Annotated in this window: 52 protein-coding genes and 1 tRNA gene (2 of these 53 only partly in view); 35 read left to right on the top strand and 18 right to left on the bottom strand. The window is 71.4% G+C overall.

The features are described 5' to 3' along the window. Nucleotides 1–1,093, bottom strand: the 5' portion of a protein-coding gene (gene murA / locus LMU33_RS20525; protein WP_228621946.1) for a UDP-N-acetylglucosamine 1-carboxyvinyltransferase. The gene continues 248 nt to the left of window position 1, outside the view; the window shows 1,093 of its 1,341 coding nt (coding positions 1–1,093); it begins with the start codon at nt 1,091–1,093; its stop codon lies beyond the left edge, outside the window. A gap of 278 nt (nt 1,094–1,371) precedes the next feature. On the opposite strand from murA, the gene LMU33_RS20520 reads away from it, so the two are divergent. The 8 genes from LMU33_RS20520 to LMU33_RS20485 all read left to right on the top strand — a co-directional run bounded on the left by LMU33_RS20520 (nt 1,372) and on the right by LMU33_RS20485 (nt 11,607). Beyond that, entirely contained in the window at nt 1,372–1,944 is a 573-nt protein-coding gene (locus LMU33_RS20520; protein ID WP_055707730.1) for a YqgE/AlgH family protein, read from the top strand. Nucleotides 1,945–1,973: 29 nt separating this feature from the next. Further along, nucleotides 1,974–2,252, top strand: a complete 279-nt coding sequence (locus LMU33_RS20515) for a DUF3039 domain-containing protein (protein WP_069780555.1) — start codon at nt 1,974–1,976, stop codon at nt 2,250–2,252. 219 nt (nt 2,253–2,471) lie between these two features. Then, the gene (locus LMU33_RS20510) at nt 2,472–4,142 is read left to right on the top strand and encodes a beta-N-acetylhexosaminidase (protein WP_228621945.1); all 1,671 of its coding nucleotides are present in this window, start codon (nt 2,472–2,474) and stop codon (nt 4,140–4,142) included. Nucleotides 4,143–4,400: 258 nt separating this feature from the next. After that, on the top strand, nt 4,401–5,294 hold the full coding sequence (locus LMU33_RS20505; RefSeq protein WP_228621944.1) for an FAD binding domain-containing protein: 894 nt from the start codon (nt 4,401–4,403) through the stop codon (nt 5,292–5,294). After that, a complete protein-coding gene (locus LMU33_RS20500; RefSeq protein WP_228621943.1) occupies nt 5,291–7,285 on the top strand; it encodes a 2Fe-2S iron-sulfur cluster-binding protein in 1,995 nt (664 codons plus the stop codon). Before LMU33_RS20505 ends, LMU33_RS20500 begins: the two co-directional genes overlap by 4 nt. After that, on the top strand, nt 7,282–9,591 hold the full coding sequence (locus LMU33_RS20495) for a xanthine dehydrogenase family protein molybdopterin-binding subunit (protein WP_228621942.1): 2,310 nt from the start codon (nt 7,282–7,284) through the stop codon (nt 9,589–9,591). The genes LMU33_RS20500 and LMU33_RS20495 overlap by 4 nt, the downstream gene beginning before the upstream one ends. Nucleotides 9,592–9,814: 223 nt before the next feature. Continuing rightward, nucleotides 9,815–10,981, top strand: a complete 1,167-nt coding sequence (locus tag LMU33_RS20490; RefSeq protein ID WP_228621941.1) for an SUKH-4 family immunity protein — start codon at nt 9,815–9,817, stop codon at nt 10,979–10,981. Nucleotides 10,982–11,364: 383 nt separating this feature from the next. Then, a complete protein-coding gene (locus tag LMU33_RS20485) occupies nt 11,365–11,607 on the top strand; it encodes a hypothetical protein (protein ID WP_228621940.1) in 243 nt (80 codons plus the stop codon). A 151-nt stretch (nt 11,608–11,758) separates the two neighbouring features. Here LMU33_RS20485 and LMU33_RS20480 read toward each other — a convergent pair. Then, nucleotides 11,759–11,833 (bottom strand) — tRNA-Cys (locus LMU33_RS20480). Nucleotides 11,834–12,009: 176 nt separating this feature from the next. Here LMU33_RS20480 and LMU33_RS20475 point away from each other — a divergent pair. The 5 genes from LMU33_RS20475 to dapE all read left to right on the top strand — a co-directional run bounded on the left by LMU33_RS20475 (nt 12,010) and on the right by dapE (nt 19,173). Continuing rightward, complete coding sequence (locus tag LMU33_RS20475; protein WP_228621939.1) at nt 12,010–13,431, top strand: MFS transporter; 1,422 nt, start codon at nt 12,010–12,012, stop codon at nt 13,429–13,431. A gap of 245 nt (nt 13,432–13,676) precedes the next feature. Further along, the gene (locus tag LMU33_RS20470) at nt 13,677–15,476 is read left to right on the top strand and encodes a DEAD/DEAH box helicase (protein WP_228621938.1); all 1,800 of its coding nucleotides are present in this window, start codon (nt 13,677–13,679) and stop codon (nt 15,474–15,476) included. A gap of 296 nt (nt 15,477–15,772) precedes the next feature. Further along, entirely contained in the window at nt 15,773–16,414 is a 642-nt protein-coding gene (locus LMU33_RS20465) for an IclR family transcriptional regulator (RefSeq protein WP_228621937.1), read from the top strand. Nucleotides 16,415–16,669: 255 nt separating this feature from the next. Beyond that, a complete protein-coding gene (locus tag LMU33_RS20460) occupies nt 16,670–18,121 on the top strand; it encodes an amino acid permease (RefSeq protein ID WP_228621936.1) in 1,452 nt (483 codons plus the stop codon). Further along, complete coding sequence (gene dapE / locus LMU33_RS20455) at nt 18,118–19,173, top strand: succinyl-diaminopimelate desuccinylase (protein WP_228621935.1); 1,056 nt, start codon at nt 18,118–18,120, stop codon at nt 19,171–19,173. The genes LMU33_RS20460 and dapE overlap by 4 nt, the downstream gene beginning before the upstream one ends. On the opposite strand, the gene LMU33_RS20450 is transcribed toward dapE, so the two are convergent. Next, entirely contained in the window at nt 19,154–20,707 is a 1,554-nt protein-coding gene (locus tag LMU33_RS20450; protein WP_228621934.1) for a PucR family transcriptional regulator, read from the bottom strand. The genes dapE and LMU33_RS20450 overlap by 20 nt on opposite strands. A gap of 102 nt (nt 20,708–20,809) precedes the next feature. Here LMU33_RS20450 and LMU33_RS20445 point away from each other — a divergent pair, with 102 nt between their 5' ends. From LMU33_RS20445 to LMU33_RS20435, 3 genes are read left to right on the top strand one after another with little or no spacing between them, the layout of a single operon-like run. After that, a complete protein-coding gene (locus tag LMU33_RS20445; protein ID WP_228621933.1) occupies nt 20,810–21,559 on the top strand; it encodes a chorismate synthase in 750 nt (249 codons plus the stop codon). After that, nucleotides 21,556–22,665: an o-succinylbenzoate synthase gene (menC, locus tag LMU33_RS20440; protein WP_228621932.1), complete on the top strand. Its 1,110-nt coding sequence runs from the start codon at nt 21,556–21,558 to the stop codon at nt 22,663–22,665. Before LMU33_RS20445 ends, menC begins: the two co-directional genes overlap by 4 nt. Nucleotides 22,666–22,697: 32 nt before the next feature. Next, nucleotides 22,698–23,489: a S16 family serine protease gene (locus LMU33_RS20435; protein WP_228621931.1), complete on the top strand. Its 792-nt coding sequence runs from the start codon at nt 22,698–22,700 to the stop codon at nt 23,487–23,489. Nucleotides 23,490–23,492: 3 nt separating this feature from the next. Here LMU33_RS20435 and LMU33_RS20430 read toward each other — a convergent pair whose 3' ends face one another. Continuing rightward, complete coding sequence (locus LMU33_RS20430; RefSeq protein ID WP_228621930.1) at nt 23,493–23,966, bottom strand: Lrp/AsnC family transcriptional regulator; 474 nt, start codon at nt 23,964–23,966, stop codon at nt 23,493–23,495. Nucleotides 23,967–24,088: 122 nt separating this feature from the next. Here LMU33_RS20430 and hppD point away from each other — a divergent pair, with 122 nt between their 5' ends. Both hppD and LMU33_RS20420 read left to right on the top strand, forming a co-directional pair. Beyond that, nucleotides 24,089–25,234 carry a 4-hydroxyphenylpyruvate dioxygenase gene (gene hppD, locus LMU33_RS20425; protein WP_228621929.1) on the top strand — a complete coding sequence of 382 codons (1,146 nt, stop codon included), beginning with the start codon at nt 24,089–24,091 and terminating at the stop codon, nt 25,232–25,234. Nucleotides 25,235–25,427: 193 nt separating this feature from the next. Further along, the gene (locus LMU33_RS20420; protein WP_372478022.1) at nt 25,428–26,843 is read left to right on the top strand and encodes an FAD-binding oxidoreductase; all 1,416 of its coding nucleotides are present in this window, start codon (nt 25,428–25,430) and stop codon (nt 26,841–26,843) included. 11 nt (nt 26,844–26,854) lie between these two features. Here LMU33_RS20420 and LMU33_RS20415 read toward each other — a convergent pair whose 3' ends face one another. Then, a complete protein-coding gene (locus LMU33_RS20415; protein ID WP_228621927.1) occupies nt 26,855–27,268 on the bottom strand; it encodes an SsgA family sporulation/cell division regulator in 414 nt (137 codons plus the stop codon). 245 nt (nt 27,269–27,513) lie between these two features. Between LMU33_RS20415 and LMU33_RS20410 the strand changes: the two genes are divergently transcribed. Both LMU33_RS20410 and LMU33_RS20405 read left to right on the top strand, forming a co-directional pair. Further along, nucleotides 27,514–29,124 carry an RDD family protein gene (locus LMU33_RS20410; protein ID WP_228621926.1) on the top strand — a complete coding sequence of 537 codons (1,611 nt, stop codon included), beginning with the start codon at nt 27,514–27,516 and terminating at the stop codon, nt 29,122–29,124. Nucleotides 29,125–29,198: 74 nt separating this feature from the next. Beyond that, complete coding sequence (locus tag LMU33_RS20405) at nt 29,199–29,987, top strand: RDD family protein (protein WP_228621925.1); 789 nt, start codon at nt 29,199–29,201, stop codon at nt 29,985–29,987. Between the two features lie 77 nt (nt 29,988–30,064). Here the strand turns inward: LMU33_RS20405 and LMU33_RS20400 are convergent, their stop codons facing one another. Then, nucleotides 30,065–30,355 (bottom strand): hypothetical protein, encoded by a 291-nt coding sequence (locus tag LMU33_RS20400; RefSeq protein ID WP_228621924.1) that lies wholly within the window; start codon nt 30,353–30,355, stop codon nt 30,065–30,067. Nucleotides 30,356–30,636: 281 nt separating this feature from the next. On the opposite strand from LMU33_RS20400, the gene LMU33_RS20395 reads away from it, so the two are divergent. Both LMU33_RS20395 and LMU33_RS20390 read left to right on the top strand, forming a co-directional pair. Continuing rightward, nucleotides 30,637–32,997 (top strand): immune inhibitor A domain-containing protein, encoded by a 2,361-nt coding sequence (locus tag LMU33_RS20395; RefSeq protein WP_228621923.1) that lies wholly within the window; start codon nt 30,637–30,639, stop codon nt 32,995–32,997. Nucleotides 32,998–33,118: 121 nt separating this feature from the next. Further along, on the top strand, nt 33,119–33,439 hold the full coding sequence (locus LMU33_RS20390) for a hypothetical protein (RefSeq protein ID WP_228621922.1): 321 nt from the start codon (nt 33,119–33,121) through the stop codon (nt 33,437–33,439). Nucleotides 33,440–33,442: 3 nt separating this feature from the next. Here LMU33_RS20390 and LMU33_RS20385 read toward each other — a convergent pair whose 3' ends face one another. Both LMU33_RS20385 and LMU33_RS20380 read right to left on the bottom strand, forming a co-directional pair. Further along, on the bottom strand, nt 33,443–34,036 hold the full coding sequence (locus LMU33_RS20385) for a nicotinamidase (RefSeq protein ID WP_228621921.1): 594 nt from the start codon (nt 34,034–34,036) through the stop codon (nt 33,443–33,445). Between the two features lie 98 nt (nt 34,037–34,134). Then, nucleotides 34,135–35,481, bottom strand: a complete 1,347-nt coding sequence (locus LMU33_RS20380; protein WP_228621920.1) for a nicotinate phosphoribosyltransferase — start codon at nt 35,479–35,481, stop codon at nt 34,135–34,137. A 57-nt stretch (nt 35,482–35,538) separates the two neighbouring features. Here LMU33_RS20380 and clpS point away from each other — a divergent pair, with 57 nt between their 5' ends. The 9 genes from clpS to LMU33_RS20340 all read left to right on the top strand — a co-directional run bounded on the left by clpS (nt 35,539) and on the right by LMU33_RS20340 (nt 43,267). After that, a complete protein-coding gene (gene clpS / locus LMU33_RS20375; RefSeq protein ID WP_189948983.1) occupies nt 35,539–35,856 on the top strand; it encodes an ATP-dependent Clp protease adapter ClpS in 318 nt (105 codons plus the stop codon). A gap of 42 nt (nt 35,857–35,898) precedes the next feature. Beyond that, nucleotides 35,899–36,504 (top strand): DUF2017 domain-containing protein, encoded by a 606-nt coding sequence (locus LMU33_RS20370; RefSeq protein ID WP_228621919.1) that lies wholly within the window; start codon nt 35,899–35,901, stop codon nt 36,502–36,504. Nucleotides 36,505–36,846: 342 nt separating this feature from the next. Beyond that, nucleotides 36,847–38,283, top strand: a complete 1,437-nt coding sequence (locus LMU33_RS20365; RefSeq protein WP_228621918.1) for an amino acid permease — start codon at nt 36,847–36,849, stop codon at nt 38,281–38,283. 133 nt (nt 38,284–38,416) lie between these two features. Beyond that, nucleotides 38,417–38,839: a M67 family metallopeptidase gene (locus tag LMU33_RS20360; protein WP_228621917.1), complete on the top strand. Its 423-nt coding sequence runs from the start codon at nt 38,417–38,419 to the stop codon at nt 38,837–38,839. Between the two features lie 79 nt (nt 38,840–38,918). Beyond that, nucleotides 38,919–39,014 carry a putative leader peptide gene (locus LMU33_RS42015; protein ID WP_309550412.1) on the top strand — a complete coding sequence of 32 codons (96 nt, stop codon included), beginning with the start codon at nt 38,919–38,921 and terminating at the stop codon, nt 39,012–39,014. Between the two features lie 95 nt (nt 39,015–39,109). Next, on the top strand, nt 39,110–39,388 hold the full coding sequence (locus LMU33_RS20355) for a MoaD/ThiS family protein (protein WP_055708394.1): 279 nt from the start codon (nt 39,110–39,112) through the stop codon (nt 39,386–39,388). A 17-nt stretch (nt 39,389–39,405) separates the two neighbouring features. Continuing rightward, a complete protein-coding gene (locus tag LMU33_RS20350) occupies nt 39,406–40,356 on the top strand; it encodes a PLP-dependent cysteine synthase family protein (protein WP_228621916.1) in 951 nt (316 codons plus the stop codon). 263 nt (nt 40,357–40,619) lie between these two features. Then, a complete protein-coding gene (locus LMU33_RS20345) occupies nt 40,620–42,686 on the top strand; it encodes a putative Ig domain-containing protein (protein WP_228621915.1) in 2,067 nt (688 codons plus the stop codon). A gap of 131 nt (nt 42,687–42,817) precedes the next feature. After that, nucleotides 42,818–43,267: a hypothetical protein gene (locus LMU33_RS20340; protein WP_228621914.1), complete on the top strand. Its 450-nt coding sequence runs from the start codon at nt 42,818–42,820 to the stop codon at nt 43,265–43,267. On the opposite strand, the gene LMU33_RS20335 is transcribed toward LMU33_RS20340, so the two are convergent. Then, entirely contained in the window at nt 43,268–43,726 is a 459-nt protein-coding gene (locus LMU33_RS20335) for a type II toxin-antitoxin system PemK/MazF family toxin (protein WP_228621913.1), read from the bottom strand. A gap of 227 nt (nt 43,727–43,953) precedes the next feature. Between LMU33_RS20335 and LMU33_RS20330 the strand changes: the two genes are divergently transcribed. Then, nucleotides 43,954–44,706: an MBL fold metallo-hydrolase gene (locus LMU33_RS20330; protein ID WP_228621912.1), complete on the top strand. Its 753-nt coding sequence runs from the start codon at nt 43,954–43,956 to the stop codon at nt 44,704–44,706. Here the strand turns inward: LMU33_RS20330 and LMU33_RS20325 are convergent. The 5 genes from LMU33_RS20325 to LMU33_RS20305 all read right to left on the bottom strand — a co-directional run bounded on the left by LMU33_RS20325 (nt 44,703) and on the right by LMU33_RS20305 (nt 51,418). Then, the gene (locus LMU33_RS20325) at nt 44,703–46,022 is read right to left on the bottom strand and encodes a glycosyltransferase (protein ID WP_228621911.1); all 1,320 of its coding nucleotides are present in this window, start codon (nt 46,020–46,022) and stop codon (nt 44,703–44,705) included. The two genes, LMU33_RS20330 and LMU33_RS20325, sit on opposite strands and share 4 nt — an antisense overlap. Beyond that, a complete protein-coding gene (locus tag LMU33_RS41705; RefSeq protein ID WP_228621910.1) occupies nt 46,019–48,151 on the bottom strand; it encodes a peptidase domain-containing ABC transporter in 2,133 nt (710 codons plus the stop codon). The genes LMU33_RS20325 and LMU33_RS41705 overlap by 4 nt, the downstream gene beginning before the upstream one ends. Nucleotides 48,152–48,226: 75 nt before the next feature. Next, on the bottom strand, nt 48,227–48,418 hold the full coding sequence (locus tag LMU33_RS20315; protein WP_228621909.1) for a hypothetical protein: 192 nt from the start codon (nt 48,416–48,418) through the stop codon (nt 48,227–48,229). Between the two features lie 259 nt (nt 48,419–48,677). Beyond that, complete coding sequence (locus LMU33_RS20310; protein ID WP_228621908.1) at nt 48,678–49,943, bottom strand: PTS transporter subunit EIIC; 1,266 nt, start codon at nt 49,941–49,943, stop codon at nt 48,678–48,680. 158 nt (nt 49,944–50,101) lie between these two features. Continuing rightward, entirely contained in the window at nt 50,102–51,418 is a 1,317-nt protein-coding gene (locus LMU33_RS20305) for a PTS transporter subunit EIIC (protein ID WP_228621907.1), read from the bottom strand. 192 nt (nt 51,419–51,610) lie between these two features. On the opposite strand from LMU33_RS20305, the gene LMU33_RS20300 reads away from it, so the two are divergent. The 3 genes from LMU33_RS20300 (at nt 51,611) to LMU33_RS20290 (ending at nt 53,176) form a co-directional block, all read left to right on the top strand. Then, entirely contained in the window at nt 51,611–51,844 is a 234-nt protein-coding gene (locus LMU33_RS20300; RefSeq protein WP_069780600.1) for a PTS sugar transporter subunit IIB, read from the top strand. A 78-nt stretch (nt 51,845–51,922) separates the two neighbouring features. Next, nucleotides 51,923–52,660 carry a ribonuclease PH gene (gene rph / locus LMU33_RS20295; RefSeq protein WP_228621906.1) on the top strand — a complete coding sequence of 246 codons (738 nt, stop codon included), beginning with the start codon at nt 51,923–51,925 and terminating at the stop codon, nt 52,658–52,660. A 117-nt stretch (nt 52,661–52,777) separates the two neighbouring features. Then, nucleotides 52,778–53,176, top strand: a complete 399-nt coding sequence (locus tag LMU33_RS20290; RefSeq protein ID WP_228621905.1) for a hypothetical protein — start codon at nt 52,778–52,780, stop codon at nt 53,174–53,176. Nucleotides 53,177–53,185: 9 nt separating this feature from the next. On the opposite strand, the gene LMU33_RS20285 is transcribed toward LMU33_RS20290, so the two are convergent. The 4 genes in view from LMU33_RS20285 to LMU33_RS20270 are tightly spaced (at most 43 nt apart) and all read right to left on the bottom strand, a layout consistent with a single transcriptional unit that may run on beyond the window. Continuing rightward, nucleotides 53,186–53,932: a DUF1707 SHOCT-like domain-containing protein gene (locus LMU33_RS20285; protein WP_228621904.1), complete on the bottom strand. Its 747-nt coding sequence runs from the start codon at nt 53,930–53,932 to the stop codon at nt 53,186–53,188. A gap of 9 nt (nt 53,933–53,941) precedes the next feature. After that, the gene (locus LMU33_RS20280; protein WP_228621903.1) at nt 53,942–54,910 is read right to left on the bottom strand and encodes an ABC transporter ATP-binding protein; all 969 of its coding nucleotides are present in this window, start codon (nt 54,908–54,910) and stop codon (nt 53,942–53,944) included. Nucleotides 54,911–54,914: 4 nt separating this feature from the next. Continuing rightward, on the bottom strand, nt 54,915–55,691 hold the full coding sequence (locus tag LMU33_RS20275) for an ABC transporter permease (protein ID WP_228622008.1): 777 nt from the start codon (nt 55,689–55,691) through the stop codon (nt 54,915–54,917). A 43-nt stretch (nt 55,692–55,734) separates the two neighbouring features. Next, on the bottom strand, nt 55,735–56,385 hold the 3' portion of the coding sequence (locus tag LMU33_RS20270) for an ABC transporter permease (RefSeq protein WP_228621902.1). The gene runs 150 nt beyond the window's last position; the window shows 651 of its 801 coding nt (coding positions 151–801); its start codon lies beyond the right edge, outside the window; it ends in the stop codon at nt 55,735–55,737.

The following is a 56,385-nucleotide window of genomic DNA, read 5'->3' as shown; positions in this document are numbered from 1 at the left end:
CGGAGCCGCCCAGGCACTCGCGGTAGAGCTGGATGTGGGCGCCCATCTGGTTGAGGGCCGAGGTGAAGCCCAGACGGGACTCGTAGACCGTCTCGTGGATGATGGACAGGCCCGTGGCCTGGGTCAGGGCCACCACCAGCGGCTGCTGCCAGTCGGTCTGGAAACCGGGGTGTACGTCCGTCTCCAGCGCGATGGACTTCAACTGGCCGCCGGGGTGCCAGAAACGGATGCCCTCGTCGTCGATCTCGAAGGCCCCGCCCACCTTGCGGTAGGTGTTCAGGAACGTCATCATCGACCGCTGCTGGGCGCCGTGGACGTAGATGTTGCCGTTGGTCGCGAGCGCGGCGGAAGCCCAGGAGGCGGCCTCCAGGCGGTCCGGGAGGGCGCGGTGGGCGTAACCGCCGAGCCGCTCCACACCGGTGATGCGGATCGTGCGGTCGGTGTCCATCGCGATGATCGCGCCCATCTTCTGCAGGACGCAGATCAGGTCCTCGATCTCCGGCTCGACGGCCGCGTTGGACAACTCCGTTACGCCCTCGGCGAGTACGGCCGTCAGCAGCACCTGCTCGGTCGCGCCGACGGACGGGTACGGCAGCCGGATCTTAGTACCGCGCAGGCCCTTCGGGGCCTCCAGGTACTGCCCGTCCGCGCGCTTCTCGATGGTCGCGCCGAACTGCCGCAGCACGTCGAAGTGGAAGTCGATGGGCCGGCCGCCGATGTCGCAGCCGCCGAGACCGGGGATGAACGCGTGGCCGAGGCGGTGCAGCAGCGGGCCGCAGAACAGGATCGGGATACGGCTGGAGCCCGCGTGGGCATCGATGTCAGCCACGTTGGCGCTCTCGACGTGCGTGGGGTCGAGCACCAGCTCGCCGGGCTCCTCCCCGGGCCGGACCGTCACCCCGTGCAGCTGCAGCAGGCCGCGGACGACCCGCACGTCACGGATGTCGGGAACGTTGCGCAGGCGGCTCGGCGCGCTGCCCAGCAGGGCGGCGACCATGGCCTTCGGTACGAGGTTCTTCGCACCGCGGACACGGATCTCGCCCTCCAGCGGGGTTCCGCCGTGGACAAGCAGGACATCGTCGTTGACGGTCATGTATCTCGCGTTCCGATGAGTTGGTCAGGGGGCGGCCGATCACTGTTGCGCGGGGGCCGGGAGAGACAGGGTAATCGCCGATCACCCCCCTCCCGTAAGTCCAAGGACCGCCCAGTCGCGTCATAGCTGTGTCACAACACGAACCGTGCGCTATCGGGCACATGGGGTCACCGGTCCGGGCAGTGCGCCCGGGGCGCTTCCGTGCTCCCTGAGCTGCGTTCACTCCCGCACCCCGATTGGCTCCCCACCGGAGGGGAAGATGCGGGATCATGTCTGGCATGACCGAGGTGTCCTCGCTCACAGGGCGGCTGCTCGTGGCCACTCCCGCCCTGGCGGACCCGAACTTCGACCGCGCGGTGGTGCTCCTTCTCGACCACGACGAGGAGGGTTCCCTCGGCGTCGTCCTCAACCGCCCCACCCCGGTGGACGTGGGCGACATCCTGGAAGGCTGGGCCGACCTCACCGGTGAGCCCGGCGTGGTTTTCCAGGGCGGCCCCGTCTCGCTGGACTCCGCGCTCGGCGTCGCGGTCATCCCGGGCGGTGCGAACGGCGACCTCGCCCCGCTCGGCTGGCGCAGGGTGCACGGCGCGATCGGTCTGGTCGACCTGGAGGCCCCGCCGGAACTGCTCGCCTCGGCCCTCGGTTCCCTGCGGATCTTCGCCGGATACGCCGGCTGGGGGCCCGGCCAGCTGGAGGACGAGCTCGTCGAGGGTGCCTGGTACGTGGTCGAGTCCGAACCCGGGGACGTCTCCTCACCGGCCCCGGAGAGGCTCTGGCGCGAGGTGCTGCGCCGCCAGCGCAACGAACTGGCGATGGTGGCCACGTATCCGGACGACCCGTCGCTCAACTGATAGCTGTGCGCTTCAGTACCCTGGGGCTTATGAGCACTCTCGAGCCCGAGCGCGGGACTGGTACGGGGACCCTCGTAGAGCCGACGCCACAGGTGTCCCACGGCGACGGCGACCACGAGCGCTTCGCCCACTACGTCCAGAAGGACAAGATCATGGCGAGCGCCCTCGACGGCACCCCCGTCGTGGCGCTGTGCGGCAAGGTCTGGGTGCCGGGCCGCGACCCGAAGAAGTACCCCGTGTGCCCCATGTGCAAGGAGATCTACGAGTCCATGGGCAGCGGCGGCGAGGACAAGGGCGGCGACAAGTAGGGGTCCGTCCGCGTACGGGAGGCCCCCGGTGTGTGCCTGCGCGCATGCCGGGGTCTTCGTGTTCTCCGGCCGTGAGTGGTCTCTGGTCGTGGGCGTTCTCCGCCGCGAGTGGTCTCTGGCCATGAGTGGTCAAGACCTGTAGCCTCCGTCGCAGTTGTACGCAGTGGAACGGCCGTTGCACTCCGTGCAACGTGCGTGGCGGAGGTGCGACGGAGCGGCATGAGCGACAAACCCCTCTTCCCGGAACCGGATGCGGCGCTGGTCCCCGCGCCGAACAGCGTGTCGGCCTCGCTGCCCGGCGGCGGCACCGGCTTCGTCATCGACGCGGACACCGAGATCGACGCCACCGAGGGCACCGAGAGGGTCGCGCGCTGGCTGCGCACGACCGTCGGCGCGGCGACCGGACTGCCGCTGGCCCCGCACAGCGACAGCGGCTCCCGCGTCCTGCTGCGGATCAACCCCTCGCTCGAGGAGGAACTCGGCAGCCCGGAGGCCTATCAGCTGTGCGCCGACGGCTACCTCGTCTGCATCGACGGCGCGAGCGAGGCCGGCCTGTTCTGGGGCGCCCAGACCTTCCGTCAGCTGCTCGGTCCGGAGGCCTTCCGGCGCGCCCCCGTCGGCGGCCGCACCGAGTGGGAGTTCCCGGCCGTCACCATCCGCGACGCCCCCCGTTTCGGCTGGCGCGGTCTACTCCTCGACGTGGCGCGGCACTTCATGCCGAAGGAAGGCGTGCTGCGCTATCTCGACCTGATGGCGGCCCACAAACTCAACGTCTTCCATTTCCATCTGACCGACGACCAGGGCTGGCGGATCGAGATCAAGCGGTATCCGAAGCTGACCGAAACCGCCTCCTGGCGGGCACGGTCGAAATTCGGTCACCGGGCCTCCCCGCTGTGGGAGGAGAAACCACACGGTGGTTACTACACCCAGGACGACATCCGGGAGATCGTCGCCTACGCCGCCGAGCGGCATATCACCGTCGTCCCGGAAATCGACGTACCTGGCCATTCGCAGGCCGCCATCGCCGCGTACCCGGAACTCGGCAACACCGACGTCATCGACACCACCGCCCTCACCGTCTGGGACAACTGGGGGATCTCCGCCAACGTACTCGCCCCCACTGACACCACCCTGCGCTTCTACGAGGGGGTGTTCGAGGAGGTCCTGGAGCTGTTCCCCTCGCACTTCGTCCACGTCGGCGGCGACGAATGCCGCAAGGAGCAGTGGACGGAGTCGGTGACGGCCAAGACCCGGATCGCGGAACTCGCTCTCGCCGACGAGGACGAGCTGCAGTCGTGGTTCATCGGGCACTTCGACGCCTGGCTCGCCGCGCGCGGGCGCCGGCTCATCGGCTGGGACGAGATCCTGGAGGGCGGGCTGGCGAAGGGCGCCGCGGTGTCGTCCTGGCGCGGTTACGGCGGCGGGATCGCGGCCGCGCGGGCCGGCCACGACGTCGTCATGTGCCCCGAGCAGTACGTGTATCTGGACCACCGTCAGGCCCCGGGCGAGGACGAACCGGTGCCGATCGGCTTCGTGCGCACCCTGGAGGACGTCTACCGGTTCGAGCCCGTCCCGGACGGGCTCACCGAGGACGAGGCCCGGCATGTGCTGGGCACTCAGGCCAACGTCTGGACCGAGGTGCTGGAGGACACCGCGCGCGTGGACTACCAGACCTTCCCCCGGCTCGCGGCCTTCGCCGAGGTGGCCTGGAGCCGGCTGCCCGCCCCCGCGGAACGGGACTTCGCCGGCTTCGAACGCCGTATGACCGCCCATTACGCGCGACTTGACGCCCTCGGTGTCGGCTACCGGCCGCCCACCGGACCCCGGCCGTGGCAGAAACGCCCCGGTGTGCCCGGTCGCCCGATCGAGGGACCGCCGTCGAACAGGTGAGCGTCCGGTCCGGCCGGTCGTATCGAACGAGTGCTGGAAAACCGCGCCAAGAGTCACCGAAGAGTGTCAATCGGTGTGCACCGGTGATGCCGTGCGAAAACGGACCATCTCCGCGATGAGGTGGGCGAATGCCTCCTAAGGGACCCCCGTCTTCGCCCCTTGCGAAGATGTGCCAGAGTTGCCACGTCCGCCCTGTGAGCACGTACCGTACGGCCACACAGGTGGGACCAGGTGGGGCAGCGGGAAGGGGCAGCCGGTTTGACCACGCACGCACCGCAGGCGGAGCAGGCCGTCACGCTGCCCACGACGCTGGACGAGGCCGTGGCGGCCCTCGCGGCCATGCCCACCGCCGTGCCCGTCGCGGGCGGCACCGACCTGATGGCCGCCGTCAACTCCGGCCAGCTCAGGCCCGCCGCCCTGGTGGGTCTCGGGCGGATCAGCGAGATCCGCGGCTGGCAGTACCAGGACGGCCACGCGCTGCTCGGCGCGGGCCTCACACACGCGCGCATGGGCCGCCCCGACTTCGCGGCCCTGATCCCGGCGCTCGCCGCCGCAGCGCGCGCCGCGGGCCCGCCGCACATCCGCAACGCGGGCACCCTGGGCGGCAACATCGCCTCGGCCGCCCCCACCGGCGACGCGCTGCCGGTGCTGGCCGCCCTGGAGGCGACGCTGATCATCGCGGGCCCGGGCGGAGCCCGCCGGGAGATCCCGGTGTCGCACCTGCTGGCCGGCATGGAGATGCTGCGCGGCGGCGAACTCATCGGCTACGTGCGCGTGCCGCTGCTGCACGCCCCGCAGGTCTTCCTGAAGGCGACCGGACGCACCGGCCCGGGCCGTGCGCTGGCCTCCGTGGCCCTGGTCCTCGACCCCGCCCGGCGCGGAGTGCGGTGCGCCGTCGGTGCCATAGCGCCGATGCCGCTCAGGCCCCTGGAGGCCGAGCAGTGGGTCGCCCAGCTGATCGACTGGGACAACGACCGCGCGCTTGTCCCGGAGGCCCTGAACGCCTTCGGGGAGTACGTCGCCGCGGCCTGCATCCCGGACCCGGCGCCGGAGGCCGACGGCTCGGTGGCCCCGCTTCCGCCCGCCGTACTGCACCTGCGGCGCACCGTCGCCGCACTGGCCCGACGAGCACTGGGGAGGGCGCTGTCGTGACCGACGACCAGCACGGACAGGGCACGCCCCAGGGCGGCGGACGCTGGGACCCGCTGCCCCAGGGCGACTACGACGACGGCGCCACCGCCTTCGTCAAGCTCCCCGAGGGCGGCATCGACGCCCTGCTGTCCGGCGACAGCCCGCTGGCCGCGCCGGGCCACGGCTATGTGCCGCCGCGGATAGCGGTCGCCCCCGGCACCGGCGAGCCCGCCGCGACCGGCACCTGGACCGCGCCCGCGGGCGGCGCCGAGTGGCCCGACCCGAACGCCACGCCCCAGACGCAGGCCGCGGACGACCGGTTCACCTACAACCCCGGCGCGACCCAGCACTGGACCTTCGAGGAGCCCGCCGCCCCGGCCGCGCCCGGCCACGACGTCACCGGGCAGTGGTCGATCCCGGTCGCCGGTGGCGATCTTCCGGACGAGTCCGGCGAGTTCACCACGTCGTCCCTGGTCGAGCAGTGGGGCGGCACCCCGCCGGCCACTCTGCCCGGCGGCGCGCCCGCGCCCTGGGCGACGGAGGAGGCGGCCCGCCCCTGGGACCGGCCCGCCGAGCCCGACCACCCCGACGCCCGTCCGGCGGGCGGTCCGGCCGCACCCCGCTACGCACCCGCACCGGACGAGCGGTACGGGCAGGTCCCGGGCGACCGCGCCCCGGCCGCTCGCGAGGGGACCGGAGCAGGAGAACCCGGGCATGGGGGCGCCGGGCATCAGCCGGCCGGGCACGGCGACGGCCGCCGGGCCGAGGCCCCCGAGGCGCACGTCGAGGCTCGCCGCGCCGAAGCCGGCCACCGCGGCGCCGACGAGTCCGCCGAGCCTGCCGAGTTCCCCGAGTCCCCGGAGCCGGCGCGGCCCGGCGCGCGGACCGCGTTCCCGCAGCAGCGGGCCGAGTCGACGGCGGGACCGGCACCGGGCAGGGACGGCCGCGGCCCCGCGGAGGCCCCTGGGCGCCCCGCTGACGGCCCAGTAGGCCGAACGGGTCCCCAAGGCCGCACGGCCCCCGCCGGAGCCCCACAGGCGGCCACAGGGCTCAGCACACCCACGAGCCCCGACGCGGCGCCCGCCGACCGCACGGCGCCTCGGACCCCGGCCCCCGCAGCCGTCCCGGAGCACGCCGCCGACGCGCCCGAGGCCGCAGTGGGCGCACCCGGGGCGGACGACGCGCCCGAGGACACCGCGGCCCAGCCACAGGAAGCCGCCGCCGGGGGACACGCGGAGCACACCGCCCCCCTCCCGCCGCACGACGACCACCCGCTGGCCTCCTACGTCCTGCGCGTCAACGGCGCCGACCGGCCCGTCACCGACGCCTGGATCGGCGAGTCGCTGCTGTACGTCCTGCGGGAGCGGCTCGGGCTCGCGGGCGCCAAGGACGGCTGCTCGCAGGGCGAGTGCGGCGCCTGCAACGTCCAGGTCGACGGCCGCCTGGTGGCCTCCTGCCTGGTCCCGGCGGTCACCGCCGCCGGCAGCGAGGTGCGTACGGTCGAGGGCCTGGCCGTCGACGGACAGTCCTCCGACGTGCAGCGCGCGCTCGCCCGCTGCGGTGCCGTGCAGTGCGGTTTCTGCGTGCCCGGCATGGCGATGACCCTGCACGACCTGCTGGAGGGCAACCCCGCGCCGACCGAGCTGGAGACCCGGCAGGCGCTGTGCGGCAACCTGTGCCGCTGCTCCGGCTACCGGGGCGTCCTGGAAGCCGTCCAGGAGGTCGTCGCAGAACGCGAGGCCGCGCACGCCGCAGACGTCGAGACGGACGCGGACGGGGCCCGTATTCCCCACCAGGCGGGCCCCGGGGCCGGCGGGGTCAACCCGTCGGCGTTCGAGGCCCCGGGCGCGTTCGACACGCCGCAGGCCGCTCCCGGCGGCTACGGCGACACGCCGCCCTACGGCACGGACACGCCGCCGTACGGCACGCCCGACCCGTACGGCACGCCCGACCCGTACGGCACCTCTGGACCGCACGACCCGCACTACGGCCAGGACGGAGGCCAGGCGTGAGCAACGAAGCCGCCACGGCGACCACCGCCACGGAACCCGCCCCCGAGGCCGAGCCGCTGCCGCACGGCATCGGCGCCTCCCTGCCGCACGCCGACGCCCGCGCCAAGACCGAGGGCACCTTCCCGTACGCCGCCGACCTGTGGGCCGAGGGCCTGCTGTGGGCGGCCGTCCTGCGCTCCCCGCACGCGCACGCGCGCATCGTGTCCATCGACACCAGCCACGCGCGCGAGATGCCCGGCGTACGGGCCGTCGTCACGCACGAGGACGTGCCCGGCACCCCGCGCCACGGCCGGGGCACTCCTGACCGGCCGGTGTTCGCCTCGGAGGTCGTACGCCACCACGGCGAGCCCATCGCGGCCGTCGCCGCCGACCATCCGGACACCGCGCGGATGGCCGCGGCGGCCGTCATCGTCGAGTACGAAGTACTCGACCCGGTCGTCGACCCCGAGCAGGCCTTCGAGGCCGAGCCGCTGCACCCCGACGGCAACCTGATCCGGCACATCCCGCTGCACCACGGCGACCCGTCGGCGGTCGGCGAGGTCGTCGTGGAGGGCCAGTACCGCATAGGGCGCCAGGACCCGGCCCCGATCGGCGCCGAGGCGGGCCTCGCCGTGCCGCGGCCCGACGGCGGCGTGGAGCTGTACCTGGCCTCCACCGACCCGCACACCGACCGCAACACCGCCGCGGCCTGCTACGGCCTGTCCCCGGATCGGGTGAAGATCGTCGTCACCGGGGTGCCGGGCGCCACCGCCGACCGCGAGGACCAGGGCTTCCAGCTCCCGCTCGGCCTGCTCGCCCTGAAGACCGGCTGCCCGGTGAAGCTCACCGCGACCCGCGAGGAGTCCTTCCTCGGCCACACCCACCGCCATCCGACGCTGCTCCGGTACCGCCACCACGCGGACGCCGAGGGCAAGCTGGTGAAGGTGGAGGCGCAGATCCTGCTGGACGGGGGCGCGTACGCCGACACCTCCTCCGACGCCCTGGCCGCAGCCGTCTCCTTCGCATGCGGCCCGTACGTCGTCCCGAACGCCTTCATCGAGGGCTGGGCCGTGCGCACCAACAACCCGCCCTCCGGCCATGTGCGCGGCGAGGGTGCGATGCAGGTGTGCGCCGCCTACGAGGCCCAGATGGACAAGCTGGCGAAGAAGCTGGGCCTGGACCCGGCCGAGTTGCGCCTGCGCAACGTCCTCGCGACCGGCGATGTCCTCCCGATCGGCCAGACGGTGACCTGCCCCGCCCCGGTGGCCGAACTCCTGCAGGCGGTGCGGGACTTCCCGCTCCCGGCCCTGCCCAAGGACACGCCCGAGGAGGAGTGGCTGCTGCCCGGCGGACCCGAGGGCGCGGGCGAACCCGGCGCGGTGCGCCGGGGCGTCGGCTACGGCCTGGGCATGGTGCACATGCTCGGCGCGGAGGGCGCCGACGAGGTGTCCACGGCGACGGTCAAGGTCCACGACGGCGTCGCGACCGTCCTCTGCGCCGCCGTCGAGACCGGCCAGGGCTTCACCACCCTCGCCCGGCAGATCGTCCAGGAGACCCTCGGCATCGAGGAAGTCCACGTGGCGCCGGTGGACACCGACCAGCCCCCGGCCGGCGCGGGCTGCCGCGGCCGCCACACCTGGGTGTCGGGCGGCGCGGTGGAGCGCGCGGCGAAGATGGTCCGCACCCAGCTCCTGCAGCCGCTCGCGCACAAGTTCGGCATGTCGACGGAGCTGCTCCAGATCACCGACGGCAAGATCACGTCGTACGACGGTGTGCTGTCGACCACCGTCACCGAGGCGCTGGACGGCAAGGAGCTGTGGGCCACCGCGCAGTGCCGACCGCATCCCACGGAGCCGCTGAACGCCTCCGGCCAGGGCGACGCCTTCGTGGGCCTGGCCTTCTGCGCGATCCGCGCGGTGGTGGACGTCGACATCGAGCTGGGCTCGGTGCGCGTGGTGGAGCTGGCGGTCGCCCAGGACGTGGGCCGGATCCTCAACCCCACGCAGCTGGCCGCCCGTATCGAGGCGGGCGTGACCCAGGGTGTCGGCATCGCGCTCACCGAGAACCTGCGCACCCCGCGCGGCCTGATCCGCCACCCCGACCTGACCGGATACGCCCTGCCGACCGCGCTGGACGCCCCGGACATCCGGATCGTCAGACTGGTCGAGGAACGGGACGTGGTCGCCCCCTTCGGGGCCAAGTCCGTCAGCGCGGTCCCGGTCGTGACGGCACCGGCCGCGGTCGCCTCCGCGGTCCGCGCGGCCACCGGCCGCCCGGTCAACCGGCTCCCCATCCGCCCGCAGGCGGCGGTGGTGACGGACCAGTAAGCCGGTCGTGACGGGGCCCGGCACGGCAGTCGGGGTTGCCCGGGCGGCCCGAGCCGACTGACGGTGCGGGCCCTTCTCGCGGCCGCGCAACGTGCCCGGGCCGCCCGACGTCCTTGCTGGTGGGGGCCGTTGTCAGTGGGGCGGCGTAGTGTGCTCAGCAGTGGGGGCGGCTGCCCGTCGACGTACACGCGCCGGCGCACATGGGGAAGATCGCGGGGGAGCGATGAGCACGACCGAGGCCGGGTTTCCGGCGATCACGCTGACCGAGGCGGAGCTGGACCGGTATGTCACGCACCCGCCCACGCGCGGCCTGCTCGGCGGCACCGGGCTGCCCGCGGCCACCGGCCTGCTGACCTTCTCCCCGCTGCGCACGCACGGCCTGCGCACGCTCGCCGACGCCACGGACGCCCCGTTCCGGGTGGCGGACGAACTGCGGGACCGGCTGGTGATAGGCGAACTCCTCAACCCGGCGGGCATGGACCGCGAGTCGATCCTGCTCGACGGCGGCACCGGCGAACTGACCACGGCCTACCTCTTCGACCCGTCCCGCCCCCGCCCCCGCCCCTTCGCGTCCTCCCTGGCCACGCTGCTGCGCTTCGCCGCGGTCACCGAGGAACTGGCCGGCCTGCGCGGCCGCTTCGCCTCCCTCGCGGACCGGTACGGCCCCGAGACGGCGGCCGAGGCGACCCGCCGCCTCCTCTCCCTCTTCGAGGAGGGCGCGGGCGGCGAGGTCCCGCCGTACTGGAAGGCGGCGGCCCTGATCCGCCCGCTCGCCCTCGCCGCGGGCCCCGGCACCACCTCCGGCCTCACCCTGGACGTCCCCGCCCGACTGCTGGACCAGGAGTTCGGGCACGGCCGGGTGGTCCGCTTCGAAGAGGTCGACTTCCCCGCCACGCTCACGCACGAGCCGACCCGGCGCTTCCTGCGCGAGACCGGGCTGCCGGAGGCGGCGGTCCTCTTCCACGCCGACACGGACGTCCCGCTGCCGACGCTCCGCGAGTACGTCACGGAGGAGGGCGCGGACGACAGTTCGTGGGGCGAACTCCCCGCCCACGCCGATCACTTGATCCGGCTCGGGCGTCTGATCGAGGACCACAGCGTGGTGGTCGACGGCAGAACGGGCGCGGTGCTCACCTTCAGCGAGCCGGACGCGACGCTCCACCCCCTCAACACCGATGTCTCCACCCTCGCCTTCACGTTCTGGCTCCTGCACCACGAGCGCACCATCGACGAACACCTCGGCAACGAACTGACGGCGGAGGCGTACGACCAGCTGGCCGCGGCGATGATCCACACCCTGTCGGCCGTCGACCCCACGGGCACGGCGCCCGGCACCGACTGGCACTACTGGACGGAAATGTTCCAGGACGAGGCGGGCGGCGTCCTCTGACCCGGCCCGCCCGATCCGATCGCCCTGGCTTCCTTCGCACAGGGTGGCGTAATCCGCCGCCACCGATGCGCAGTTGACTCACGGGTTGCCAGGAGTCACCCACTGCTCCAGGTGTTGCCGGACGCTGCAGTCGTCCTCGTCGTCGACGCCGTGCTTCCGCAGGTTTGCCGCGCCCGTCCAGGTCGGCCGGCTTCTGCCCCGGCCCAGGCGTCGACGCCCGTGAGGCCGGGATGGGCTTCTTCGACACCGGAACGGGCTGCTGACCCACGATCCCGCCTCCAGGGCGCGGAGCCTTGCCCATTCGGATCCGGCCCTCGCGGGTGGCTCACCCGCTCGGATGCGCTCGGCGGGCAACTGGTCGCGGGGGTGTGCATGGTGAGGGCATGAACACTGCACCTCACCCCAAGAAGACCGTTTCCCGGATGCCGCGAGTATTCGCGGCGTGTGCCGCCCTGAGCATCGCCTGTGCGGCGGGGGTGGCAACTGCCACATCCGCCGTCGCCGCGACGCCCCCCACGCACGTCGCCACCAAGGCCGCCCCCGCGTACGGCCACGGTGGCGGCGGCGGGGGCGAAGAGAACCAGTGCGGCAACGGTCTCCTCCCCATCCTCAACTTCTGCAACTGACGGACGACCGGCGGCAGTTCTGCCCGCCAACCACACAACCGCACATGGAAGAAGTCCACCCACCCGCAGGGCGGTCAGGAACAGGGGCAGGATCCCCTCCCTGACCGCCCTGCCAACCACAATCGTCCGCTCTTTTGCCTGGTCAAGGCGCTGGAGGCCGTGGCGGGATTCGAACCCACGTAACTCGCTTTGCAGGCGAGCCCCTCAACCACTCGGGCACACGGCCGTGTTCGTGGACATGACGTTAGGGGGAGGGGCGCGAGGGCTCAAGGCGGGCGGCGGTGCTGCAATGCGACTGCCATGCGGCGTTCATGAACGACGTGGGACGTACGACCAAGGTCGGAGGACGAGCCAGTCCACCGACAGGGGTAAAACCGCGGCGTGCGCCTTACTCTGGCGACCATGAGTGCCCTCGAATCCCGTGATGCCGCCGTGGTGAACTCCGTCGAGCAGGACGACGGTGTGCTCGGCCGGGCCTACCGGGCGCTCAGTGTCGGGATCGTCTCCGTCGTGCTGCTGATCGCCTTCGAGGCGACCGCCGTCGGCACCGCCATGCCGGTCGCGGCGCGGGAACTGGACGGCGTGGCCCTGTACGCGTTCGCCTTCTCCGGGTACTTCACGACCAGCCTGTTCGGCATGGTGCTGGCCGGCCAGTGGTCCGACCGGCGCGGGCCGCTCGGTGCGCTGACCACGGGGATCGGGGCCTTCGCCGCGGGACTCGTCGTCGCCGGGACCGCGCAGGCCATGTGGGTGTTCATCCTCGGGCGGGCCGTGCAGGGGTTCGGCGGCGGGCTGGTCATCGTCGCCCTGTACGTCGTCGTCGGCCGTGCCTATCCCGAGCGGCTGCGACCCGCGATCATGGCGGCGTTCGCGGCCGGCTGGGTCGTACCGTCCGTCGTCGGCCCGCTCGCCTCCGGCGCCGTCACCGAGCACCTCGGCTGGCGCTGGGTCTTCCTCGGCATCCCGGCCCTCGTCGTCTTCCCGCTCGCCCTCGCCCTGCCGCAGATACGCCGCAGGGCCTCGGGCCCGGTGGACGCGGAGACCGGCGCCGGCTCCTTCGACCGGCGGCGGATCCGGCTCGCCCTCGGCATCTCCCTCGGCGCCGGCCTCCTCCAGTACGCCGCCCAGGACCTGCGTCCCCTCTCCCTCCTCCCCGGGCTGGCCGGCGCCGCCCTGCTGGTGCCCGCCGTCCTCGGTCTCCTCCCGCCCGGCACCTACCGCGCGGCCCGTGGACTGCCCTCCGTCGTGCTGCTGCGCGGGCTGTCCGCCGGCTCCTTCATCGCCGCCGAGTCCTTCGTGCCGCTGATGCTGGTCACCCAGCGCGGGCTGTCCCCGATGCTCGCCGGGTTCTCGCTGGCGGCGGGCGGCGGCACCTGGGCGCTGGGCTCGTGGGTGCAGTCCCGGCCGCGCGTGCAGCCCTACCGGGAGCGGCTGATGACCGCCGGGATGGTGCTGGTCGCCGCCGCGATCGCCGCCGCGCCCAGTGTGCTCGTGCACTCCGTGCCCGTCTGGACCCTCGCCGTCGCCTGGAGCTTCGGCTGCTTCGGCATGGGCCTGGTGATCTCCTCCACCAGCGTGCTGCTGCTGAAGCTGTCCGCCCCGAAGGAGGCCGGCACCAACTCCGCCGCGCTCCAGATCTCCGACGCCCTGTCCAACGTCGTCCTGCTCGCCGCGACCGGCGCCGCCTTCGCGTCCCTGGGCGGCGGCAGCACGGCCGCGACGTCCGGCGGCGCCCATCCCGCGGCCTTCGCCGCCGTGTTCCTGCCGATGGCCGCGGTGGCGCTGGCCGGGGCATGGGTGACGACACGTCTGAGGGCACGGTGACGGGGGAATGTGAGGGCGCGATGACCTGGCGACGGCCCATCGCCGGGTGACGTAGGGGCGGCTGCGGCGGCTGTGACGTGGGTCCCACCCACGGGCGACCCGGCCTCGTTCGCACGCTGACACCGCCGGGGCGCCGGTAGGGTGGCCCGGTTGTCATACGTAGCCGATCCCACCCGTCACCCACCACCGCCCCAACGGACGCGCTGCGCGCGGCCCCTGAATTCCAGCCCCAAAAAACGGAGACCGTGACTACCACCGCCGCTTCCTCCGCTCACTCCCACCACCTGTCGCCCGCCTTCCCGGGCCGCGCGCCCTGGGGTACCGCCAGCAAGCTGCGCGCCTGGCAGCAGGGGGCGATGGAGAAGTACATCCAGGAGCAGCCGCGTGACTTCCTCGCCGTCGCCACGCCCGGCGCCGGCAAGACGACCTTCGCGCTGACGCTCGCCTCCTGGCTGCTGCATCACCACGTCGTGCAGCAGGTGACCGTGGTCGCGCCGACCGAGCACCTGAAGAAGCAGTGGGCCGAGGCGGCCGGCAGGATAGGGATCAAGCTCGATCCCGAGTACAGCGCGGGGCCCCTCGGCCGGGAGTACGACGGCGTCGCCGTCACCTACGCCGGCGTCGGCGTGCGGCCCATGCTGCACCGCAACCGGGTCGAGCAGCGCAAGACGCTCGTCATCCTCGACGAGATCCACCACGCCGGTGACTCCAAGTCCTGGGGCGAGGCCTGTCTGGAGGCCTTCGAGCCGGCGACGCGGCGCCTCGCCCTGACCGGTACGCCGTTCCGGTCCGACACCAACCCCATCCCCTTCGTGACGTACGAGGAGGACAACGCCGGCATCCGGCGGTCCGCCGCCGACTACACCTACGGGTACGGCTCCGCCCTGTCGGACGGGGTCGTCCGGCCGGTCATCTTCCTCTCCTACAGCGGCAACATGCGCTGGCGCACGAAGGCCGGTGACGAGATCGCCGCCCGGCTCGGCGAGCCGATGACCAAGGACGCGATCAGCCAGGCCTGGCGTACGGCGCTCGACCCCCGCGGCGACTGGATGCCCAGCGTGCTGCGCGCCGCCGACCAGCGGCTGACCGAGGTCCGCAAGGCCATCCCGGACGCCGGTGCCCTCGTCATCGCCTCCGACCAGGACTCCGCCCGCGCCTACGCCAAGCTGATCCGCGAGATCACGGGGACGAAGGCGACGCTCGTCCTCTCCGACGACGCCGGCGCCTCGCAGAGGATCGACGACTTCAGCGAGAGCAACGACCGGTGGATGGTCGCGGTGCGCATGGTGTCCGAGGGCGTCGACGTGCCCCGGCTCGCGGTGGGCGTGTACGCGACGACGATCTCGACCCCGCTCTTCTTCGCGCAGGCCGTCGGGCGTTTCGTACGGTCCCGGCGGCGCGGCGAGACCGCGTCCGTGTTCCTGCCGACCGTGCCCGACCTGCTCACCTTCGCCAACGAGATGGAGAAGGAACGGGACCACGCCCTCGACAAGCCGAAGAAGGAGGGCGAGGAGGACCCGTACGCCGAATCCGAGAAGGAGATGGAGGAGGCGAACAAGCAGCAGGACGAGGACACCGGCGAGCAGGACATGCTGCCCTTCGAGGCGCTGGAGTCCGACGCCGTCTTCGACCGGGTGCTCTACGACGGCGCCGAGTTCGGCATGCAGGCGCACCCGGGCAGCGAGGAGGAGCAGGACTACCTCGGCATTCCGGGGCTGCTGGAGCCCGAGCAGGTCCAGCTGCTGCTGCAGAAGCGGCAGGCCCGGCAGATCGCGCACAGCCGCAAGAAGCCGGACACCGAGGCCGACCTGCTGGAGCTGCCGGCCGAGCGACGGCCGGTGGTCACGCACAAGGAGATGATGGAGCTGCGCAAGCAGCTCAACACGATGGTCGGCGCCTACGTCCACCAGAGCGGCAAGCCGCACGGGGTGATCCACACCGAGCTGCGCCGGGTCTGCGGCGGGCCGCCCAGCGCGGAGGCCACGGCCGGGCAGCTGCGGCAGCGGATCGCCAAGGTGCAGGAGTGGGCCACGCGCATGCGATGAGTCGCCGTGCAGGTTCCTGGGGCATGTGCGTATCCGGACGAATCGCAGCAGGCCGGATATGGTCTTGCCCGGATTCTGGACTGAGACTTCCGCTCAGCGAACCTCCACCGCTACTGTCCCGCTACGCACACGCCCCGTGGCAGCGCCGCCGCGGAGCGCAGCCGTGAAGCGACACGACCCGGAGCCGCCGGGTCGTCCTGCCGATCGGCGGCCTCTGAAGCGCGTCGCCGACGGGACTCGGTGACGCATCCGCCGCTCGGAGGGCCGTCGACCTCACCACCAAAGGAGTGGGCGTCGTGACCGCGGAGACCTCTCAGACGCTCGATCGGGGACTGCGTGTCCTCAAGCTGCTCGCCGACACCGACCACGGGCTGACCGTCACCGAGCTGTCCACGAAACTGGGCGTGAACCGTACCGTGGTGTACCGGTTGCTCGCCACGCTGGAACAACACGCCCTCGTACGACGCGACTTGGGCGGGCGAGCCCGGGTCGGGCTCGGGGTGCTGCGGCTCGGCCGGCAGGTGCATCCGCTGGTGCGGGAGGCCGCTTTGCCCGCGCTGCGCTCGCTCGCCGAGGACATAGGGGCCACGGCGCATCTGACGCTGGTGGACGGCACGGAGGCGCTGGCCGTCGCCGTGGTCGAACCGAGCTGGACCGACTATCACGTGGCGTATCGCGCCGGGTTCCGGCATCCGCTGGACCGGGGGGCGGCGGGCAGGGCGATCCTGGCCGCGCGCCAGTCGCCGTCCGTGGAGCCCGGGTACACCCTCACCCACGGAGAGCTGGAGGCCGGGGCGAGCGGGGCCGCGGCGCCGTTGGTGGGGGTCACGGGCGTCGAGGGCAGCGTGGGTGTGGTGATGCTGGCGGACTCCGTGCCGGAGCGGGTGGGGCCGAGGGTGGTGGAGGCGGCGAAGGAGGTCGCCGAAGCGTTGCGCTGAGCCGTGCGAGGGGTGGCCCTGTACTGAAGCGGGCCGGGTGGGTTGCGCTCACCTCCACCCCACTGCGGCGCCCCAAGCGGCGCGGGAACTGCGCGCCCGGCCCCCACGGACCCGCCCCGGCATACGTCCCCCGCCACTCCATTGCTCATCCGGCCAATCCCGCATCCGCACCTTTGGCCGATCCGCACACCCCGCCGCTCCTCCCCCTCCGCATCATCAAGGGCCATACAGCCCCGAGGCGGAGGGAAGAGCGCGGTGGACACAGTTGGCACCCGGCCGGAGGCCACAGCACAAGAAGCAATCAGGACACGTCGGCTCACCCGCCGCCAGCCGGTGCAACGTCTCGTCGGGGAAGCCGCCGGCAGCCCGCTCAGGCGGACCATGGGCGTGGCCCAGCTGACGCTGCTCAGCGTGGGCGCCACCCTCGGCACCGGCATCTTCGTCGTGCTGGGCCAGGCCGTACCCGAGGCGGGCCCCGCCGTCGTCGTCTCCTTCGTGCTGGCCGGCGTCACCGCCCTGTTCTCGGCGCTGTCGTACGCCGAGCTGGCCGGCATGATCCCCGGCTCGGGATCCTCCTACAGCTACGCCTACGCCACGCTCGGCGAACTGGTCGCCTGGGTCTGCGGCTGGTGCCTGATCCTGGAGTACGGGGTGTCGGTCGCCGCCGTCGCCGTCGGGTGGGGGCAGTACGTCAACGAGCTGCTCGACCTCACCTTCGGCGTCACCCTCCCGGACTCGCTCAGCGCCCCGCCCGGGGCCGGCGGCACCCTGAACATCCCCGCCGCCCTCATCGTCGTACTCGCCATGGCCGTCCTGCTGCGCGGGGCCAGGGAGAGCGCCGTCGCCAACACCATCATGGTCGGCGTCAAGATCGCCGCCCTCGTGCTGTTCTGCGCCGTCGCCTTCACCGCCTTCCGTGCCGGTAACTTCCACCCCCTCTTCCCGCTCGGCACCGCCGGCATGAGCGCCGGAGCGGCCTCGCTCTTCTTCTCCTACATCGGGTTCGACGCCGCCTCCACCGCGGGTGAAGAGGCACGCAACCCCCAAAGGGACCTGCCGCGCGCCATCATCCTGTCCCTGATCCTGGTCACCGCCCTGTACGTGCTCGTCGCCGTCGCCGCGCTCGGCGCCATGCCGTGGAAGCAGTTCGCGGGGACCGAGGCCACGCTCAGCGAGGTGCTCGTGCGCTCCGTCGGCGGCGGGAACCTGTGGCCGATCCTGCTGTCCATCGGCGCGGTCGTCGCCACCACCAGCGTGGTGCTCACCGTGCAGTACGGGCAGATCCGCATCCTCTTCGCCATGGCCCGGGACGGTCTCGTGCCGCCCCTGTTCGCCAAGGTCCACCCGCGCACCGGAGTGCCCCGCGCCAACACGGTGATCGTGTCCGGCTTCATCGCCGTCCTCGTCCCGCTCGGCAGCCTCGCCGACGCCACCAGCATCGGCACCCTCTTCGCGTTCATGCTGGTCAACCTGGCGGTCGTCCTGCTGCGCCGGCGCAGCCCCGGCATCCCGCGCTCCTTCCGGGTGCCGTTCTCGCCCGTCACGCCCCTGCTCGGCGTCGGCTTCTGCGTCTACATGCTGGGCAGCCTGGACACCGACACCTGGATCGCCTTCGGGGCATGGATGGCGGCCGGGCTCGTCATCTACGGCCTCTACGGCGTCCGGCACTCCAAGCTCGCCCGGACCTCCCCGGAAGACCTCGCATGACCGCCCTCGACCTCAGCGCCGACGTCGTCACCCTCACCCGCGCCCTTGTCGACCTGCCCTCCGAGAGCGGACGGGAGACGGAGATCGCGGACGCCGTCGAGGAAACCCTGCGCGCCCTGCCCCATCTCACCGTCGACCGGGTCGGCAACTCCGTCGTCGCCCGCACTCGCCTCGGACGCGGCGAACGCGCCCTGATCGCCGGGCACCTGGACACCGTCCCGGCCGCCGGAAACCTGCCCTCCCGGCTCGCCGACGGCCGTGTGCACGGGCTCGGCGCCTGCGACATGAAGGGCGGGGTGGCCGTCGCCCTGCGGCTGGCGGCCACCGTCTCCGCTCCCGTCCGCGACCTCACCTACGTCTTCTACGAGTGCGAGGAGGTGGAAGGGGACCGCAACGGGCTCGCCCGCATCGGCGCCGAGCGGCCCGAGCTGCTCGCCGACGCCTCACTCGCCATCCTCATGGAGCCCTCCGACGCGGGCGTGGAGGCCGGCTGTCAGGGCATCCTCACCGCCGACATCGTGGTCAAGGGCGCCCGCGCCCACACCGCCCGCGCCTGGCAGGGCGTCAACGCCGCCCACAAGGCCGGCCGGATCCTCGAGCGGCTGGACGCGCACCGGCCCGAGCGGGTCCACGTCGACGGGCTGGAGTTCCGGGAGGGGCTCAGCGCCGTCGCCGTACGGGCCGGGGTCGCCGGGAACGTCGTACCGGACGAGTGTGTCGTCACCGTCAACTGCCGTTTCGCGCCCAGCCGTTCGCCGCAGCAGGCGGAGGCCTACGTGCGCTCGCTCTTCCCGGAGTACGAGGTGCGCGTCACCGAGGCCGTCGGCGGTGCCCTGCCGCACCTGGACCGGGTCGGCGGGCTCGTCGCCGCGCTCGGCGCCGAGCCACGGCCCAAGCTCGGCTGGACGGACGTCGCCCGGTTCGCCGCGCTGGGCGTGCCCGCGCTCAACTACGGTCCCGGGGACCCCTCCCTCGCCCACACGGCGGGGGAGTACGTCCCCGTGGAGCACCTCGAGCGGTGTGAATCCAGGCTCAGGGCGTGGCTGAGCTGAGCCCGCCCAGCACCCTCAACTGCAGCCAGAGCACCAGCCGTTCGTCGGGGTCGTCCAGGTCGACCCCGGCGTGCTGCTGGAGCTGGCGCAGGCGGTAGCGGCAGGTGTTGGGATGGACGGCGAGGAGCTTCGCCGCACCCGCCATGTCGCAGCCCGCGTCGAACCAGCAGATCAGGGTGCGGGCGTACTCCGTGCCGTGCGCGGCGTCGTACGCCAGCACCCGGCGCCAGGCGCCCGCGCTCAACTGCCGGCGTCCGCCCATCACTTCGGTCAGCCGCAACAGCGTGACCCGGGGCCGTACCTCGTCCACGCCGGCCACCGGCAGGTCCGCGTCCAGCACCCGCAGCACCAGGTCCGCGTCCGCCCGGGAGTCCGCCAGCCCCGCCGCGTCCGGGACGACCTCGCCGAGCGCCGCCCGCACCGGCACCCGCAGCGCCTGCCCGGCCCGGGCCACGATGTCCTCGGCCAGCCTCTTGTGCCGTTCACCGGGGCCGGGCAGCACCGCGTACACCACCCCGTCCACCAGCACGCCGGCGTGCCGCCCGTAGCGCGCCTCGCACTGCAGGCGTACGACGTCCAGCAGGCGCAGCGCCGTGCGCTCGGCGTCCGGGACGCCGGCGGCGGAGTCCAGCACGAAGGCCGCCACCCGGGCGGGACCGGCGAGGCCCAGGCGCTCGGCGGCCGTCGCCGCGTCCGCCGCCGAGCCGTCCAGCAGGCGGCGCAGCAACTCGCTTCCCCGGTGCCGGGCCAGTTCCCGGGCCGCACGCGCCCGCAGCAGGAGCAGGGCGGCCGTGGAGGCGCCCTGGGTGAGGGTGTCCTCGGCGTCCGGGGCGAGCGAGCCGCCGTCGATCACCCACACCGAGCCGAGCGTCTCCCCGCCGGCCCGTACCGGCATGGCGAGGCGGGGCAGGTCCCCGTCCGACAGCGCGGGCAGCCGGATCGGCCGGTCGGCGGCGAAGAGCCGGCGGTACTGCTCGGTGTTCTCCGTGCTGGCCGGTACCTGGCGGCCGAGGATGCCCTGCCGGCGGTCCTCGTCCACCGGCTGGCCGGGGACGGTGGAGTAGGCGAGGATCCGCTGCCGCGGGTCCTCGACGGCGGTGGCCCCGCCGGTCGCCGTCGCGATCGCGTCGGCCAGCGCGAACAGGTCGCCGAGGCCGCTGTCGGAGGGCATGGCGGCGGGCTGGGCGGCGATGGCCGAGGCGAGCAGCAGATGGACGTGGTGCCAGGTCGCGTCCTCGGCGACCGACAGCAGCGCCACGCCGTGCGCCTGCGCCTGCGCGACCGGGCCGTCCGCGCCGCGCACCACCACCCCGGTCAGCCCGGCCTCGGCCGCCGCCCGCAGCAGCGGCCCGGCCTCCGCCGCCGGGACGCCGACCGCGAGCAGGAGTGCGCCGGGCTGCCGGGGGAGCGGGGTCCGGCCGTCGTGGAGCACGGCCTCGGTCACCGGGACGGCCTGCCCGGCGGGGGCCGTGTGCAGGCGCAGGGCGGGGCCGCCGACGACGTCCAGGAGGTCACCGAGGGTGCAGGCGTTCATGGAGGTTCCCAAGCGGGCGGTTGGCGGATGGTGAAACGAACGTACGCGCGCGTTGGCCGCTCGCACAACACGCGAGGGGCCGGCTCCTTCGAGACTCGTGCCATGACAGCAGGAGTCACCATCCGTACCGTCCACGACGTCGCCTCCCTCGCGGCCGTGGCCGACTACTTCAGCGACGTCTGGCGGACGCCCCGCACCGCCCCGCCCTACCCGGCCGAGGTTCTGCACAGCCTGGTGCACGCCGGCGGCGCGGTGCACGGCGCGTACGACGGGCAGCGGCTCGCGGGCGCCTCCGTCGCCGTCCTCGGTGCCGACCGCAGCACGTACTCGCTGGTGGCCGCCGCCGAGCAGGGGCTCGGACACGCGGTGAAGCGGGCCCAGCGGGACTGGGCCCTCGGCGCGGGCGCGGGCACCATGCGCTGGACCTTCGACCCGCTGGTCGGCCGCAACGCCCGCTTCAACCTGGCCAAGCTGGGCGCCACCGGCACGGAGTACCTGGTCGACTTCTACGGCCCGATGACCGACGGCGTGAACGACGGCGACGAGAGCGACCGGCTGACGGTGACCTGGGACCTGACCGCGCCGACGGCGTCGTACGACGTCGCACCCCGTGGACCGGTCACCGCGATCGCCCCCGACGGCGACCCCCTCGTCCGCCGCGACGAGCGGCACCTCTGGTGCCGGGTGCCGGAGGACGTCGTCAAGCTGCGCGCCGCCGACCCGGCGCTGGCGCTGCGCTGGCGGTACGCGGTGCGCGAGGTGCTGCTGACGGCCTTCGTGGAGGGGTTCCGGGCCACCGGGATGTCCCGCGACGGCTGGTACACCCTCACCCGTGAGGGGGCCACGGCATGAAGCTGGAGCGCGTCGAGATCGTGCACGTCGCGATCCCGCTGGTCACCCCGTTCCGTACGTCCTTCGGGACGATGACGGCGAAGGACACCTTCCTCCTGCACGTCGTCACCGACTCCGCCGAGGGCTGGTCGGAGTTCGCCGCCGATCCCGAGCCGCTGTACTGCTCGGAGTTCGTCGCCGGCGCCGAGATAGTGCTGCGCGACTTCCTGATCCCGCGCGTGGCGGCGCTGGGGGAGGTCACGACCGCCGCCCTCGCACCGGCCATGGCGAAGGTCAAGGGCCACGAGCTGGCGAAGGCGGCCCTGGAGACGGCGCTGCTGGATGCCGAGCTGCGCGCGTACGGCATGCCGCTCGCGACGTATCTCGGCGCGGTACGGGACCGGGTGCCCGCCGGGGTGTCGGTCGGCATCAGGAACTCGGTGCCGCAGCTGCTGGACGACGTCGAGCGCTACCTCGCCGAGGGGTATGTGCGCATCAAGCTGAAGATCGAGCCCGGCTGGGACGTGGAGCCGGTCCGCGCGGTCCGCGACCGCTTCGGCGACGCCCTGCCCCTCCAGGTGGACGCCAACACCGCCTACACCCTCGCGGACGCCGAACACCTGCGGCGCCTGGACGACTTCGGGCTGCTGCTGATCGAGGAGCCGCTGGAGGAGAACAACCTGTACGCCCACGCCCGGCTGCAGAAGCGCCTGCGCACCCCCGTCTGCCTGGACGAGTCCCTGCACCACGCCTCCGACACCGCCGCCGCGATCGCGATGGACGCCTGCCGGGTGGTGAACGTCAAGCCCGCCCGGGTCGGCGGCTACCTGGAGGCCCGCCGGGTCCACGACGTGGCGCACGCGCACGGCGTCCCGGTGTGGTGCGGCGGCATGCTGGAGACGGGCATCGGCCGTGCCCCCAACCTGGCCCTGGCCGCCCTGCCCGGCTTCACCCTCCCCGGGGACACCTCCGCCTCGTCCCGCTACTTCGCGGAGGACATCACCGAGCCGTTCGTCCTGCGGGACGGCCACCTGCCGGTGCCGACCGCCCCCGGTATCGGCATCGAGCCCCTTCCGGAGGCCCTGCGCCGCTTCACCCGTCGGCGAGGGGACCTGTACGCGGCATGAGGCACAACCGGTGGTCACGTTAGATTGATCCCGTGCTCTCACGTCTCACGCGTCCCCAGGCTGTAGCCGTCTGCGCGCTGCCCGTCGTGGCCCTGCTGGCCACGGCGGCGTTCGCGCCGCTGCCGTTCTCGGTGGCGCAGCCCGGCATGACGGCGAACGTGCTGGGCGCGAACAAGGGCACCCAGGTGATCAGCGTCTCCGGTGCTCCGGTCCGCAGGACCAGCGGGCAGCTGCGGATGGTCACGATCGTGGCGACCGGCCCGGACACCCGGGTGAGCCTCGGTGACGTGGCCGGCAACTGGTTCCGCACCGACCGGGCGGTCATGCCGCGCGACGCGGTCTACCCGAGCGGCGACACCGTCAAGGAGATCGAGAAGCACAACGCGGCGCAGATGCAGCAGTCCCAGGACGCGGCGACCCGGGCGGCGCTGAAGTACCTGGGGCTGAGCGCCGACAAGGTCAAGGTCACGCTGAGGCTGGCCGACGTGGGCGGGCCGAGCGCGGGCCTGCTGTTCACCCTGGGCATCATCGACAAGCTGCACGGCGACGGCAGCGGCGGCGACCTCACGGGCGGCCGCACCATCGCCGGTACGGGCACGATCGACGCCTCCGGCAACGTCGGCGCGGTCGGCGGGGTGGCCCTGAAGACCCAGGCCGCCCGACGCGACGGCGCCACGATCTTCCTGGTCCCGAAGGCCGAGTGCACCGACGCCAAGGCAGAACTCCCGAAGGGCCTGCGCCTGGTCCCGGTCACCACGCTCAAGGGAGCGGTGAACTCCCTTCAGGCGCTGGAGAACGGCAAGGGATCCGTGCCGAGCTGCTGAGCATCACGCACTGTCCGCCGCCGCCTGTTCCACCAGCGGGATGATCCGCAGCGGAACCGGGTTCTCCATGACGATCGCCGTGGACGCCCGGACGATGCCGTCGAAGCCGATGACCCGGTCGATCACCCGCTGGAGATCGGCGTTGGAGCGGGCCACCAGGCGGCACAGCATGTCGCCGCTGCCCGTGGTGGTCAGCAGTTCCAGCACCTCCGGCACCGTCGCCAGGTGTGCGCGGACGTCGGCGCCCTGGCCCTGCCGGATCTGCAGCGTGGCGAAGGCGGTGACCGGATAGCCGAGCGCCGCCGGGTCCACCTGGGGGCCGAATCCCCGGATGACCCCGTTCGACTGAAGCCGGTCCAGGCGCGCCTGCACCGTGCCCCGGGCGACCCCGAGCCGCCGGGACATCTCCAGCACGCCGATGCGCGGCTCCCGGGCGAGGAGCACGATGATCCGCCCGTCCAGATGATCGATCGCCACGGCACCCCCAGGGATGGGCATCCTGTACAGAAAGACCGGCAACACGGTCGTATCACTGAACAGACTGCCCAGTGAACATGGAAACTATTGCGCACCTTGCAGAGCGGGTCCACGCTTCCGGCATGACGCAGACCACACACCACACTCCCGACACCGCCCGGCAGGCCGACCCCTTCCCGGTCAAGGGAATGGACGCGGTCGTCTTCGCCGTGGGCAACGCCAAGCAGGCGGCGCACTACTACTCCACCGCCTTCGGCATGAAGCTGGTCGCCTACTCCGGACCGGAGAACGGCAGCCGCGAGACCGCCAGTTACGTGCTCGAGAACGGCTCCGCCCGCTTCGTGTTCACCTCGGTGATCAAGCCCAGCACCGACTGGGGCCGCTTCCTCGCCGGGCACATGGCCGAGCACGGCGACGGCGTCATCGACCTGGCCATCGAGGTCCCGGACGCCCGCGCCGCCCACGCCTACGCGGTCGAGCACGGCGCGCGGAGCGTCGTCGAGCCGTACGAGGTGAAGGACGAGCACGGCACCGTCGTCCTCGCCGCGATCGCCACCTACGGCGAGACCCGCCACACCCTGGTCGACCGCTCCGGCTACGACGGCCCCTACCTGCCCGGGTACGTCGCCGCGAAGCCGATGGTCACCCCGCCCGCCCAGCGCACCTTCCAGGCCATCGACCACTGCGTCGGCAACGTCGAGCTCGGCAGGATGAACGAGTGGGTGGGCTTCTACAACAAGGTCATGGGCTTCACGAACATGAAGGAGTTCGTGGGCGACGACATCGCCACCGAGTACAGCGCGCTGATGTCGAAGGTCGTCGCGGACGGCACCCTCAAGGTCAAGTTCCCGATCAACGAGCCCGCGATCGCCAAGAAGAAGTCCCAGATCGACGAGTACCTGGAGTTCTACGGCGGCGCCGGCGTCCAGCACATCGCGCTGAACACGGGCGACATCGTGCAGACCGTCCGCACCATGCGCGCGGCCGGCGTCGAGTTCCTCGACACCCCCGACTCCTACTACGACACCCTCGGCGAGTGGGTCGGCGACACCCGGGTGCCGATCGAGACCCTGCGCGAGCTGAAGATCCTCGCCGACCGCGACGAGGACGGCTACCTGCTGCAGATCTTCACCAAGCCGGTCCAGGACCGCCCGACGGTGTTCTTCGAGATCATCGAACGCCACGGCTCCATGGGCTTCGGCAAGGGCAACTTCAAGGCCCTGTTCGAGGCGATCGAGCGCGAGCAGGCCAAGCGCGGCAACCTGTAGGCCCGTACGGGGCGCAGTTGGGCGGCGGCGCTTGCGGCACGCCGCCCAACGCCCGCGACGGGGGTGGCCGACGCGGCCACTCCGCCCGCAACAAACACCCCGTCCGTCGGTACGACGAGCCGGTCCGGGTCGACCGAGCGGAGTACGGACGGGGTTGGACGGGGTTCACACCGGTGGCCGTGAGTGCGACCCTTTGATCATGAGCCGCATCGAAGCGCCCCGCTCCGAAGACGCCGTGGTCACGAGCGACCTCACTGACCGGCTCCTGGCCGGCCTGCCCGCCGAGGCCGTCCTGACCGACCCCGACGTCACTGCCGCCTACGCCAACGACATGGCGAGCTTCTGCCCGGCCGGCACCCCGGCCGTCGTCGTCCTGCCGCGCACCGTCGAACACGTCCAGCACGTCATGCGCACCGCCACCGAACTACGCGTCCCGGTGGTCCCGCAGGGCGCCCGCTCCGGCCTGTCCGGCGCCGCCAACGCCACCGACGGCTGCATCGTGCTGTCCCTCACCAAGATGGACCGCATCCTGGAGATCAGCCCCGTCGACCGGATCGCCGTGGTCGAGCCCGGAGTGATCAACGCGGCCCTGTCCCGCGCGGTCGAGGAACACGGCCTGTACTACCCGCCGGACCCCTCCAGCTGGGAGATGTGCACCATCGGCGGCAACATCGGCACCGGGTCCGGCGGCCTGTGCTGTGTGAAGTACGGGGTCACGGCCGAGTACGTGCTCGGCCTGGACGTGGTGCTGGCCGACGGCCGCCTGATGTCCACCGGCCGCCGCACCGCCAAGGGCGTCGCCGGCTACGACCTCACCCGCCTCTTCGTCGGCTCCGAGGGCTCGCTCGGCATCGTCGTACGCGCCGTGCTGGCGTTGAAGCCCAAGCCGCCGCAGCAGCTGGTGCTGGCCGCCGAGTTCCCCTCCGCGGCGGCTGCCTGCGACGCCGTCTGCCGGATCATGGAGGGCGGTCACCTCCCGTCCCTCCTCGAACTGATGGACCGTACGACCGTCAAGGCGGTCAACGACCTCGCCCACATGGGCCTCCCCGAAACCACCGAGGCGCTGCTGCTGGCCGCCTTCGACACCCCGGACCCGGCCGCCGACCTCGCCGCCGTCGGCGCGCTGTGCGAGGCCGCCGGAGCCACCGAGGTCGTCCCGGCCGAGGACGCGGCCGAGTCGGAGCTGCTGCTGAAGGCCCGGCGGCTCTCGCTGACCGCGCTGGAGGCGGTCAAGGGCACGACGATGATCGACGACGTGTGCGTGCCCCGCTCGCAGCTCGGCGCGATGCTGGAGGGCGTCGAGCGGATCGCCGCCAAGTACGGCCTGACCATCGGCGTCTGCGCACACGCCGGCGACGGCAACACCCACCCCACCGTCTGCTTCGACGCCCAGGACGAGGCCGAGTCCCGGCGCGCCCGCGAGTCCTTCGACGAGATCATGGCCCTCGGCCTGGAGCTCGGCGGCACCATCACCGGCGAGCACGGCGTCGGCGTCCTGAAGAAGGAGTGGCTCGCCCGGGAGATCGGGCCGGTCGGGGTCGAGATGCAGCGGGCCGTGAAGCACGCCTTCGATCCCCTGGGCATCCTCAACCCGGGCAAGGTGCTCTGACCCTGGGGCGCTCACTGGGCGAGCAGCTGGTCGAGCGCGTCGTCGATGCCCAGCTGCCCGCCCTCGCTCCCCGGGGGCACGGCCCGCAGCGTCCGCTCCAGCCAGGCCGACACCTGCGGGACCGGCGCCTCCAGCAGCGCGTCCCCGTCCGGTGAGCTCAGCGCCATCAGCACGACACTGCGCCCCTCCGCCTTCGACGGCCACACCCGCACGTCCCCCTGCCCGCACGGCCGGAACACACCCTCCACCAGCAGATCGCGGGCGAACGTCCAGTTGACGGGACAGTCGGAGTTGATGTGGAAGGCGATGTGGACGGCGTACGGATCCTCGGAGCGGTAGCTCAGCCGGGCCGGCACCGGGATGCCGCGCTCCGGCGACAGGACGAGCCTCAGTTCGAGCTCCCGCTCCACCACGGTGTGATGCATGACCTGCGTGTCCTTTCTGTCGGGGCTTGGCCGGGTCCGCTCGGAACGGGCCCGCACCGGGGGAGAGCGGGCAGGAGCCGGGCCATTACGCGGGTTCGGGGAAATCTTTTTCGGGGACGTGCGGGAGCCGGGTACGGCGTTGCCCGGAAAGGGGTGGGTCCTGCGGGACTGGCGCTGCGGAGTGCCGCGGTCTGATAGATGTGGAGGCTCCCATCCCACCCCCGAGCAGATACGGGACGACGGACATGAGCGCCCCAACCCCGGCCCCAGGTGACGACAGGCCCCGCGAGGGCTACTACCCGGACCCGTCCATCCCCGGATACGTCCGGTACTGGAACGGCGCCTCCTGGGTGCCCGGCACCAGCCGTCCGGCGCCGAAGGACGGCGAACCGCTCGCCCCGCCGCCCGGTGTCCGTCCCGCGGCCCCGGCCGTCGAGGAGACGGGCCCGCACTTCTTCGACGAGGACCCGGCCCCCACACCCTCCGGACAGCCCGGTGCCGGTGGTGCCGGCCCGTCCGCGGGGCGGTTCGGTTCCGCCGGGGACGGCGACGGGCGCACCGCCTGGGGTACCGACCCCCGGGTGCCCGCCGACGGCCCGGCCCGGCCGGCCGGCCAGGCGGGCCGCACCGACGGCACGGCCTCGGCCCCGCCGGGGGAGGGCGTCGACCAGGACCCCGGCGGCACCTTCATCTTCCGCCGGCCGGTCCCGGGACCCGCGGCCGTGCAGGACGACGGCACGATGACGTTCCGCCCGGTACCCGGCCAGGGCCAGGGCGGGCAGCCCGGCTCCGGCCCGCAGGCCTCCGGCTTCGGACCGCACGGCGCGGCCCAGGGCCCCGGCTTCGCGGCGCCCGCGTCCGGTTCGCAGGCGGGCGGCCAGGACGCGGGGGCGGCCGGTTCGTCCGCGGCGCCCGGCGGCTTCGGCCCGCAGGCCCCCGGTGTCGGCGCCGGGACCGGTTCCGGCTTCGGCCCGCACGCCTCCGGCGCGGGGGCGGCGCCCGATGGCTTCGGGCCGCAGGGCCCCGTCGGCGCACCCACCCCGCCCGCCGCGAACCCCGCCTCTGCCTCCCCGAACCCCGCCTCCCCGGCCGGAGGCCCCGGCTTCGGTGCCGGCAAGGCCGCCGCCGCCCGTGCCGCCGCCGCGCAGACACCGCAGACCCAGCCCGCACCCCCCGCCCAGGCGGCCGTCGCGCCCTCGGTGCCGGCGCAGGGCGGTGCCCCGGTCACCCCGGTGACCAGCGGATCCGGCGGCGGACAGGCGTCCTGGGCGCAGCAGGTGCACCAGCTGGCCGGCGGCGCGGACGACCAGCCCGTGGCGCCGTGGAAGCCGCCGGTGGAGGACCTGTTCCAGGCGGCCGCGCGCCGGCAGGCCGCCGCCCGTCCCGCCGGACTCGGCAAGCGGTTCGCCGCCCGGCTGATCGACACCCTGGTCGTGGGTGCCGTGACGGCCGCCGCCGGCGTACCGCTCGGCATCAAGGCCGTCGACCACGTGCAGCAGAAGATCGACGCGGCCAAGCTGTCCGGCCGCGAGGTCACGGTCTGGCTGCTCGACGGCACGACCGCCACCAGCCTCGGCATCGTGCTCGCCGTCCTGCTGCTGGTCGGCGTCGGGTACGAGGTGCTGCCGACCGCCAAGTGGGGCCGCACCCTCGGCAAGAAGCTGCTCGGTCTCGAGGTCCGGGACATCGAGGCGCACGAGCCCCCCACCTTCGGCCCGGCGCTGCGCCGCTGGCTGGTCTACAGCGTGCCCGGGCTGCTCGGCATCGGGATCGTGGGCGTGCTGTGGTGCCTGTTCGACCGGCCCTGGCGCCAGTGCTGGCACGACAAGGCGGCGCACACCTTCGTCGCGGGCTGAGCGCGGGGCACGGCCGTACTCCGTACGGCCGTCCGCCGGATGCGGAGCCGGGGCGTTCGCGGTCCACTCGGGCCATGAGCAGCGAACCGCCCCCCGGCTCGGGAGAGCAGCCCCCCGAGGACGACCCGTTCAGGAAGCGGCCCCCGTCGGACCAGGGGTCGGGCTCGCCGTACGACGCCCCGTACGGCGGCGCCGAACAGCCCCCGCCGCCCGGCGGCGGGCAGCCCCCGGGCGGCGGCCAGCCACCCCCGTACGGGAGCGGCGAGCCACCGCCGCCGTACGGCGACCAGCCACCGCCCCCGTACGGCGGAGACCAGCCCCCTCCCTACGGAGGCGGACCCTATGGAGGCGGCCCCTACGGCACCGGTCCTTACGGTGCGGGCGCCGGTGGCTACCCCTCCGATCCGCTGGCCGGCATGCCCCCGCTCGCCGACAGCGGCAAGCGGACGCTCGCGCGGATCATCGACATGATCCTGGTCGGCATCGTCGTCTGGCTGCTCACCTGGGCGTTCGGAGTGCGCGAGTACACCGTCAACGACGACCACGTCGAGGTCGGCCGGTCCGTGGCGCAGTCCTTCGTCGCGGCGGTGCTGTACGTCGCGTACGACACGTTCATGATGACCCAGTACGGCCAGACCCTCGGCAAGAAGTGGTTCAACATGCGGGTGGCGAACCTGGACAACGGCGCCACGCCCTCGGTGCAGACGAACCTGATCCGCGCCCTGGTGCTGTGGGTGCCGTTCGCCTTCTGCTGCGCCTGTATCTGGACGGCGGTCTGCGGCGGTTGGAGCTACTTCGACAAGCCGTACAAGCAGGGGCTGCACGACAAGGCGGCCAAGACGGTGGTGGTCAGCACCGGTTGACCGAATCGGCATGGGTGCCCATACGAAAGCGGCGGGTCCGTGGGATCACGGGCCCGCCGCTTCCGTCTGCGCTCTGTTCACAGGGCGGTGGACACCGGCTGCTCCTGGGGCGCGGGTTCGGCGCCGCGCCCCCGCACAGGTCGCTCTTCGGCCGGTGCCTCGGCCGGTGCATCGGTGGTCGCCTCGGTCGTGCGGACCTTCGGCAGCGGCACCGTCATCGCCACGAGCAGCCCCAGGGCCAGCGCCGCGAGGGCGATGACGGTGACCCCGAGGCCCGAACTCGTCTGGGACAGCAGCAGCATGGCGAGCGTCGAGAAGATCACGGTGCATGAGCCGTAAACGAGCTGTGCGGCAGTCGGACGAGGCATGGCAATCGTGTCCTCGGAACTCTTCGGGGATTCTTCGGCGTATCGGGGCGTGCCATTCGACTCTCTTCGCGTGCATGCCCGAACGGGACGCCCGGTAAGCGTGACCTAACCCACGGTACCGGTGCACGGGGGGCGCACAGGAAGCACGGTATCCGTAAAGCGGACGCCATCTCCGCATAGTGCACAGGGAGTGGCCGAGTCAAGGTCTGTCTTTTCTCCTAAACCTCTAGTCAAATGTCGTCACTTGACATGCGCCGAACAGGCGCAGGGGAGGAACTCAAGTGACCAGCAGATCCTGGACGTTCAGAGCGGCTGCGATCGGTGTGACGCTCGCGGCGGCCTCCGCGACATTCGCCACCTTCGCCGTCGCGGAGGCGAGCACCCAGACCCGGTCCGCGGCCGTCGACCGGCACGACCCGGCTCCGGTGCGACAGCGGGCACACGACCTCGACGGCCCGCTCAGCAAGACCCAGGAGGCCCAGCGCCAGGAAGCGCTGAGCCAGCTCATATCGGGGAAGGCCAAGGCCCAGGACCGGGACGGCTCCAAGGTCGTGGCTCTCAAGAGCCGCAAGGGCAAGAGCAAGTACGTCGAGCTGAGCCGCGAGAAGACCGACAGGATCTTCACGATCCTGGTGGAGTTCGGGGACAAGACCGACCCGAAGTTCGGCGGCACGCCCGGCCCGCTGCACAACACCATCGCCGCGCCGGACCGGAAGAAGGACAACTCCACGGCCTGGCAGAAGGACTACGACCAGAAGCACTACCAGGACCTCTACTTCGGCACCGGCAGCAAGACCGAGTCGCTGAAGAAGTACTACGAGAAGCAGTCCTCGGGCCGCTACTCGGTGGACGGCGAGGTCACGGACTGGGTCAAGGTCCCCTACAACGAGGCCCGTTACGGCAACAACGCCTGCGGCCAGACCAACTGCCCGAGCGTGTGGAACGCGGTCAGCGACGGCGTCAACGCCTGGGTCGCCCAGCAGAAGGCGGCCGGCAAGTCCGACGCCGACATCAAGAAGGACCTCGCCCAGTACGACCAGTGGGACCGCTACGACTACGACCACGACGGCAACTTCAACGAGCCCGACGGGTACATCGACCACTTCCAGCTCGTGCACGCCGGTGAGGACGAGTCCGCGGGCGGCGGCGCGCAGGGCAAGGACGCGATCTGGGCCCACCGCTGGTACGCCTTCGGCACCGACGCCGGCGCCACCGGACCCGCGGACAACAAGCTGGGCGGCGCCCAGATCGGCGACACCGGCATCTGGGTCGGCGACTACACCATCCAGCCGGAGAACGGCGGCCTGGGCGTCTTCGCCCACGAGTACGGCCACGACCTCGGCCTGCCCGACGAGTACGACACCGCCGGCGGCGACAACTCCACCGGTTTCTGGACCCTGATGTCCTCCGGTTCCTGGCTCGGCACCGGCAGGGAGTCCATCGGCGACCTGCCGGGCGACATGAACGCCTGGGACAAGCTGCAGCTCGGCTGGCTGAACTACGACAGCGCCAAGGCCGGTGCGCAGTCCACGCACAAGCTGGGCGTCGCCGAGTACAACACCTGGGACAAGCAGGCCCTCGTGGTCACCCTGCCGGACAAGGCGGTCACCACGACCATCACCCAGCCGGCCCAGGGCTCGGCCCAGTGGTGGAGCGGCAGCGGCAACAACCTGAAGAACACGCTGACCCGGTCCGTGGACCTGACCGGCAAGTCCTCGGCGAAGCTGGACCTGGACGGCTGGTGGGCCACCGAGGACGGCTACGACTACGTCTACACCGAGGTGTCGACCGACGGCGGCGCCAACTGGACCGCCCTGGACGGCACGGCGGACGGCCAGGCCATCCCGCGTGACGGCAGCGGCAAGCCGGCGCTGACCGGTTTCTCGCAGGCGCACAAGAAGCTGTCGTACCCGCTGGACGCCTACGCGGGCAAGAAGATCGACCTGCGCTTCCGTTACGCCACGGACAGCGGTGTCGCGGAGAACGGCTTCACGGCCGACGAGATCACCGTGACCGCAGACGGCACGCCGCTCTTCTCGGACAACGCCGAGACGCAGGACGCCGGTTGGACCGCGGCGGGCTTCTCCCGCATCGGCGCGTCCTTCACCAAGAACTACAAGCAGTACTACATCGCCGAGAACCGGCAGTACGTGTCGTACGACAGGACGCTGAAGGCGGGCCCGTACAACTTCGGCTTCTCGACGACCCGACCGGACTGGGTGGAGCACTACCCGTACCAGAACGGCCTGTTGATCTGGAAGTGGGACACCTCCGAGGCGGACAACAACACCAACAGCACCAACGGTCACCCGGGTTCCGGTCTGATCCTGCCGGTCGACTCGCACCCGACGGCGCTGAAGTGGTCCGACGGCACCCTGATGCGCAACCGCATGCAGGCGTACGACTCCCCGTTCAGCCTGTACGGCACGGACGGCATCACGCTGCACAAGGCGGACGTCGCGACGGTGATCAAGGCGTCGAAGGGGGTGCCGGTCTTCAACGACCACACCAGCACCTACTACGACCTGTCGAACCCCACGGGGGGCGTGAAGGTCACTGACACCAACACCAAGATCACGATCGTCAAGGAGGCCAAGAACGGCTCGACGATCTTGCTCAAGGTCGGTCCCGCGGTGAAGTAGTCCGCATTTTCGCAGGTCAGGCGCGTATCGGCGGCAACCCCTTGGCGGGTTGCCGCCGATCGTGTTTAGGTGCGTCCTGTGGATCGCTTATTGACACCGACCGAAACGGGGATGTGACCGCATGGCCGCTGGAGGCTTCTGCAAGCTGCCGAACGGCACGGTCGTGGTGGCGCTGAACCTGCCCTACGGCTCCGCCGCGGTGCGCGTACTGGTGCACGCCCAGAACCGCGCCCGAGCCCTGACCAGGCTGCGCAACCTGGGGTTGCGCGCGATCTACCTCCGGGGGAATGCAGCGCCTCCCACGCCGGACGAGATCACCGCCGTCCTGCACCACCCGGACGGCCTGATATGGCGCACCGCACCGGCCGACAACGGTGTCATCGTCAACGAGCTGTGGCATCCCATCCGGGCGCTTCTTCGCAGATCAGCGGTGGTTCAGTGACCCTCAGCCACTGACCACGGGCTTGCCCGTCAGTTCCACGCCCGCCTCCCGCATCTCCTCCAGGGCCCTCTCCGTCGTCTCCGGAGCCACCCCGGCCGTCAGGTCCAGCAGGACCTGGGTGCGGAAGCCCTCCCGCACCGCGTCCAGTGCGGTGGCGCGTACGCAGTGGTCCGTGGCTATGCCGACCACGTCGACCTCGTCGATGTGGCGGGCGCGGAGCCAGTCGGCCAGAGAGGTGCCGTTCTCCTCCTTGCCCTCGAAGCCGCTGTAGGCCGCCGAGTACTCCCCCTTGGAGAAGACCGCGTCGACCGCGCCGGAGGCGACGGCGGGGGCGAAGTTGGGGTGGAAGCCCACCCCCTCCGTGCCCGCGACACAGTGCGCGGGCCAGGAGCGGACGAAGTCGGGGTTGTCGGCGAAGTGGCCGCCGGGCGCGATGTGGTGGTCCCGGGTGGCCACCACATGGCGGTATCCGGTGCCCGCCGCCTGGCCGATCAGCTCGGTGACGGCGGCGGCCACGTCCGCGCCTCCGGCCACCGCGAGGCTGCCCCCCTCGCAGAAGTCGTTCTGTACATCTACGACGATCAAGGCGCGGCGCATGGTGGGTGTCCTTCGACTGAGGTGTAAGTAACTGAGCCTAGAGACTTACGGCCCCGTAGGGGAGGGGGCGTGGGGCGCGGACGGGCGGCGGTCCCGCTCTAGCTACCCGAGCGCCCGTTGACGTACTCCGTCGGAAGGACGGGTTCCCCTCGGGAGAGCTGGGTCGCGGACAGCGGCAGGTTCGCGCGGGCGGCGATGTGGCGGTCCCGGGGCACGTCCAGGGGTTCGCGGGCGACGACGTCCCCGCCCTTGATCAGCTGGACCAGGAGCTGGCGGTCGGCGAGCTCCGCCGGTACCGCGCCGGTGCCCACGACCTCGGCCTCCGCCACCCCGTCCTCGTCCAGCCGGCGCGCCGCCCACTTGCGGCCCCCCACGGAGGTCTTGCCGCCGCTGGACTTCTTCGCGACCGGCACGAGCGGTGCCTTCGGGTCGGCGGCCTCGGCGCGGGCGACCAGTTTGTAGACCATGGCGGCGGTTGGGTGCCCGGAGCCGGTGACCAGCTGGGTGCCGACGCCGTACGCGTCCACGGGAGCTGCGGCGAGCGAGGCGATCGCGTATTCGTCCAGGTCGGAGGTGACCACGATCTTGGTGTTCGTGGCACCCAGCTCGTCCAGCTGCTGGCGCACCCGGTGCGCCACGAGCAGCAGGTCGCCGGAGTCGATGCGGACCGCGCCCAGCTCGGGGCCGGCCACCTCCACCGCCGTACGGACGGCCTCGGCGACGTCGTAGGTGTCCACGAGCAGGGTGGTGCCCCGGCCGAGGGTGTCGACCTGCGCCTGGAAGGCGTCCCGCTCGCGGTCGTGGAGCAGGGTGAAGGCGTGGGCGGAGGTGCCGACGGTCGGGATGCCGTAACGGAAGCCGGCCGCCAGGTCGGAGGTGGTCGCGAAGCCGCCGACGTACGCGGCGCGGGCGGCGGCGACCGCGGCCAGCTCGTGGGTGCGGCGGGCGCCCATCTCGATCAGCGGGCGCTCGCCTGCGGCGGAGGCCATCCGCGAGGCGGCCGCGGCGATCGCGGAGTCGTGGTTGAGGATCGAGAGGATCACCGTCTCCAGCAGCACGCACTCGGCGAAGGTGCCCTCGACGCGCATGATCGGCGAGCCGGGGAAGTACACCTCGCCCTCGGGGTAGCCCCAGACGTCCCCGCCGAAGCGGTAGTCGGCGAGCCAGTTCAGGGTCTGCTCGTCGACGATCCTCCGCTCGCGCAGGAAGCCGAGGACGTCCGCGTCGAAGCGGAAGTTCTCCACCGCGTCCAGCACGCGCCCGGTGCCCGCCACCACGCCGTAGCGCCGCCCGTCCGGCAGCCGCCGGGTGAAGACCTCGAACACGCTCCGCCGTTCGGCCGTACCCGCCTTCAGGGCGGCCTGCAGCATCGTCAGCTCGTACTGGTCCGTGAAGAGCGCCGTCGAGGGAACATCCACCGGCAGCCCAAGGTCCGCTGTGTTCATGGCAACCGATCGTACTCCCTTTTCGTCGGTGTGACGATTTCCGGGCTCCGTGGCAGCATGGGCACTGTGACGTCACCCGCGCCCGTAGAGATCGAACGCACCGAGTCGGCGGAGGAGGTCTTCGCCGTACCCGAGCCCGACGTCCCCTGGGTCACCATCGTGCACAACGACCCGGTCAACCTCATGAGCTACGTGACGTACGTCTTCCAGACGTACTTCGGCTACACCAAGGACAAGGCCACCAAGCTCATGCTCGACGTCCACCACAAGGGCCGGGCGGTCGTCTCCAGCGGCACGCGCGAGGAGATGGAACGCGACGTGCAGGCGATGCACGGCTACGGTCTGTGGGCCACCCTCCAGCAGGACCGGAAATGACCCGCCCCCGTCCGCAGGACCGGAAGTAGCGAACCCATTTACATGCCCGGACATTTCGAACCGCTCCCCGGCGGCGGCGCGGCCGTCGCACTCGACGACGTCGAGATCTCCATCATCCGGTCGCTGGCCGTCCAGTTGCTGGAGCTCATCGGCCCCGGGCCGGGCGCCGACAGCTCGAAGGACCCGCTCGCCGAGCTGTTCGCGGAGGGCCCGAGCGAGCCGCCCGCCGACCCGGTGCTCAGAAGGCTCTTCCCCGATGCCTACAGCGACCCCGAGCAGGCCCCGGACTCGCCCGCCCAGGCCGAGGAGCGGCGGGCCCACTCCGCCGAGTTCCGCCGCTACACCGAGAACGACCTGAGGGCCGGCAAGCGGGAGAACGCGCTCGCGGTGATCCGCAGCCTCGACGCGCTGGCGCCGGTCGACGAGGGCGGGGCGGTGCTGAACCTGTCGCCGGAGGAGTCCAGGCGGTGGCTGGGCGCCCTCAACGATCTCCGTCTCGCGATCGGTGCCCGGCTGGAGATCACCGACGAGGACGACACCGACCTGCTGTACCGGCTCCCGGACGAGGACCCGCGCAAGCCGATGGTCATGGCGTATCTGTGGCTGGGCGGCCTCCAGGAGACCCTGGTGACGACCCTTATGTCGTAATCTCAGCCCTTTTGCGTTCGCTCAGCGGACGCTCAAATCCGGATAACGATCCCGTCACCGTTGCGGCCTGGTTTGCCGCATTCGAGGGTTCTTTGTCCGTCTTTCCCTGTGGGGTGCGTCACAACTCGCCTCCGTGATCAATATTGCGGCCGTGATAAATCTTCACGACCGCCCGGCCAACACCACCCATGTTCGGCCGGGTGCGCCACCGAGCCGACGACCGTCGGCCAGGCAGGGGGCGGGATCGCGAATCCCGCCCGGCTCCATCAATCCGGGGGGATCGAAACCCGATCCGCGGCCGACGCAAAGGCCCGGGTCGGCATGGAGAAAGGCGCACCACACATGACCTCAGCGCAGGTCGACCAGCATCGCGACGGCGAAGAGGCCACGCGGACAGCGGACGGCGAGGGCGGCGAGGGGTATCAGCGCGGGCTCGGGTCCCGGCAGATCCAGATGATCGCCATCGGCGGGGCCATCGGCACCGGCCTGTTCCTCGGCGCGGGCAAGGGCATTTCCAAGGCCGGCCCCAGCCTGATCCTGGCGTACGCCATCGCGGGCCTCGTCATCTTCCTGATCATGCGCGCGCTCGGTGAGCTGCTGATGTACCGCCCGGTGTCGGGCTCCTTCTCGGAGTACGCGCGCGAGTTCATCGGCCCCTTCGCGGGCTTTGTGACCGGGTGGACGTACTGGCTGTTCTGGGTGGTCACCGGCATCACCGAGGTCACGGCCGCGGCCGAATACATGACGTACTGGTTCGACTTCCCGCAGTGGGTCTCGGCGCTGATCTTCACGATCGTGCTGTACGCCGCCAACCTGATCTCCGTGAAGCTCTTCGGTGAGCTGGAGTTCTGGTTCTCCATGGTCAAGGTCACCGCGATCATCGGCATGATCCTGATCTGCGCCGGCATCCTGACCATCGGCTTCTCCGACGCGGGCAAGACCGCCTCGGTCAGCCACCTGTGGAACGACGGCGGCTTCTTCCCGCACGGCGTCGGCAACACGCTGATGACCCTGCAGATGGTCATGTTCGCCTTCCTCGCCGTCGAGCTGGTCGGTGTCACCGCGGGCGAGTCCAAGGACCCCAAGAAGGTGCTGCCGAAGGCGATCAACACCGTGCCGTGGCGCATCGCCGTCTTCTACGTCGGCGCGCTGATCATGATCCTGTCCGTCGTGCCGTGGACCAGCTTCCACCCGGGCGTGAGCCCGTTCGTCGCCGCCTTCCAGAAGATGGGCCTCGCCGCGGGCGCCGGCATCGTGAACTTCGTCGTCCTCACGGCCGCGCTGTCCTCCTGCAACTCCGGCATGTACTCCACCGGCCGCATGCTGCGCGACCTGGCGCTCAACAGCCAGGGCCCGAAGTTCTTCACCAAGCTGACACGCAGCGGTACCCCGCTGGCCGGCACCACGTTCTCCGCCGCGCTGATGCTGGTCGGTGTCTGGATCAACTACCAGTGGCCGGGCAAGGCGTTCGACTACGTGGTGTCCTTCGCGACCATCTCCGGCATGTGGGCGTGGATCGTCATCCTGGTCTGCCAGATCCGCTACCGGGCGAAGGCGAACCGCGGGCTGCTGCCGCAGAGCGAGTTCCGCGCGCCTGGAGCGCCGTACACGAGCGTCTTCGCGCTGGCGTTCATCTTCATGGTGATCGTGCTCATGGGCATCGACAAGGACGCCCGGGTGTCGCTTTACTGTGCTCCGCTGTGGGCCGCGATCCTCGGCGTCTCCTACTGGGTGCTCAGGCGCCGCAACCCGGAGGCCGCGGCCTTCCGCAAGCGCTGACCATCCCCAGGGACGTCCGGCCGCACGGGGCTCTCGTGGTGCCCCGCGCGGCTGCCGCTCAGGACGTCCGGCATATGGGCCGTTCCGTACCAACCCTCGGTACGGAACGGCCCTTCTGCTTATCCTGACGGACATGCTGACCATCACCCAGGCCCTCGTCGACCGGATCGTCGCCCACGCGCGCAAGGACCACCCCGACGAGGCGTGCGGCGTCGTGGCGGGCCCTGCGGGCTCGGACCGCCCCGAGCGCTTCATCCCCATGCTGAACGCGGCGATGTCGCCGACCTTCTACGAGTTCGACTCCGGCGACCTGCTCAAGCTCTACCGCGAGCTGGACGACCGCGACGAGGACCCGGTGGTCATCTACCACTCCCACACCGCCACCGAGGCCTACCCCTCCCGCACCGACATCTCCTACGCCAACGAGCCCGGTGCCCACTACGTCCTGGTCTCCACCCGGGACACCGACGACCTCGGCGACTTCCAGTTCCGCTCCTTCCGGATCGTGGACGGCGAGGTCACCGAGGAGGAGGTCAGGGTCGTGGACTCCTACTGATCCCGCGATCCGGTCAGATTTCATCCAGCATGCGAGATCACACTCCGATGGCCGGACCGGGAATCGTTACGATGAGCGCATGGTTCTGAACGACGTGAGCGAGAAGGCGCCGGGCACGCTGCTCGTGGCGCGGCTGCACGTCGATCTGTGCAGGCTGAACAGCGCCATCTGTTGATCCACCCCGCTGCCGCCGTCCGGCATTGAGCCGCGGCGCGCCGCCGCCGCGCGCCTGACCGAACCGACGACACCTTCCGACAGGAGCCCTGAGCCATGGCCATCGAGGTCCGCATCCCGACCATCCTCCGCACGTACACGGACGGCCAGAAGGCGGTGGAGGGCAGCGGGAACACCCTCGCCGAGCTGTTCGCCGACCTCGAGACCCGGCACGCGGGCATCCAGGCCCGCATCGTGGACGAGGGCAAGCTGCGCCGCTTCGTCAACGTGTACCTGAACGACGAGGACGTCCGCTTCATCGACGGCATCGACACCAAGCTGTCGGACGGCGACACCGTGACGATCCTGCCGGCCGTCGCCGGCGGCATGCGCTGATCGGTCGCTGAGCAGCGATGCGCTACGACTCCCCGCTGGCCGCGGTGGGCAACACCCCTCTGGTGCGCCTGCCGCGGCTCTCGCCGTCCGCCGACGTCCGCATCTGGGCGAAGCTGGAGGACCGCAACCCGACCGGCTCGGTCAAGGACCGTCCCGCGCTGCACATGATCGAGCAGGCGGAGAAGGACGGCCGGCTCACCCCGGGCTGCACCATCCTGGAGCCCACCTCGGGCAACACCGGCATCTCCCTCGCCATGGCCGCCAAGCTCAAGGGCTACCGCATGGTGTGCGTGATGCCGGAGAACACCTCGCAGGAGCGCCGGGACCTGCTCGGCATGTGGGGCGCCGAGATCATCTCCTCCCCGGCCGCGGGCGGCTCCAACACCGCCGTACGCGTGGCCAAGGAGCTGGCCGCCGAGCACCCCGACTGGGTGATGCTCTACCAGTACGGCAACCCGGACAACGCCGGCGCCCACTACGCCACCACGGGCCCCGAGATCCTCGCCGACCTCCCCTCGATCACCCACTTCGTGGCCGGCCTCGGCACCACCGGCACCCTGATGGGCGTCGGCCGCTACCTGCGCGAGCACCGGCCGGGCATCCAGATCGTCGCCGCCGAACCGCGCTACGACGACCTGGTGTACGGCCTGAGGAACCTGGACGAGGGCTTCGTCCCCGAGCTGTACGACGCCTCGGTCCTCACCACCCGCTTCTCGGTCGGCTCGGCCGACGCGGTCACCCGCACCCGTGAACTCCTGCAGCAGGAGGGCATCTTCGCGGGCGTCTCGACGGGCGCCGCCCTGCACGCGGCGATCGGCGTGGGCAGGAAGGCGGTCAAGGCGGGGGAGCCCGCCGACATCGTCTTCATCGTGGCCGACGGCGGCTGGAAGTACCTGTCCACCGGCGTCTACACGGCGGCCACCACCGAGGAGGCCATCGGGACGCTGCAGGGCCAGCTCTGGGCCTGACCCGCCCCAACTGCCTCATGGCCCCCTCCTAATGAGGGGGCTAAGTCATTCCTATGGACGGGCAAAGAATTCCTTTGAGGTACTGCCGGTCAGGCGGTGGCCAAGGCTAGGTTCCTCCCGCACCTGGCATGTCACGCTCACTCGGCGGAATGTCAGGTGTCTGTGAGTGTCATGCTCATGACTGCGCGGTTCTGCCGCCGCTACGCGCGTCACGGGCCTGCCAATCCAGTGCGATACCCCACATCAACCGGAGGCAGTACCCCATGCGTGAGTCACGCCCGACGCGGCGGAGACGGAGTCTGCGAAGACTCGTCGCCGTCGCCTTCCCCGCGCTCGCCCTGACCGTCGCCGGACTGGTCGCCGCACCGACCGCCGGCGCCCAGTCCGCCACCGCGCACCCGCACACCTCCAAGGTCACGCAGAACGCCAAGGCGCTGACCGACCCCCAGCGGCAGACCTTCCACGCCACCGGCAAGGCCGGCCAGAAGGTGCCGACCGAGCACCTGTGCGCCACCGCCAAGCCGGGCTACGCGTCCTGCTTCGCCCAGCGCCGCACCGACATCAGGCAGCGGCTCGCCTCGGCGCTCGCCGCCGCGGCCCCCTCCGGCCTCTCCCCGGCCAACCTGCACAGCGCCTACAACCTGCCCACCACGGGCGGTTCGGGCATGACGGTCGCCATCGTCGACGCCTACAACGACCCCAACGCCGAGTCGGACCTGGCCACCTACCGCTCCACCTACGGCCTGTCCGCCTGCACCAAGGCCAACGGCTGCTTCAAGCAGGTCAGCCAGACCGGCTCCACCACCTCGCTGCCGACCAACGACAGCGGCTGGGCCGGTGAAGAGGCGCTCGACATCGACATGGTCAGCGCGGTCTGCCCGAACTGCAGCATCATCCTGGTCGAGGCCAACTCCGCGAACGACACCGACCTCGGCATCGCCGAGAACGAGGCGGTCTCGCTCGGCGCCAAGTTCGTCTCCAACAGCTGGGGCGGCTCCGAGGCGTCCTCCCAGACCACCGAGGACACCCAGTACTTCAAGCACCCGGGCGTCGCGATCACCGTCTCCTCGGGTGACTCCGCCTACGGCGCCGAGTACCCGGCGACCTCCCAGTACGTGACCGCCGTCGGCGGCACCGCGCTCACCACCGCCTCCAACTCCCGCGGCTGGAGCGAGTCGGTGTGGCACACCAACTCCACCGAGGGCACCGGCTCCGGCTGCTCGGCCTACGACCCGAAGCCGAGCTGGCAGACCGACACGGGCTGCTCCAAGCGCATGGAGGCCGACGTCTCCGCGGTCGCCGACCCGGCCACCGGCGTGGCGGTCTACGACACCTACGGCGGCTCCGGCTGGGGCGTGGTCGGCGGCACCAGCGCCTCCTCGCCGATCATCGCGAGCGTGTACGCCCTGGCGGGCACCCCGGGCGCGAGCGACTACCCGGCGAAGTACCCGTACTCCCACACCTCCAACCTGTACGACGTGACCAGCGGCTCCAACGGCTCCTGCTCCACCTCGTACTTCTGCACCGCCCGCACCGGCTACGACGGCCCGACCGGCTGGGGCACCCCGAACGGCACCGCCGCCTTCACCGCCGGCTCCAGCAGCGGCAACACGGTGACCGTCACCAACCCCGGCAGCCAGTCGACCACCACCGGAAGCGCGGCGAGCCTGCAGATCCAGGCCAGCGACAGCGGCGGCGCCTCCCTCACCTACAGCGCGAGCGGCCTGCCAACCGGGCTGTCCATCAACAGCTCCACCGGCCTGATCTCCGGTACGGCGTCCACCGCGGGCACCTACCAGGTCACGGTCAGCGCGCAGGACTCCACCGGCGCCTCCGGCTCGACCTCCTTCACCTGGACCGTCGGCTCCGGCGGGGGCACCTGCTCCTCCGCCCAGCTGCTGGCCAACCCGGGCTTCGAGTCGGGCAGCACCGGCTGGACCGCGTCCAGCGGCGTGATCACCAACGGCACCGGTGAGGCGGCCCACGGCGGCTCGTACTACGCCTGGCTCGACGGCTACGGCTCCAGCCACACCGACACCGTGTCCCAGTCGGTGACGATCCCGGCCGGCTGCAAGGCCACGCTCACCTTCTACCTGCACATCGACACCGCCGAGACCGGCAGCACCGCGTACGACAAGCTGACGGTGACCGCCGGTTCGACCACCCTGGCGACGTACTCGAACGTCAACGCGAACTCCGGGTACGCGCAGAAGACCTTCGACCTGTCCTCGCTGGCGGGCCAGACGGTCACCCTGAAGTTCAACGGCGTGGAGGACTCCTCGCTGCAGACCAGCTTCGTCGTGGACGACACCGCCCTGACGACCAGCTGATCCTCGGTACGGCCCCCGGTCCCGCACGCGGAAACCGTCCGCGTGCGGGATCCTTTTTGGCAGCCGGCACGTCACATCTGCACCAGGCGGCCGACCCCTCACGGCCACGCACGGCAGAAAGGCGAACCCCCATGCGCCGTACGACCCTCTGTGCCCTCGCGGCCACAGCGCTGCTCCTCGCCGGCTGCGGCTCCCACAGCGGCAAGGACACCGGCAGCGGTGGCAGCAAGGTGTCACCGTCCGCGTCCCCGAGCGGCGCCGGCTGCGCCCCCCTCGTCCAGCTCAAGGCCTCCGACGGCGGCCGTACCGTGTGCGTGGCCAAGGGCGGCGAGGTCCGGGTCACCCTGGACGGCACCAAGTCCCGCCCCTGGAAGCCGCTCATGGCCACCGGCAGCGCGCTGAAGGGCATCAACGCGGGCTTCGTCATCATGCCGGGCCAGGCCACGGCCGCGTACCAGGCGGTGGCCACGGGAACCGAGAAACTGACGTCCTCCCGCCCCCTGTGCGCCGAGCCGACGGCGCCCGGCCAGGTCTCCTGCAAGGGCATCCAGGAGTGGACGGTGACGGTGAACGTGAAGTGATCAGCCGGCCAGGTGCCGCACCTGGTCCCACAGAACCGGGTCCACCACACCCACCCGGCGCCGGAAGTCGCCCACCGGCACCTCGCGCAGCTCGTCGGTCTCCAGGAAGCTCGGCCGGCCCCGGGCGTCACCGACCGCGCCCGGCGGCAGCGGGATCACGCCCGCGCGCTCGTCGTGGTACTTGCTGGTGATCTTGGCGACCGTGGCCCGGTTCCCGCGCACGGCCAGGACCAGGCACGGCCGGTCCTTGGCGTCGGCGCGGTCCTCGTAGGGGACGTCCGCCCACCAGATGTCCCCGGGGGCCGGCCGGGCGGCCCGCGCCGGGCCTGTTCCCGCGCGGCCGAGCGGCCTCAGGCGTCGTCCGGCGTAGCGGCGGCCGCGCCCCCAGCCGTCGACGAGCGTGGCGACCAGCGCGAGCAGTACCACCGCCGCGAGTGCCAGCCACCAGGACGTGTCCATACGACGACGTTACCGGCGCGCGCCGAGGATTGCGCGCCCTCTGCGGATCCTTCTGCGCCCCTGGTCCAGCCGAACCGGTGACAGCGCAGGTGAGTTCGCCCACAACGGCCCCTGGCGGAGGAGCGACCGGCCCTTTTGCGCCTTACGCTCGACGGACCGCACGACCCCCGTTTCCTGCCCTTTTGATCTTGCCGTTCGATCTTTCCGCCAACGGAGGTTTCTGCTTCATGAAGCTCACCGTCGTCGGCTGCTCGGGGTCGTTCCCGTCCGCGGAATCGGCCTGCTCGAGCTACCTCCTCGAGGCCGACGGCTTCCGGCTGCTTCTCGACATGGGCAACGGCGCCCTGGGCGAGCTGCAGCGCCACTGCGGTCTCTACGACCTCGACGCGATCTTCCTGAGCCATCTGCACCCCGATCACTGCATCGACATGCTCGGGTACTTCGTCGCGCGCTTCTACCGTCACGACGGCGGCCGCTGCGCCCCGATACCGGTCTACGGCCCGGAGGGCACCGAACACCGTCTGACCACCGCGTACGACGACACGCCCTCCGCCTCCGCGATGAGCGAGGTCTTCGACTTCCACACCCTGAAGCCGTCCACGTTCGAGATCGGCCCGTTCACGGTGCACACCGAGCGGGTCCGCCATCCCGTGGAGGCGTACGCCATCCGCGTCGAGCACGGCGGGCGGTCCATGACGTACTCCGGCGACACGGGGGTCACCGAGGCGCTGGACGAGCTGGCCCGGGACACCGACCTGTTCCTGTGCGAGGCCGCGTTCACGCACGGCAAGGAGAACATCCCGGACCTGCATCTCAACGGCCGCGAGGCGGGGGAGACGGCGGCGCGGGCGGGCGCGCGGCGCCTGGTGCTCACCCACATTCCCCCGTGGACCGACCCGGAGGTCAACCTCCGCGACGCGCGCGAGGTGTTCGCCGGCCCGGTGGAACTGGCCGCTCCGCGCACGACGTACGAGATCTAGCCGGCCGGGCGGGGTCGGCTGCCGGCCCCGCCCCCGGTCTCGGCCAGCACGCCGGCCAGCATCCCGAAGTCCTCGGTCACACTGCGGCCGGCGCCCCGGGCGGTCGCCTTCCGGTAGGCGGGCACTACGGTCTCGTAGCGGCCGCTGGCGAGCGCGAGCGTCGACTGGAGCTCGTACAGGCGGCCCATGAGATGGCGGTTCGCCGGTTCTTCGGCCGACTCCACCGCGGTGATGCTGTCGACCAGGGCGGACAGCCGGCCCAGGAGTCTGCTGGACTCCACGAGCGTGCGGTAGTAGGTGGCCTCCACCTCGCGTCCGGCCTTCGCCAGCAGGGCCGGGTACGTCCGCAGGGCATCCCCGTCACCGAGCCGGACGGCCAGCTCGCACAGCAGGCTCCAGGAGTCGACGGTCCGCTCGGTCCGGTACCCGGGCCGGTCCGGCGCGGTGTCGCCGGTGGCGGACGCCAGCAGCGCGAAGGCCGAGCGCACCTCCTCCTCGGACGCCGCCGGGTCCAGCCCGTCGCGGACCTCGTAGTACACCCACTTCGGGTTGTCCGGCTCCGTGGCCCGGGCCAGCCGGTCCAGCCTGACGTACAGCTCCCGCTTGCGCCGCTCGTCGATGACCTCCGGCAGATATCCGAAGTGGTCGAAGCGGACGTCGACCTGCACACGGGGTGGGGCGAGGCCGTCCGGGGTGTAGGGGTGCTCGTGCACCGGGCCGCGGAAGCGGAACGAGCCGTCTGCCCGCAGCACCCGCTGGGTGTTGGTGTACACCGGGCCGCCCTGGTCGGCGATCACGGGCGAGACGACGAGATCGCGTCCGGCCAGCAGGTAGTCGAGCAGGCACAGGGCGCGCCGGAGCCTGCCCGCGTGCGCCGCCACCAAGACCTCGTCGGCGTCCACATGGCACAGCCAGCCCTCGGTGACCTCCCCGAAGGCGAGATTGCGCTGACGGGAGAAGTCGTCGGCCCACGGCGCGGACAGGATCCGGGTGCCGGGGCGGGCGCGCAGCGCCTGTTCGGCGGTGCCGTCCGTGGAACCGGAGTCGATCAGCAGGCAGTGGTCGACGTCGTCGGCGAGCGCAGTCAGACACGCGGCGATGCGCTCCTCCTCGTTCGCGGTGAGCACCACCGCGGTCACCGGACGGGCGCGGTGCGCGACATACCCCCGTGCCAGGGCCGCGGCGTCCGCGGCGGGCAGCGGGGCGTCCGCGAGCTCCGGTGACACCGCGGTGATCAGCGCCAAGTCATCGGCAAGGGCGGAGGCCGGGACGCCACCGGGCTCGGGAAGGAGGTCGAGCAGGTCGGAGAACTTCATCGTGCATCGAGGCTTTCCGGGTTTCCCGTACGGGGTTCGGTCGAGGGGTCGAGGGAGAGGTCCAGGTCGAACCGGATGTCCTGGACGTGCCCGTGCGAGACCATGATCTTGGTCCCCTTGACGGAGCGCAGGCCCTCCCAGATCCGGGTGAAGGTGTCCCGGTCGATGCCGCTGAACGTCTCGTCGAACAGGTACACCCGTGGGGCGTGCAGCACCGCGCGGGCGATCGACAGGCGCTGGATCTGGCCGCGCGACAGTCCAGAGCCGGTCTCCCGCACCGGCTCCTCCAGGCCTTCGGGGAGCCGGTCCAGGACCTCCTCGAAGCAGGCGATACGGCAGGCCCGCAGGATGTCGGCGGTGCTGTGCGGGACGCCGAGGGTGAGGTTCTCGCGCACGGAGGCGGTCAGCAGGACGGGGTTCTCGGGGACGTACAGGACGTGGCGCGGCAGCTCGTCGGCGGCGATCCGGCTGAGCTCGGCCCCGCCGAGGGTGACACTGCCCGAGTAGCCGGGGTGCACGCCCGCGAGCAGCGCGAGGAGCGTGCTCTTGCCTGAGCCGTTCGCGCCGCGCAGCAGCATGCTCGTGCCGTACGGGATGTCGAGGTCCACCCCGGTGAGGGTGTCGTGCCGGGCGCCGGGGTGGCGGAAGCGCAGGGAGCGCATGGCGATGTCGGCCGGTTCCAGCGGGTACTCCCGTTGCTCGGCGGGCAGCGCCAGCCGGGCGTCCTCCCGCTGGAGCACCACGTCCCGGTAGCGGCCGAGCGCGGCGGCGGTGCGCTGGGCCGTGACCTGGAGGGAGGCCACGGAGTCCATGGCGCCCAGGAAGTAGCCGGCCATGGTCAGGAAGCCGAAGATCTGGCCGACGGTGAGCGAGCCGGAGAGCATCCGGCTCAGCCCGGCCCAGGCCGCCACCACCGTGAAGACGGTCTGACTGGCCGTCTTGACGGTGGAGTTGAGATTCTCCAGTCGGCCGAGTCGCGTTTCCGACGCGATTCTGCGACTCAACGCCCGGCGCATCCGGTCGAGGACGTAGTCCCGCTTTCCGTAGCCGGTCAACTCGGTGTGGCCGCGCAGTGAGTTGAGCGTCTCGGATTTCAGCGTCGCGTCCCGTTGCAGGGCCTCTTCGGCGGCGTTCCTGATGTGCGGGTAGAGCAGCAGCGAGCTGAGCACATTGACCGCCGCGGGCGGAATCAGCAGCAGGAAGAGCACCGGTCCGGTCACCAACAGATAGCCGCCGACCGAAAGGACGACACAGATGTCGATGGCCGCCCGTACCGAGGCCGCTGTCACCAGAGCCTGGATTTCCTGTACGTCGTCGATCCGGCTGACCAGGTCTCCGGCTCTGCGGCCGGCGAAGTAGTCGGCGGGCAGCCGCAGGAGTTTGCGCAGGTAGCGTTCCGACAACTGCCGTTGCAGCGACTGGCTGAGCGTGACGATGGCACGGCCCCGCAGATACTGGACGCCCGCCGCCACCAGGGCGATGCCGATGAACTCGGCGGACATCACCGCCAGTGCCCGCCGGGAGCCGTCCCGCAGGACGCGGTCGACGGCCAGCTGGACGAAGAGGCTGTTGAGCAGGGCCACCAGCGCCACGACAGCGGTCGCCAGCAGGATGAGCAGGAGCCGTCCCCGGTGGGCCCGGACGCTCTGCCACACCGGGCCGCGCCCCGGTACGGCCCTCAGGCGGGCGCCCAGCGGCAGCCGTGCGCCCGGCCGGTCGGTGACCAGCGCCTCCCCGTGGAACACCTCGGCGAGAGTCTCGGACGTGACGCGCATCGGCCGGTGCAGCAGCGGGTCGCCCACGATGAAGTGGCCGCTGTCGGTGGCCTCGTGGACGACCACGAAGTGCCGCTGACCGTCCTCGGCCAGCAGGACGATCGCCGGCCCCGCGAGCCGTACGGCCTGCCGCAGCTGGTCGGTGTCCAGCCGCAGGAGTTCGCTGTCGACGCCGTAGCCGCGCAGGACCTCCCGCAGTCTGAGCAGGCTGGAGCCGCGCTCCCCGAGCCCCGTCGACTCGCGCAGGATCGCCGCGTCGACCACGGTCCCGTGCCGCATGAGCACGGCCCGCACGCACGCCGGTCCGCAGTCGGTGTCCCCCGACTGATGGGTGTGGTATCTCTGCCACTTCACAAAGAACTCCTGGCCGACGAAATCCTGGCCGGAAAAGCGGTGCCCGCCTCAGGACGAGGCGGGCGCCGATCCGTACTACAGCTTGTCGCAGCCCAGCGACTTCCAGAGCTTGTAGTAGTCGCCGTAGCTGCAGGACATCGGATTTCCGATCTGGGCGAAAATCCACTCGCACTGGGCGCGGCTCGGCTTGCCCTCACCGGCGGCGGCGGCCGCCTCGTCGTCGGTGAGCGCGGTGAACTTCAGATCACGCAGAGCTTGGAGGCTCATGTTTCCCCACTTGTTGTCGGTCATGGCCGTGATCGGCCTGGTCCAGACCTTAGGTGCGTTTTTCCGGTGCGATCAAGGAGTGGATATCCGTGATCATGATCACGGTATTTCACCGGATCTTCCGGGCCAGAAATTCCGTCTGGCAGACGCGGGGATTGTGCGGGAACTGCGCGGGGATTCCCGTATACGGGTACGCCGAATTCCCCGGTCCGCGTGGCGGTGGCCGGGGAATTCGGTGCCGGGTCGTGGCCGGAGAGTGCTACTTGGCCTCGGCCTTCTGGAGTTCGGCGAGTTCCTCGTCCGACTCGCGGCCCGGTGTGGGCAGGTTGAACCTGGTGATCGCGAAGCGGAAGACGACGTAGTAGACGGCGCCGAAGCACAGGCCGATCAGCGCCAGGCCCCACGGGTTGTGCGCGATGCCCAGGTTCAGGAAGTAGTCGACCGCACCGGCGGAGAAGCCGAAGCCGTCCTTCATGCCCAGTGCCCAGGTCAGCGCCATGGAGACGCCGGTCAGGACCGCGTGGATGGCGTACAGGGCCGGCGCGATGAACATGAAGGTGAACTCGATCGGCTCGGTGACGCCGGTGACGAAGCTGGTCAGGGCGAGCGAGAGCATCATGCCGCCGACGACCTTGCGGCGCTCCGGGCGGGCGCAGTGCACGATCGCGAGGCAGGCGGCCGGCAGGCCGAACATCATGATCGGGAAGAAGCCGGTCATGAACTGGCCCGCGGTCGGGTCGCCCGCGAGGAAGCGCGCGATGTCACCGCTCTTGCCGTGGTACGTGCCCGCCTGCAGCCAGGGGAAGGAGTTCAGCAGGTGGTGCATGCCGATCGGGATCAGCGCGCGGTTGGCGACGCCGAAGATGCCCGCGCCGACGGCGCCCGAACCGACCAGCCACTCGCCGAAGTTGTGCAGACCGGTGCCGAGGACCGGCCAGATGTAGCCGAAGACGATGCCGAGGACCAGACCCGCGAGCGCCGACAGGATCGGCACCAGCCGCCGGCCGCCGAAGAAGCCCGCCCAGTCCGGCAGCTTGGTGCGGTAGAAGCGCTGGTAGAGCAGCGCGACGGCGAGACCCATCACCACACCGCCGAGGACCTTGGCGTCCGCGGCGGCGTTGACCATGACTATCTTGCCGTCGACGACCGTGGCCACCTTCGGCAGGTTCTTGTCGGTGAACGTGGCCAGCACGTTCTTGAAGACGAGGTAGCCGACGACCGCGGCGAGCGCGGTGGAGCCGTCCGACTTCTTCGCGAAGCCGATCGCGATGCCCACGGCGAACAGCAGCGGCATGTTGTCGAGGATCGCGTTGCCGCCGGCCGCCATGAACGACGCGATCTTGGTCAGGAACGCCGGGAAGGACGGACGGCCCAGCATGTCGGTGTTGCCGAGTCGGACGAGGAGCGCGGCGGCCGGCAGCACCGCCACCGGCAGCATCAGGCTGCGGCCGATGCGCTGCAGCACGGCCATCACGCCGGCGCCCTTCTTCTTCTCGGCCGCGGGAGCGGCGGTCGCCGTGGTCACAAGTTCCTCCAGGGGGCAGGGCGCCGCCCGGGAAGCATGGAAGGGGACGGCAGCGTCTCTGGTCTACACCACCCAGTGGTGTAGACCTGTTGTAGCACGATGAAGGCGGGATAAGGAACAACGAAATCCGCTACGACAGCGCTACGCGGCGTGTGCCGTCAGACCTTGGTCACGTCCTCGACCTCGTCCTCCGGCTCACGGCCCGGTGTCCGCAGGTCGAACCTGGTGATCGCGAACCGGAAGACGGCGTAGTACACCGCCGCGAAGCACAGGCCGATCGGGATGATCGCCCAGGGTCTCGTCGCCAGGTTCCAGTTGATCACGTAGTCGATGAGGCCGGCCGAGAAGCTGAACCCGTCGTGCACCCCGAGCCCCCACGTCACCGCCATCGAGACACCGGTGAGCACGGCGTGGACGGCGTAGAGCAGGGGCGCGATGAAGAGGAAGGAGTACTCGATCGGCTCGGTGATGCCCGTGACGAACGACGTCAGCGCCACCGACAGCATCAGCCCGCCGATCTCCTTGCGGCGGCCGGGCCTGGCGCAGTGCGTCATGGCCAGCGCGGCGGCCGGCAGCGCGAACATCATGATCGGGAAGAAGCCCGAGGTGAACTGGCCCGCGTGCGGGTCCCCGGCCAGGAACATGTTGATGTCGCCGTGCACCACCGTGCCGTCGGGCTTGGTGTAGCTGCCGAACTGGAACCAGATGGGCACGTTCAGGAACTGGTGCAGGCCGATGACGAGCAGCGACCGGTTGGCGATGCCGAAGACGCCCGCGCCCCAGGAGCCGATGTCCCGCAGCCAGCGGCTGAAGCTCTCCAGCCCGGCGCCGATCGGCGGCCAGATCCACAGGCACAGCGCGGCGAAGAAGATGGCGACGAACGCCATGATGATCGGCACCAGCCGGCGCCCGTTGAAGAAGCCCAGCCAGTCCACCAGCCGGGTGCGGTGGTAGCGGGCCCAGAAGAAGGCGGCCAGCAGGCCCATGACGATGCCGCCGAAGACGCCCGGGTTCTGGAAGGTGAACGGCGTCACCGAGCCCGCGCCCGCGCCGACGCTCACCTGGCAGCCGACCTGCGGAATCGCCTTGGAACCGCCGGGGCAGGCCTTCGGGAACTGGTGCAGCACCCCGTAGTAGACGAGAAAGCCCGCCACCGCCGCGAGCGCGGTCGAACCGTCCGCCTTCTTCGCCATGCCGATCGCCACACCCACGCAGAACAGCAGCGGAAGCCCGAGCGAGCCGTCGAGCAGGGCGCCGCCCGCGCCCATCATGACCCGGGAGACGTCCGTCCAGCCCAGGCCCTGGTCGCCGAACACGTCCGGCTGCCCGAGCCGGTTGAGGATGCCCGCCGCCGGCAGCACCGCGATCGGCAGCTGCAGGCTGCGGCCCATCTTCTGCAGGCCCTGGAACAGGCGGTTCCAGCGCTCCCTTCCCGGGCTGACCGTGCTGTCGGCGGATGCGCTCTCGGCACTCATGGCGTCCTCCGGCCACTTGAGTCGGAGGCGGTTTGGCGACCGTACCCCCTGTGGTGTAGACCAGTCCGCGGACGGTTCCGCTGTCGTGACCGCCATCATTCGGCACGCACGGCATGACCGCTCGCGAAGATGGGCCAACTGTGGGTTACTGCGACATAGCGGTTCGGATCAGGGAATTCAGGGAGACAGGACATGGCCAGCAAGGCTGAGAAGATCGTCGCCGGCCTCGGCGGTATCGACAACATCGAGGAGATCGAGGGCTGCATCACCCGGCTGCGCACCGAGGTGTCCGACCCCTCCCTGGTCGACGAGACCGCCCTGAAGGCCGCCGGCGCCCACGGCGTCGTCAAGATGGGCACCGCCATCCAGGTCGTCATCGGCACCGACGCCGACCCGATCGCCGCGGAGATCGAAGACATGATGTGAGCCCCGCGGCTCACCTCCGAAGGGGCGCTTCCCGATGCGGGAGGAGCCCCTTCCACAGGTACGGCTAGGCTCCTTGCCATGTCTCGCATCGACGGCCGTACCCCCCAACAGCTCCGCCCGGTCACCATCGAACGCGGCTGGAGCAAGCACGCCGAGGGCTCCGTCCTCGTCTCCTTCGGCGACACCAAGGTGTTCTGCACCGCCTCCGTGACCGAGGGCGTCCCGCGCTGGCGCAAGGGCAGCGGCGAGGGCTGGGTCACCGCGGAGTACGCCATGCTGCCCCGCGCCACCAACACCCGCGGCGACCGCGAGTCCGTCAAGGGCAAGATCGGCGGCCGTACGCACGAGATCTCCCGGCTCATCGGCCGCTCCCTGCGCGCCGTCATCGACTACAAGGCGCTCGGCGAGAACACCATCGTCCTCGACTGCGACGTCCTCCAGGCCGACGGCGGCACCCGCACCGCGGCGATCACCGGCGCCTACGTCGCCCTCGCCGACGCCGTCGGCTGGGCCCAGGGCAAGAAGCTGATCAAGGCCGGCCGGCAGCCGCTCACCGGCACCGTCTCCGCCGTCTCCGTCGGCATCGTCGGCGGCGTCCCCCTCCTCGACCTCTGCTACGAGGAGGACGTGCGCGCCGAAACCGACATGAACGTCGTCTGCACCGGCGACGGCCGCTTCGTCGAGGTCCAGGGCACCGCCGAGGCCGAGCCCTTCGCCCGCGACGAACTCGACGCCCTGCTCGACCTCGCCGTCACCGGCTGCGCCGAGCTCACCGCCCACCAGCGCGCGGCCCTCGAAGCCATGCTCGCGAAGTAAAGGGCGGACCAAAAGAAAGGAGGGCGCGCGGGCAACCCGCGCGCCCTCCTCGGCGTCCTAGGGGTACGGCAGCCTTACCGGGCCACAGGGGCCCTGCCAGGGGAGGGGAACACCACCATGGACGTCAGCCCACGCCGACGCCGTCTCACCGCCGTCGCCGCCGTGGCGCTCGCCGCGCTCACCACCGGCCTCACCACCGGCTGCGACGCCGTGAACAAGGCCCTGGACTGCGTGCAGACCGCCGACTCCATCGCCGACAGCGTCACCGACCTCCAGCAGGCGGTGGAGAACGCGGCCAACGACCCCACCCAGGCCGGCACATCCCTCGACTCCATCGAGAAGAACCTCGACAAGATCGGCGACAGGACCGACAACGCCGACGTCAACAAGGCCGTCGACGACCTGAGGAAAGCCGTGGGGAACGTGCGTACGGCCATCAAGAACGGCGACAAGACCCCGGACGTGAGCCCGGTCACCGACGCGGCCGGCGAACTGACCAAGGTCTGCACGAAGTGAACCGGGGGCTCAGTACCCCCGACGCCGCTCCCGCTCCTCGCGGCGCTCCTCACGCCGGGCCTGGTGCAGCTCCTGCCGGGACTCCCTGCGCTCCAGCTTCTCCCGGCGGCGCTGCTCCTTCAGCAGTTGCTGCTCCGCGCGGGTGAGCTTGCGGGTCACATCCACCCCGCCCCAGAACGCAAGGCCGCCGATGACCACCCGCGGGGCGCCCGGCTCGGGCGGGCCGTCGTCGCGGGGATGGTCGAAGCCGCCCATGATGCCGATGCCGCGCACGACGACCTCGACCCCCGGCGGCACGATGACCTGCACACCGCCCATGATCGCCACACAGTTGATCTCGACCTCGCGGTCCGCGAAGTCCGCCTCCCGCAGGTCGATCTCGCCCCCACCCCAGAACGCGAAGCAGTTGAACCGCTTCGGCACCGTCCAGCGGCCCTTGCGCTGAAAGCCCGACATGATGGCCACCGCACCCGCCGAGGACCCCTCGCCCCCGACGATCCGCCCGGCCCAACCCCCGCTCGGCGCCGGTTCCTTGGTGAAGGAGACCGGGGCGGGCGCCGGTGCGCCGGAGGCCGGAAGGTCGCGGGTGATCGGCGCCAGCTCGCCGTACGTACGCGCCTTGTACGTCGCCTCCAGCCGCTCCTCGAACTCCGCCATGTCGAGGCGGCCCTCGGCCAGAGCGTCCCGCAGGACCTCGGCGACCCGCTCACGGTCGCTGTCGGACGCCCGGAGGTCCGGACTTGCGTCGTCGGTCATGACAGCAGCCTACGAGACCGCCTTCTCCGCGTACATCTTCGCGATGACCGCCTCGATGTCCGGCTCCCGCACCGACAGGTCCACCAGCGGATACTCCGCCGCGAGATACGCCACGAGCGGCGCCGCCGACTGCCCCGCCGGGAACGCCAGCCACTGCCGCGGCCCCTCCACCCGCACCACGCGCGCCGACGGCACCTCGACCGGCGGCAGTTCCCGCTCCAGGTCCACCACCAGCGTCCGCTCGCTCTCCCCGGCCTCGTGCAGCCCCGCGAGCGGACCGTCGTACACCAGCCGGCCGTGGTCGATCACCATCACCCGCGAGCACAACTGCTCGATGTCCTGCAGGTCGTGCGTGGTCAGCAGCACGGTCGTGCCCCGCTCGGCATTCAACTCCCGCAGGAAACCGCGGACCTTCGCCTTCGACACGACATCCAGTCCGATCGTCGGCTCGTCCAGGTACAGCACCTCCGGGTCGTGCAGCAGGGCCGCCGCGATGTCCCCGCGCATCCGCTGCCCGAGCGACAGCTGCCGTACCGGCACGTCCAACAGGGCGCCCAGCTCCAGCAGTTCCACGCACCGGTCCAGGTTCTCGCGGTAACGCGCGTCCGGGATCCGGTACATGCGGTGCGCCAGCCGGTAGGAGTCGATCAGCGGCAGGTCCCACCACAGGGTCGTACGCTGCCCGAACACCACCCCGATCCGGTGCGCCAGGCGCCGCCGCTCCCGCGACGGATCGATGCCCGCCACCCGCAGCCTGCCCGCGCTCGGCGTCAGAATCCCGGTCAGCATCTTGATCGTGGTCGACTTCCCGGCGCCGTTCGGCCCGATGTACCCGACCATCTCCCCGCGCGCCACCGCGAACGAGAGCGAGTCCACCGCCCGCACCTCGCGCCGCTCCCGCCTCAGGAAACCGGTCTTCCTGCGCACCTCGAAGACCTTCTCGACCTTCTCCAGCGAGATGAAACCGTTGTCCGCCACCGCGTCAGCTCCCTGTACTCCGATACGAACGAAGACCCGCCCGCCAGGCCAGCCCCGCCAGCGCGCAGCAGCCCGCCGCCACCAGCGGCGGTGCGAACGCCAGCCACTGGGGCAGCCCCAGCGGATACGGCCGCCCCAGCACATAGGTCGCGGGCAGCCAGTTGACGAAGGCCAGCGGCAGCACGAACGTCACCCCGCGCACCAGCTCCTTCGCGAACACCGTCGGCGGATACTGCAGCAGCGTCGTACCGCCGTAGGTGAAGGCGTTCTGCACCTCCGAGGCGTCCGACGCCAGGAACTGGAAGGCCGCCCCCGCCACGAACACCGCGCAGAAGATCCCGCAGCCACTCACCACCATCACCGGCATCAGCAGCAGCTTCAGCGGCGTCCAGTCGATGTCCAGCCGCGCCACCGCCCAGGTGAGCACCAGCAGGCCCTGCACCACCCGGCCCAGCCTGCGCAGGGCGAACTGGTCGGCCGCCACCTGCGCCAGCACCGGCGCCGGCCGCACCAGCAGCGTGTCCAGCGTGCCGTCGCGCACCCGCCGCCCCAGCCGCTCCATCGAGCCGATCACCAGGTCGGCAAGACCGAAGGCCGTGCCGGACAGCCCGTACAGGAAGGCCACCTCCGGCAGTGACCAGCCGCCGAGCACGTCCACCCGCGAGAACATCAGCATGATCCCGACGAAGTCGAGGAGGGTCGCCGAGAAGTTGCCGAACGTGGTCATCACGAACGAGGCTCGGTAGGCCATCGTCGACCTGATCCACATCCCGGCGATCATCAGATAGGCCCGCACGCCCTCCCGCACCCGGCCGGTGCCGGTCTCACCCACCCTGGACCACCACCCTGCGCGTCGCCGCCGACTGCACCAGCCGCCCGGCACCCAGCAGCACCACCGCCCACGCCCCCTGGAACACGTACGTGCCCAGCGGGTCCGCATGCCCCAGCAGGATCTGGGCCGGCGCCTGCAGCAGCGAGGACCACGGCAGCGCCCGTACGACCTCGCCGAGCGCCCCCGGGAAGATGTTCAGCGGCAGCAGCATGCCCGAGCAGAAGAAGCCGACGAGCCACGACATCTGCGCCACACCCGTACCGTCCAGGAACCAGAACGTGCTGAGCGCCACCAGGTACCGCAGGCCGAACCCGACGATCATCGCCAGCAGTACGGCGACGAGGAAGGCGACCCAGGTGCCCACGTCCGTCGGCAGGTACACCGGGAAGCACAGGGCACCGAAGACGAAGGGCACCAGCCCCCGCCCCAGCAACTGGAAGAACGCCCGGCCCAGGTCCGTCGCCAGCCACCACAGCTGCAGGTCGGCGGGCCGGTACAGGTCGATCGCCACGTCCCCCGTACGGATGCGTTCCATCAACTCGTTCTCGACGCCCCCGCCGCCGATCGCGAGCGTCGACAGGAACGCCTGCCCCAGCCACACATACGTCACGACCTGCGACTGATCCCACCCGCCCAGGTGCGG

This window comes from Streptomyces barringtoniae (assembly GCF_020819595.1).
Taxonomy (GTDB): Bacteria; Actinomycetota; Actinomycetes; order Streptomycetales; family Streptomycetaceae; genus Streptomyces; species Streptomyces barringtoniae.
Note: the sequence above shows the minus strand (reverse complement) of the source record. Positions and strands in the feature narration are given on the sequence as shown.

What these genes read in the sequence shown, in the direction of transcription:
- LMU33_RS20405 (WP_228621925.1), top strand. Translation starts at nt 29,199, where the DNA reads ATGAGCAGCGAACCGCCCCCCGGCTCGGGAGAGCAGCCCCCCGAGGAC.
- LMU33_RS20300 (WP_069780600.1), top strand. Translation starts at nt 51,611, where the DNA reads ATGGCCAGCAAGGCTGAGAAGATCGTCGCCGGCCTCGGCGGTATCGAC.
- LMU33_RS20475 (WP_228621939.1), top strand. Translation starts at nt 12,010, where the DNA reads ATGAGTGCCCTCGAATCCCGTGATGCCGCCGTGGTGAACTCCGTCGAG.
- LMU33_RS20485 (WP_228621940.1), top strand. Translation starts at nt 11,365, where the DNA reads ATGAACACTGCACCTCACCCCAAGAAGACCGTTTCCCGGATGCCGCGA.
- LMU33_RS20445 (WP_228621933.1), top strand. Translation starts at nt 20,810, where the DNA reads ATGACAGCAGGAGTCACCATCCGTACCGTCCACGACGTCGCCTCCCTC.
- LMU33_RS20340 (WP_228621914.1), top strand. Translation starts at nt 42,818, where the DNA reads ATGCGCCGTACGACCCTCTGTGCCCTCGCGGCCACAGCGCTGCTCCTC.
- LMU33_RS20350 (WP_228621916.1), top strand. Translation starts at nt 39,406, where the DNA reads ATGCGCTACGACTCCCCGCTGGCCGCGGTGGGCAACACCCCTCTGGTG.
- LMU33_RS20515 (WP_069780555.1), top strand. Translation starts at nt 1,974, where the DNA reads ATGAGCACTCTCGAGCCCGAGCGCGGGACTGGTACGGGGACCCTCGTA.
- LMU33_RS20285 (WP_228621904.1), bottom strand. Translation starts at nt 53,932, where the DNA reads ATGACCGACGACGCAAGTCCGGACCTCCGGGCGTCCGACAGCGACCGT.
- dapE (WP_228621935.1), top strand. Translation starts at nt 18,118, where the DNA reads ATGACCGCCCTCGACCTCAGCGCCGACGTCGTCACCCTCACCCGCGCC.
- LMU33_RS20360 (WP_228621917.1), top strand. Translation starts at nt 38,417, where the DNA reads ATGCTGACCATCACCCAGGCCCTCGTCGACCGGATCGTCGCCCACGCG.
- LMU33_RS20355 (WP_055708394.1), top strand. Translation starts at nt 39,110, where the DNA reads ATGGCCATCGAGGTCCGCATCCCGACCATCCTCCGCACGTACACGGAC.
- LMU33_RS20335 (WP_228621913.1), bottom strand. Translation starts at nt 43,726, where the DNA reads ATGGACACGTCCTGGTGGCTGGCACTCGCGGCGGTGGTACTGCTCGCG.
- LMU33_RS20380 (WP_228621920.1), bottom strand. Translation starts at nt 35,481, where the DNA reads ATGAACACAGCGGACCTTGGGCTGCCGGTGGATGTTCCCTCGACGGCG.
- rph (WP_228621906.1), top strand. Translation starts at nt 51,923, where the DNA reads ATGTCTCGCATCGACGGCCGTACCCCCCAACAGCTCCGCCCGGTCACC.
- LMU33_RS20325 (WP_228621911.1), bottom strand. Translation starts at nt 46,022, where the DNA reads ATGAAGTTCTCCGACCTGCTCGACCTCCTTCCCGAGCCCGGTGGCGTC.
- LMU33_RS20290 (WP_228621905.1), top strand. Translation starts at nt 52,778, where the DNA reads ATGGACGTCAGCCCACGCCGACGCCGTCTCACCGCCGTCGCCGCCGTG.
- LMU33_RS20345 (WP_228621915.1), top strand. Translation starts at nt 40,620, where the DNA reads ATGCGTGAGTCACGCCCGACGCGGCGGAGACGGAGTCTGCGAAGACTC.
- LMU33_RS20510 (WP_228621945.1), top strand. Translation starts at nt 2,472, where the DNA reads ATGAGCGACAAACCCCTCTTCCCGGAACCGGATGCGGCGCTGGTCCCC.
- LMU33_RS20365 (WP_228621918.1), top strand. Translation starts at nt 36,847, where the DNA reads ATGACCTCAGCGCAGGTCGACCAGCATCGCGACGGCGAAGAGGCCACG.
- LMU33_RS20400 (WP_228621924.1), bottom strand. Translation starts at nt 30,355, where the DNA reads ATGCCTCGTCCGACTGCCGCACAGCTCGTTTACGGCTCATGCACCGTG.
- menC (WP_228621932.1), top strand. Translation starts at nt 21,556, where the DNA reads ATGAAGCTGGAGCGCGTCGAGATCGTGCACGTCGCGATCCCGCTGGTC.
- LMU33_RS20370 (WP_228621919.1), top strand. Translation starts at nt 35,899, where the DNA reads ATGCCCGGACATTTCGAACCGCTCCCCGGCGGCGGCGCGGCCGTCGCA.
- LMU33_RS20390 (WP_228621922.1), top strand. Translation starts at nt 33,119, where the DNA reads ATGGCCGCTGGAGGCTTCTGCAAGCTGCCGAACGGCACGGTCGTGGTG.
- LMU33_RS20415 (WP_228621927.1), bottom strand. Translation starts at nt 27,268, where the DNA reads ATGCATCACACCGTGGTGGAGCGGGAGCTCGAACTGAGGCTCGTCCTG.
- LMU33_RS20275 (WP_228622008.1), bottom strand. Translation starts at nt 55,691, where the DNA reads ATGATCGCCGGGATGTGGATCAGGTCGACGATGGCCTACCGAGCCTCG.
- LMU33_RS20520 (WP_055707730.1), top strand. Translation starts at nt 1,372, where the DNA reads ATGACCGAGGTGTCCTCGCTCACAGGGCGGCTGCTCGTGGCCACTCCC.
- LMU33_RS20385 (WP_228621921.1), bottom strand. Translation starts at nt 34,036, where the DNA reads ATGCGCCGCGCCTTGATCGTCGTAGATGTACAGAACGACTTCTGCGAG.
- LMU33_RS20410 (WP_228621926.1), top strand. Translation starts at nt 27,514, where the DNA reads ATGAGCGCCCCAACCCCGGCCCCAGGTGACGACAGGCCCCGCGAGGGC.
- LMU33_RS20450 (WP_228621934.1), bottom strand. Translation starts at nt 20,707, where the DNA reads ATGAACGCCTGCACCCTCGGTGACCTCCTGGACGTCGTCGGCGGCCCC.
- LMU33_RS20490 (WP_228621941.1), top strand. Translation starts at nt 9,815, where the DNA reads ATGAGCACGACCGAGGCCGGGTTTCCGGCGATCACGCTGACCGAGGCG.
- LMU33_RS20315 (WP_228621909.1), bottom strand. Translation starts at nt 48,418, where the DNA reads ATGAGCCTCCAAGCTCTGCGTGATCTGAAGTTCACCGCGCTCACCGAC.
- hppD (WP_228621929.1), top strand. Translation starts at nt 24,089, where the DNA reads ATGACGCAGACCACACACCACACTCCCGACACCGCCCGGCAGGCCGAC.
- LMU33_RS42015 (WP_309550412.1), top strand. Translation starts at nt 38,919, where the DNA reads ATGGTTCTGAACGACGTGAGCGAGAAGGCGCCGGGCACGCTGCTCGTG.
- clpS (WP_189948983.1), top strand. Translation starts at nt 35,539, where the DNA reads ATGGGCACTGTGACGTCACCCGCGCCCGTAGAGATCGAACGCACCGAG.
- LMU33_RS20330 (WP_228621912.1), top strand. Translation starts at nt 43,954, where the DNA reads ATGAAGCTCACCGTCGTCGGCTGCTCGGGGTCGTTCCCGTCCGCGGAA.
- LMU33_RS20305 (WP_228621907.1), bottom strand. Translation starts at nt 51,418, where the DNA reads ATGAGTGCCGAGAGCGCATCCGCCGACAGCACGGTCAGCCCGGGAAGG.